We start from the raw sequence: 57,357 nt of genomic DNA, 5'->3' as shown, positions 1-57,357 counted from the left end.
GAACGAGGTAGTTCGACAGTGCGCTGATGTGCCTAGGCGTGTTCTGCAGGTCGTTCCATGCAACCCCGAGGTCTTCCCACGTGCCGTCTGTCCAGCGGCATCTCGGTGCGATGAGCGCCAACTCGGCTGCGGCGCGTTCCCGCGCACGTGGGTCGTCGTCGCGAACGTGCGTCATCACCCGATCCATCAGTCGTCCCATGGCTCGGATGCCGACGCCATGCATCAATCGGCTCGCCGTCGAGCTAGCTCCCCACGCCTCGGGGAAGGTGTCATGAACAGCGCCCCAGTACGCGAGGAGCACACGACGGATGCCTTCGGTGTCGGTAGTCCCACTCGCAATGTTTCGATACGGGAACAGGACTCCTGAAGGGGACTCCACAGACTCGCGGATTGCTTCGACGAGGCTGTTGTCGGTGACGACGGTTGCCTTTTTGTCGTCAGCCGGGGTGGACGCACGGCGGATGATGCCGTGGAAAGGCGATTCCGGGTCGTGGTTGAGCATGTCGACGAGAGCCGACGGCAGTTGTCGGGTTGCCATCCGGGCGGATGGAACGCGAGAGATCTCCGGGAGGAGTTCGGTGACCAGCCCGGTCGGCAGCGGCTGGACGGTGTTGACCCGCAAGAACTGCTCGCGCTGAAGCTCCAGGGTGGGTGCGACGAAGCCGGCGACGGGCACGGGGAGGCGTCGGTTCCTGGTTCGCGAGAGGGCGAGACTCCGTTGCTGGCCATCGACGATCCAGGCAGGGCGGGGGCCATCGCCGTCGAGGGCCAGGGGAATTTCAATCGTCCCGGCGACCGCCAGGCCGTCCGTTGTGGTCGGGCCACGACTGGACTTGAACTTGACCTCGGCCGGCAGGGCCAGGATGAGGCCGTTCGGGAAGATGGGATCCTCCGAATCCAGGTACTCCTGGATCTGCTTGACGTGCTTCTGCTTCTCCGGACGCTGGTACCCGATGAGCTTGCCTGCCTCGTCGCGGCTGATGCGTGCGACGTCGGCGACCAGATCGACCTCCTCCGCTGCCAACGTGAATAGGTAGAGCGGCGTGTCCTCGCTTTGGAGAACCTTCAGTGCCCGCCGTGTCAGCCACTTGGGATCTGTCATCGCGCCACCGCCTGCTGGAAGAGAGTTGAGAACCGTCGCTGCTCACATGCCATGCCGGCTTCGCGAAGAACCTTGAGCGCGTGCGTCTTCGAGACACTGGGCTGACGGACACGGAGTTCGCTGATGAAGTCAAGGACCGCCGAGTCTGACAAGGGCTTGCGATCGAAGACCTCGCGATGGCGCCTCTCCTGCGCCCACGCGTGCCACCTCTGCCACGCTGCATCTGCGAATGGATCTTCCCCGCCCGACAAGTTGAGCCACTGGACTGCAGAGCGGACGTTGAGGCTAGTCACGGTGCCCCCGAGGGCACGACGCAACGATCGATCGGCTGGAACGCGCACTCTCTCACTGACATCGCTTGATCCGCCGAACACCAGCAAGTCACGCGGCTCAGTAAGGGCGAGCAGATGCCGGCTGATGGAGCGGGAGTAGGCCTCCGACACGACCCAGATCGCGCGCCCTCCGGGAGCGATCTCAGCGTGGGGGAGTTCGGTCCACCACGCTTGAGCCTCCAAGGCAGAGGCACCGACCGAGTCCGCGTGCCCTGCGCTGAAAGTTGCGGAGTAGGCGGGGGCCAGCGTGGATGCGCGCTGCAGGCCGAGCCCGGCCGAGGCTACGAACATGTCTGGTTCGTAGCCGAGAGTCGCGGCTCTGAGCGCCATGGTGCGCACCTGCGCCCAGGTCTCGCCGCTGTAGAGCTCCATGAGCGGACGTCGATCCGTTGCCCTTGCGAGAGCCTGGCGCCAAACCCGGGCACGCATCGGCACCTCTTCCTTGGGAAGATGACGGACCATCAGATCGTCAGCGGGGGTCGCTGACTTCCTGTCTGTGCAGGTGACGATGATCGTCAGTTTCTGTCGCGACATGGCCTCACAAGCTCCGAAACTACGCGTTCGTTCCAGCTACTCTATCGTGTAGTTTCGACTGTGTGAGGGCGACCGGCCTGATCGGACCGATTGAAGAAGGTGTTGGACATGACGCGGAAGGCCATCGTCCTGCTGAGCGGGGGCCTGGACTCGACAACCGTCCTCGCGATCGCGAAGGACCAAGGTTTCGAACCGTACGCGCTGAGCTTCCGTTACGGCCAGCGCCACGAGATCGAGCTCGCGGCCGCGCAGCGTGTTGCTGAGGCGGCAGGGGTTGAGCGGCACGTCGTGTGCGACATCGACCTGCGCGTGTTTGGTGGATCAGCGCTGACCGCCGACGTCGAAGTGCCGAAGCACGACTCGGCCGACGAGATCGGTGACGACGAGATCCCAATCACCTACGTCCCGGCGCGCAACACGGTGTTCCTCTCATTCGCCCTGGCCTACGCCGAGGTCGTGGGTGCCACTGACATCTTCATCGGCGTCAACGCCCTGGACTACTCCGGATACCCCGACTGCCGGCCCGAGTTCATTCAGGCCTACGAGCGCATGGCGAACCTCGCCACCCGCGCCGGCGTGGAGGGGAACGAACTCAAGATTCACACCCCGCTGATTGACCTCACGAAGGCGCAGACTGTCGAGGTAGGAACGCGCCTCGGGGTGGACTACTCGCTGACGTCCTCGTGCTACGACCCCGACGACCAGGGTCGTCCCTGCGGCCACTGCGACTCTTGCCTGCTTCGTCTCAAGGGCTTCGCAGAAGCGGGCCTTAGCGACCCCCTCGAGTACCAGGACGCGCCGGCGTGACCTACAAGGTCAAGGAGATCTTCTACACGCTCCAGGGCGAAGGCACGCACGCTGGACGCCCGGCAGTGTTCTGCCGCTTCAGCTCCTGCAACCTGTGGACCGGTCGGGAGGCTGACCGCGATCGCGCGATCTGCAAGTTCTGTGACACCGACTTCGTCGGCACAGATGGAGAGGGCGGCGGAAAGTTCACCGACGCGGAGGCGCTTGCCGAGGCTGTGGCGTCGAAGTGGCCGATTACCGGCGGCGGGCGACCGATGGTCGTTTGCACCGGTGGGGAACCTCTCCTGCAGTTGGACGTCGATGCGATCGAGGCCTTCCACACCCGTGGGTTCTATGTTGCCGTTGAGACGAACGGGACAATCGCTCCGCCGCCCGGGATCGACTGGCTGTGTGTCAGCCCGAAGATCGGCTCCGAACTCATCGTCGAGAAGGGTCAGGAGCTTAAGTTCGTGGTCCCTCAAGGCGGTGTCGACCCGACAGCCTTCGAGCACCTCGACTTCGAGAGCTTCCGCGTTCAGCCGATGGACGGCCCTGACGTCGTGGCCAACACCGAACTGGCCGTGAAGTTCTGCCTGGACCACCCCCTTTGGCAGCTCAGCCTGCAAACGCACAAGCACCTAGGAATTCCGTGACCTACAGCTCTGAGATCTACCGCGAGTTCACCTTCGAGGCCGCGCACCGGCTGCCGAACGTCCCGGAAGGGCACAAGTGCGCTCGCCTGCACGGCCACTCGTATCTCGCTGCAGTCCATGTCTCTGGCCCTATCGGAGAAGACACCGGCTGGGTCCAGGACTTCGGCGACATCAAGGCAGCGTTCAAGCCGCTCGAGGATCAGCTCGATCACCACTACCTCAACGAGGTTCCTGGACTCGAGAACCCGACGAGCGAGGTGCTCGCCAAGTGGATCTGGGATCGACTGATCACTGACCTGCCGAACCTCACCGAGGTGCGCGTGCGCGAGACCTGCACCTCCGGCTGCATCTACCGCGGGGAGTAGTCACATGGCACTGCCGGACATTCAAGACCAGGTCGACGAGCGCGGGATCGAACTAGACCGAGTCGGGATCGCCGGCGTGCAGTACCCAATCCGCTTCAACGACGGCTTCACAGAGCACTCTGGCATCGCAACGTTCGACGTCACCGTGACTCTTCCGGGGGACCGCCGGGGCACGCACATGAGCCGAATGGTCGAGGTCATCCACGACGAACTGCAGGATCTGGAGCCAGAGAGGCTTCCGCAGGCCCTCAAGGTGGCCGCGGACCGACTCGACGTCGACAGGGTCCAGGTCGGGGTGGCGCTGCCGATGGCGTTCTTGGTCCGAGCTCCAGCTTCGGCAAAGGAGGCGTGGCAGGTCTGCGACGTCGAGTTCGCGGCAACGCACAGCGCTGACCAGACCGAACTCGCAGTCACCGTCGGCACGGACGTGACGAGCCTGTGCCCCTGCAGCAAGGCCATCAGCGACTACGGCGCCCACAACCAGCGCAGCCGGGTACGACTCACGACGATGGGTCGCGACGAGGATGTGTATCCGGTCGATGTAGCGACTGCCTTCGCGATGATCCGCTCGATCGGCTCGAGCCCCGTGTTCCCGCTGATCAAGCGCCCCGATGAGCGCGTCGTCACGATGGAGGCGCACGACCACCCAGCTTTCGTCGAGGACATGGCTCGTGACCTCTCCCAGGCCTGCCGCGAGCGCGGTATCGCCCACGCGGTAAGCGTCCGAAACTTCGAGAGCATCCACAGCCATGACGCCATCGCCTCGATCGCGTGGGGCCTGAGCAGGTAGGCAGCCCGCAGACGCGTGCGGTTCGGCAAAGCCCCGCCGGTTGGGTGGCTCGCCTTCTATCGTCTTGCCTCCCGCGTCAAACGGACACGGAAGATCGCGTGAGAACAAGCCGATTGTCGGGCCGGTGAACTGCCTGATGGCCATGCAGTGACCGTTGGCCCTGTAGCAACGGTGGGATCCGGTACATTCCCTGCATGCCCGACGGTGCAGACACCCAAAACTTGCTCGAACTCCTCACGCAGCACACGGCTGATCCTGAAGACCGCTTATACGAGATCGTAAATACGATTGAGAACATCGTCAGCAGTTATGACGATGAACTCGACGCCTTCGCCGAGATGGTTCAAAATGCGCTCGACGCCTTGGCCGCGCGTTACGAGACTGACAACTCGATCTCCCCACATATCACGGTCAAAGTGAACGTCGACGATCGAACACTCACGGTGGTAGACAACGGGACAGGGATCTCTTGGCAAAATCACAGGGCCGCCGTGCGTCCGAACTACTCACTTAAGAGGCGCCTGGGGCAGACGAATTCGCGCGGCGAGAAAGGGGCGGCACTGGCATTCCTCCAGTTTGGACACGCTGAGTTCTCTATTAGCACGCGAGTTGCTGATGACGATGCTTGGACCTATGTCATCAGCGACGGACATGATTGGTTCCAATCGACCTCGAAGCTTCTCGAAGATGGGCGCCCCTACCAAGAGAAGGAGTTGGAGTTTCCGGATCCCAACTTTGATCTCGCGCAGGAATCTGACCTCACAGAAAGAGGAACTCGGGCCACAGTCAAGTACTCTGACAATCGGCTGGAAGAGATCTTCACGAACGACGGCAAGGTGGCTGCCAAGCGTCTCGAATACATCCTTCGCACTCGCACCGGAGTTGGCTTCATGGTGCCTGGCAATGACAAGTCCACCTTGCCGGAATGGCAACGAAAGTTGAAGGTCACTGCCGAGATTCACGGAAATACGGAGGATCTCACGACGGGGTTCTTGGGGCCCGACGAATTGGCTCGAAGAAACGGTCCTCGTAAGGCGGACGTACTTACCGGAAACAGCCAGGGAAACGAACTCCTTTACTGTGTCTTCGATAAGCAATGGATCATAGCTCACCTGACCAGGTTGGCCGGGAGGGCAGATCTGATGCAGGTCGTTGACAGATATGAAGTCACGGGGTACGTATCGTATGCCCAGAACAACTCGTGGTACGAAGACGTGACCCAGGCCCACCTCGAACTGATCGAAGATTCAGATGCCTCGCTGTCCGAGAAGTTGATTCAGATCAACGGGGGGTTTCTTGTTGCAGTGCGGGACTTCCCTACTGGCCGGCGAAAGACATTTCTCCACCGATCCGGCGCAGAACACAAGAGTCGAACGTTCGTGGTCCTCAATCTGAAGGGCGATTACAAGCCTGACTACGGACGAAAAAACCTTGGCTCGGGAGCTCATGAACTTACGCTCGAACTCTGCAAAGAACTAATCTCCTTTGCCATCGGAAAGCGTGATCGACTAGAGAAAAGCCAGGCACAGTCCACGCATGCAGCGATGAGTATCGCGGACGCAAGAAGCGCGCTCAATGTCGATGCGGCGAACCTCAGGGAACGCGGAGTTCTACTAGTCTCGGGGGAGGGGGCGCTTCGTCGCCAGCCAACGTCGGAAGTAGAGGTGGTCGCGGAGTTCCTGCGGTTGGTCGCCAATGACGAATTGCCTGGGTTCACTGTATTTGGGCTGTTGGCCCGGGGGATCCTCGATGGCTACTTTGACTACTCTCCCGAATCTTCGATAGCGGGTTTCGACGAAACAGACAGGCCGCTTGGGTTGGCCTTCCCGGGAGGAAACCCCAGAAACTTTGCGGGGCAATGGCTCGAGTTCAAGGTTCATTCCGATTCATTGATCACGGACTTCAAGAGAGGGGTCGGGGAACCGAGTAAGAAGTACTTCGGCCTGGTCGACCTGTTGGTCTGCGAGTCAATCGACACGGCAACCGACGACTTTGAGATCATCGATGTGACGGCCGAAAACTACAATGAGCGCAAATTCTTTGGAGTGACGCACCTGCTTCGATATGCCGGCAATAGCGAACACCAGGTACAGGTGATCTGCTTGAAGACGTTGCGCGACCAGCACGGACTTGGTGGACAGTCCCCTGATTTGACGCCTGAAACGGTGTAAGTCGCCTCGCGAAGAACCGAAGCACGGTGACCCACGACTCACGCTTGTTCGGAACCAGGATGCCCGCATCCCGGTCCGTAGAATCCGCTCATGGCAGGACCGATAACGCTGGACGGCCGAACCTGGGATGTTGCTGCGTCTGCGTGGCCTCCCTCGGTCGCTCGTATCCTTGCTGAGGCCGACCTTATTGGCGAACTCAGTCCGTCCGCGCTCCTCGCACTTGGCGCCGTAGCGAATGCACCAAGTCGTCCCGCTGCCGTGAAGCAACTCCGTGACCAGTTCGGCTTCGATTCGGAACGGGCCAAGGCTGCCGTTGCGGTAGCCGCCTCGCTAACCCCGCCGAAGGCCGCGAATCATCCGATCGGATACATCGCCGGCGTCAGGATCAGCGTGGCGCACGCGGGGTACTTGTCGCGGCTCGTCGAGCCGATTGCCAGCGAGGCCGTTGCGCCTGCTCCCGGCCTAACTCATGCGGAGGCTGTTCGCGCGTGGCGCCTTGGCAGAGTCAGGCCTTTTGTGACCTCGGCAGTTCGCTCCAGTGATCCTTCGGTCGGGCTCGTAGCGGCCGCCCTCCTAGCCGCTCAGCATCCGAAGGGAAACTTCGTCCGCACGCTGACCGACGCACAGTTCCACACCCTGGCGGGACGAGGGACCCGCCTGCGTCGGAACGTGGGGCGCGTTCTCGGCGCCGCGTATGCCATAACGGGAGTAGCCAGCGGCGGCCTGGACCTCGGCCACGGGCGGGTGTCTCTTGGAACCTCGGGCTGGCGACTGCGTGCGGCACCATGGGTACTCCCGATTCTGGACGAGACAAACGGCCACTCAGTCCATGCCCTCCTCCAGGCGGTCGAACAGCGGCAACTCGACTTCGTTGAGCCTGGCGTCAATCCAATGCCCTATCCGGAGGACCACCGGACGCTGCGGGATACGCTCGCCGCTGTCACGGCGTATTCGCAGCGCCTCACAAAGTGGACCGACCGGCCAATGTGGTTCGACGGCGGACCCGGCCGAGCCCAAGTCCTCCTCACACAGGATGACTTCTACATGTACGCATGGGTCGGAGCCAACGGCAGGGGTGTCCTGGTCGCCTTCGACACCATCGACCTCGTCGGCTATGGCCTCGATGAACCGGGCGTGCGGGCTGCCCTAACGCATGCCCTGGGATGGTTCGTGGATGTCTCGGTGTCACTCAGAAGCGCACCCAGCGGTACCGCCGCGCTGCGCCGGGTCGGACAGAGCTCGAAGGTTTCTGGTTACCGGTACACCCCAACCCCGGTGTACGACCGTCAGGCGCAGCAGGTGGCTGGCGGGCAGGTAAAACCGCCGACGGTGACCGCTGTGCAGTCACACGTACGACAGCTAAAGAACCGCCGGCCGTCTGCCGCAGCACGAGCTCGTGCGCCTCGGCGGCTGCGTGACGTGATGGGCCCGAAGGACACGTTCGTCCGTGGCCACATCAAGGGCACCCAGGGGGTCAGCGCCCTCGACACGCGGTTGTCGAAGTATTCGATGTTGGCGGATGTCATCGGTCGTCATGGCGGACCCTGAGCGGATGATCGATCACCTCCGTAGTGGCCATCCCGATAGCCTCGATGAATGGCTGCCTTCGAGGAACTGTGGAATCGCATTCGTCGCTTTGCGGGCGAGGAGTTCTACACGGTGCAGGGGCTGCCCTTCACCTACGAGGTCCCTGGGAACTACCTCGTCATCACGCGTGACGGCAACCAGATCAACCGCTCTCTGTCCAAGACCAACTTCCGGAAGGCGGCCGAGCAGATGCCCGTCGATGGCCCGGCGGGACTGAGGGCGCGCCAAGGCTCCTCTTACACGTGGGCGATCTTGAACGACAGCCGAATCAGCGCCGGTTTCTGGTGAAGGGCCGGCAGGTCGAGCGCAATGGCGGCGAGGCTGAGGACCAAGGCTGAGTTCGATCTTGACAGGATCCTGGGGCACAACTACCTGCGCGCCCTCGTGGGACACACTGGGGCCACGCGAGGACGAGAAACGACCCCTGACGATGGAAGACGTTGAGAGGTGTCTTCGCAGGTCAGGGGCCGTTTTCAGGCACTCGGCCGGTGGGCATCACCCACGCGGGACTAAATGTCGTAGTACAGCTCGAACTCGTGCGGGTGCGGGCGGGCCTGCACCGGCGCGATCTCGTTGGTGCGCTTGTAGTCGATCCACGTCTCGATCAGGTCGGGCGTGAAGACGTTGCCCTGGGTGAGGAACTCGTGGTCGGCCTCGAGGGAGTCGAGGACCGAGTCCAGGCGCGTGGGCACCTGGGCGATGTCGGCCATCTCGTCCGGCGGGAGCTCGTAGATGTCCTTGTCGACCGGCGCGGCGGGCTCGATCTTGTTCTTGATGCCGTCGAGGCCGGCGAGGAGCAGCGCCGAGAAGGCGAGGTAGGGGTTCGCCGACGGGTCGGGGCAGCGGAACTCGATGCGCTTGGCCTTCGGGTTCGAGCCGGTGATCGGGATGCGGACGCACGCCGAGCGGTTGCGCTGGGAGTAGACCAGCGAGATCGGGGCCTCGAAGCCCGGGACCAGGCGGTGGTAGGAGTTCACCGTCGGGTTGGTGAAGGCCAGCAGCGACGGGGCGTGCTTGAGGATGCCGCCGATGTAGTAGCGCGCCATGTCCGAGAGGCCGGCGTACCCGGTCTCGTCGTAGAACAGCGGCTCGCCGTTGTTCCAGATCGACTGGTGGCAGTGCATGCCCGAGCCGTTGTCGCCGAAGATCGGCTTCGGCATGAACGTCGCGGTCTTGCCGTTGCGCCAGGCGACGTTCTTGACGATGTACTTGAACTTCATGACGTCGTCGGCGGCCTGCAGCAGCTCGCTGAAGCGGTAGTTGATCTCGGCCTGGCCGGCGGTGCCGACCTCGTGGTGGGCCCGTTCGACCTGGAGGCCGGCGCGCTCCATCTCGATCACCATCTCGTCGCGCAGCTCACCGAAGTGGTCGGTCGGCGCGACGGGGAAGTAGCCGCCCTTGTACTTGACCTTGTAGCCGCGGTTGTCGTTGGCGAGGTCGTCGCCGGTGTTCCAGGCGCCGGCCGACGACTCGATCTCGTAGTAGCCGGCGTTCTCCTTGGTCGCGAACCGCACGTTGTCGAAGACGTAGAACTCCGCCTCCGGGGCGAAGTACGCCGTGTCGCCGATGCCGGTGGTGGCCAGGTAGGCCATCGCCTTCCGCGCGATGTTGCGCGGGTCGCGGGAGTACGCCTCGCCCGTGAGCGGGTCGTGGATGAAGAAGTTGACGACCAGCGTCTTCGCGGTGCGGAACGGGTCGATGTAGGCGGTCGTGACGTCGGGGAACAGCGACATGTCCGACTCGTGGATCGCCTGGAAGCCGCGGATCGAGGAGCCGTCGAAGCTCAGCCCGTCCTCGAAGACCGACTGGTCGAAGGCGCCGGCCGGCACCGTGAAGTGCTGCATGATGCCCGGCAGGTCGCAGAAGCGGACGTCGATCATCTCGACGCGCTCGTCCTTGATGTACGCGAGCAGCTCGTCGCTGTTCTGGAACATTCGTCCTCCTGTGGCTGCGACCTCGTCGCGAGCCGGTGTGGTTCTCGGTGGCGGCCGCCGGGGCCACACTGCACCGAACGACAGGGTCACCCTCTCCGGGTGCGATTTCTCGACCGTATCGGCTTTGTTTCCGGCATGTAACAGGTGGCCGGGGAGTGAACCGCCGATGACGCCCCCTACCCTCGTCCCCGTGAGCGTCCCCGTCGTCGAGACCGCCTCGTGGGCGCGCCGGGCCGGTGCGCTGCTCGTCGACTGGTTCGCCTCCACGCTCGTGGTCATCGCCTTCATCGGCCTGGGGGAGTACGCCGAGACGGGCAGCAGGGCCTCGGCCCTCGTCCTCGGCGTGTACGTCGTGGAGTCGGCCCTGCTGACCTGGCTGGTCGGCGGCTCGTTCGGCAAGATCGCCACGCGGCTGCGCGTCGTACGCACCGACGGTGCACCACGCCCGCTGGACCCGCTCCGGGCGCTGCTGCGCCAGGTCATGATCGCCCTGGTGATCCCGCCCCTGGTCTACCGCCCCGACGGCCGGGGCCTGCACGACCTCGTGGCCGGCACGTCGACGGTGACCCTGCAGACCTATCGGGCGCTTCGCGGCCGAATCGAGACCTGAGCGGGGTTTGCGCGCGGGGCAGCGCGGGTCATGCTGAAGATACCAACCGCTGTCCGAAAGGCCGTGACGTGACCGCTCCGCTCCGCACCCGCCGTCTGCTCGCCGCCGTGGCGGTGGCACCCCTGCTCTCCGCCTCCCTCGTCGCCTGCGGCGGGGACGACGAGTCGAGCGAGCCCACCGCCGGTGAGTCGACCGCCGAGTCCCAGACCGCCGAGCCCGACGAGCCGGCGGCCGACGACCTCGAAGAGGGCCAGGAGGTGCCGGTGGACGACTTCGTCGACCTGGTGTCCGCCGGCATCGAGGAGTCCACCACCGCCCGGATGACGAACACCTCCTCCTTCGGGGACACCGAGATCTCCGGCGAGGGCGTGGTCGACTACTCGACGTCGCCGCCGTCGATCCAGATGACGATGAACAGCCCGATGATGGGCGGGGAGATGGAGATGCGCTCGGTCGACGGCGTCCTCTACATCTCCCTCGGCAACCTCACCCGCGGCAAGTTCCTGAAGATGGACCCCTCGGACCCCGACAGCCCGCTGGCGAAGATGGGGCTCGGTGACGCGCTGAACCAGGGCGACCCGCTCGCCGCGCTCGAGGGGATGCAGGAGGGGATCGAGCAGGTGACGTACGTCGGCGAGGAAGACGTCGACGGGCGCCAGCTCGACCACTTCGAGCTGACCGTCGACCTCGCGACGTCCGTCGAGTCCTTCGGTGCCGACCTGCCGCCGTCCGCGACGAAGGACCTGCCCGAGACCGTCACCTACGACGTCTGGCTCGACGAGGAGGGCCGGTTCGGGCAGATGGTGATGGACGTGGACGTCGAGGGGCAGTCGATCCAGACCGAGATGACCCTCGACGACTGGGGGACCGACGCCACCGTGGAGGCGCCGCCCGCCAAGGACGTCACCAAGATGCCCAACCTCGGGCAGCTGGACGGGATGGTCCCGAACCCCGCCTGAGGTCCGTGACGGGCGACCTGCGCGGCCCGGGCCCGCGAGCTCAGCGGCCGCGCAGGTTCCCGCGCATGCCCTTCATGGAGGTCGGGACGGGGCCCTTGGGCAGCGGGACGTTCGACCGCGTCGCGTCGAGCGCCCGCAGCCGGCTCAGCACGTCGGTGAGCTCGGCCGGCTTGACCTTGCGGCCGAGCTTCTGGACGTGCCGCACCAGCTTCGACAGCGGGACCTGGCCCTCGCCGTTGCCGCACACGACCTCGTGGATCGGCACCTCGGCGGCGACCCGCTCGTGCTTGCGGCGCTCGGTGACCAGCAGCTGGCGCACCCGGCTGGGGCTGGTGCCCTCGCCGACGAGCACGATGCCGGGCGGGCCGACCACGCGGTGGACGACGTCCTGGTTCTTGTTGAAGGCGATCACCGGGTCGGACTTCCAGCCGCGGCGCAGCATGCGCAGGGCGGCCGCTGCTGCGCCGGGCTGGCCCTCCATCTGGGCGTACGCCGCCTTCTGCGCGCGGCGGCCGAAGACCACCATCGCCGCGAGGGAGCCGAGGAGCAGCGAGCCGACGACCGCGAGGATCCAGCCGATCACCCCGTCGCCGGGCAGCACGTAGAAGAGCAGGAACCCGAGGAGGCCGGCGACGAGGCCGGCGCCGAAGGTCAGCAAGCCGACCTTCGGGTCGTTGCGCCGGGTCATCCGGTAGGTCTCGACCAATTGCTGCCGGCGGTTCATGGAGTCCGGCGACGCCGGCGTCGCGGGCTGCTTCTTCTGGGCGTCCTTGGCCATGGCGGTGGTGGTGCCTTTGCTGTCGTGCGGCGGGAGGAGCGGGCGGTGGGCCGGCTCAGGCGGTGGTGACGCCCGCGCGGGCGTCCATGGCCTGACGGTACAACCGCCCGGCCCGGTACGACGAACGCACCAGCGGACCCGAGAGCACCCCCGAGAAGCCGATCTCGTCGGCCTCGTCCTTGAGCTCCACGAACTCCTCCGGCTTGACCCACCGCTCGACCGGGTGGTGGCGCACGGACGGGCGGAGGTACTGGGTGATGGTGACGAGCTCGCAGCCGGCGTCGTGCAGGTCGCGCAGCGCCTGGCTGACCTCCTCGCGGGTCTCGCCCATGCCGAGGATGAGGTTCGACTTGGTGACCAGGCCGAAGTCCCGCGCGGCCGTCAGCACGCCCAGCGAGCGCTCGTAGCGGAAGGCGGGGCGGATCCGCTTGAAGATCCGCGGCACCGTCTCGACGTTGTGGGCGAGCACCTCGGGCCGGGACTCGAAGACCTCGGCGAGCAGGTCGGGCTTGCCGTTGAAGTCGGGGATCAGGTTCTCGACGCCGGTCCCGGGGTTGAGGTCGTGGATCGCCCGCACCGTCTCGGCGTACAGCCAGGCGCCGCCGTCGGGCAGGTCGTCGCGGGCGACGCCGGTGATCGTGGCGTAGCGCAGACCCATCGTCTGCACCGACTCGGCCACGCGGCGCGGCTCGTCGCGGTCCAGCGGCTGCGGCTTGCCGGTGTCGATCTGGCAGAAGTCGCACCGGCGGGTGCACTGGTCGCCACCGATGAGGAACGTCGCCTCGCGGTCCTCCCAGCACTCGAAGATGTTGGGGCAGCCCGCCTCCTGGCACACCGTGTGCAGCCCCTCGGACTTCACCAGGCTCTGCAGGTGCTTGTACTCCGGCCCCATCGTCGCCCGGGTCTTGATCCACTCCGGCTTGCGCTCGATCGGCGTCTCGGAGTTGCGGACCTCGAGGCGGAGGAGCTTGCGGCCTTCGGGAGCGGGAGCCTGTGTCACGCCCTTCACTGTACGCCGGGCTGGGGCAGGCACCGGACCCGGTGAGGGGCACCATGGACCCATGGCCACTCCCACGGGCAGCGTCGTCGGCGGCACCCTCGTCCTCACCCGGGTCCTCCCGCTCTCCGCCGAGGAGGCGTGGGCGGCGGTCACGGAGCCCCGGCGGCTCGAGCGCTGGATCGGCACGTGGACCGGCAACCCTGGCGACGGACGGGTGGCGTTCCGGATGACGGCCGAGGGCGACACGGCGCCGACCGAGGAGATGACGATCCGGGTCTGCGAGCCGCCGCGGCGCCTGGTGCTGGTCTCGCGCGTCGGCGACGACTGGTGGGACCTCGAGCTGGAGCTCGGGACCGCGGCCGACGGCGGCACGCTGCTGACCTTCCGCCAGCCGGGCCTCGACCCCGCGGCGGCCGAGTCGGTCGGCCCGGGCTGGGAGTACTACCTGGACCGGCTCGTGGCCGCCGAGACGGGCGGCGACGTGGCGGCGGTCGACTTCGACCGCGACTACTACCCGGCGATGGCTGCGCACTACCGCGCGCTCGGCTGAGGCCTCAGGGGACGTCGCGCCGCCGGAAGGAGACGACGGACGCGACGCCGACGCCCAGCAGCGGCACGCCGAAGTACCCGACGCCGTGCCAGGGCGAGATCTCCCGGAGGCTGTCGCACTCCGAGTTCGCCTCCACCCGCTGGGGCGCCCCGCGCCGGTAGCAGTGCTCCGGGATGTCCACGTGGTACGTCGCGCCGTTGCGGACCACCGCGGCGGCGTTCTCCTGCGGCTGCCACTGCCCGGGGATGCCCAGCGCCGCGAACAAGAAGACGCCGGCGACCCCGACGGCGAAGATCACCCCCAGCGTGGCGACGGTGCTGCGCAGCAGCATCGTCAGCGCGTAGCAGCCCAGCGCCGCCGCCGCGGCGAAGCCGGCGCCGCGGACGCCGAGGAGCAGCGAGTCGGTGAGGCCGCCGTCGACGACGACCTGGTCGCGCGAGCGGACCACCGCCCACAGTGCGAGCCAGTACGCCGTGCTGACGGCCGCGGCGACGACGAGGGACACGCCGGTGACCACCGCCGCCTTGGCCGCCCAGACCCGGCCGCGCCGTGGCCGGAAGAGGAGCTGGTTGCTCACCGAGCCGCTGTTCCAGTCGTGGCCCACGAAGGTGGTCGCCGCCAGCATCAGCAGCAGGGTGAGCACGCCCACGACCGCCGTCCCGCTGGCCCCCCGCTCCCGGGCCAGCGTGAGCGGCTGCCGGCCCGTGTGCCAGCCGAGGATCCTCTCCTCGCAGCGGTCGGCCGCACGGGCGGGGCGGACGCCGTACTGGCGGGGGTGCTTCTCGCAGCGGGCGATCTCCCGCTGGGAAGAGGCGAGGAAGCCGGCCCGCTCGCCCTCCGAGGTCGGGCGGGTGTTCCAGGCGGTGGCGATCGCGATGACGGCGGGGGCGACCACGCACCCGACCAGCAGCAGGACCACGGCCCGGCGCCAGCGCAGCCGGGTGAGCTCGACCCGCAGCAGGGACCTCATCGCGCCTCCCTCGCGGAGGTGGCGAGGTTGTCGGCGGCGGTGAGCCGGAGGAAGAACGACTCCAGGTCCGGCCGGAGCGGGGAGAGCTCGGTGAGCCACAGGTCGCCGGCGGCCAGGGCCCGGGTGATGGCGGCCGGGTCGTCGGTCTCGACGCTCAGCGACCCGTCGGCCTCGGTCGTCGCGGGCAAGCCGGCGGCCTCGAGCGCGGTGCGGGCCGCCACGACGTCGGGCACGACCACGCGGTGCGCCGTACCGCTGTCGAGCAGGTCGTCGACGTTCCCGGAGGCCAGCAGCCGGCCGTTGCCGACGATGGTGGCGGAGGTGCACACCTGCTGCACCTCGGCAAGGATGTGGGAGCTCAGCAGCACCGTCACCCCCGCGGCGCCCAGGCCCCGGATGGTCTCCCGGATCTCGCGGATGCCCGCCGGGTCCAGTCCGTTGGTGGGCTCGTCGAGGATGAGCAGGTCCGGCTCCTTGAGCAGGGTCGCGGCGATCGCGAGCCGCTGCTTCATGCCGAGCGAGTAGGACCGGTACCGGTCGCCGTCCCGGCCGGTCAGCCCGACGGTCTCGACCGCCGCGTCGACCCGGCTGGCGGGGGCGTCGATGGAGCGGGCGAGCAGCAGGAGGTTCTGCCGGCCGCTGAAGTGGGGGGAGAACTTCGGTGACTCCACCACCGCGCCCACCCGGTCGATGACCGCCGGCAGCCGGTCGGGGACCGGCTCCCCGAAGAGCCGCATCGTCCCGCGGGTCGCGGAGGCGAGCCCGAGCAGCATCCGGATCGTCGTGGTCTTCCCGGAGCCGTTCGGCCCGAGGAAGCCGTGGACGCCGCCGGCAGGGACGGAAAGGTCCAGGTCGTCGACGGCGACCCGCAGGCCGCCGCGCCGGGTGCGGAACTCCTTGCGGAGGCCGGTCGTCTCGATCACCAGGTCGGGCACCTGGTGATCGAACCAGCGTGAGCGCGCGAGCGCCCGGTGACGCGCCGGAGGGTCCTTTACTTTGGCGTGAGCACCGTGACGCGGGGCCCGTGACCCGGCTCCGGCCGCGGCTCGTAGTCGGGCGTCGCGACGTAGGGCTCCCACGACAGGTACGTCGCGAGGTGCCGCTCGACCAGCGGGAGGACGTCGCCCGTGGTCACCCGGCGGCCCAGCTCGTGGGTGAGCGTGGTGACGCCGGCGTCGGCGATGCCGCAGGGGACGAAGCGGTCGTACCACCCGAGGTCCACGTCGCAGTTGAGCGCGAACCCGTGCATGGTGACGCCCCGGCTGACCCGGATGCCGATCGCCGCGATCTTGCGCTCCGGGCGGGTGCCGGTCGCGGGGTCGTCGGCGCGCAGCCACACCCCGCTGCGACCCGGGACCCGCGCCGTCGCCACGCCGAGGTCGGCGCAGACCTGGATGAGCGCCTCCTCGACCCGGCGCACGTAGTCGACCACCTTGACGTGATCGGGGAGCGCGACGATCGGGTAGCCCACCAGCTGGCCCGGCCCGTGGAAGGTGATCTTCCCGCCGCGGTCGACGTCGATCACCTGGGCGCCCCCGGGGTCCAGCGGACGCTCGTGCGGGTCCGTGCGCTTCCCGGCCGTGTAGACCGGCGGGTGCTCCAGGAGCAGCACGGTTCCCGGCGCGGTGCCGGCGACGACCTCCGCGTGGACCTCGCGCTGGAGGTCCCACGCGGCCAGGTAGTCGACCGCGTCGGCGCCGAGGCCGACGGTGCGGAACGTCGGGGTGGTCACGCGGCCGAGCGTACTCCGCCCAGCTCCTGCCTGCTCCGGCACGGACGTGCGTCAGCGCAGCCCGGTGGCGAGCACGGCGGCGACGTCGGGGTCCTGGAACCGGAAGCCGGCCGCCTGCAGGGCCGCGGGGCGCACGTTGAGGGAGCCCAGCAGCTCCGGGGCCATCTTCCCGGCGGCCGCCCGCAGCACCGGTGCGGGGACGGGCAGGACCGCCGGCCGGTGCACCGCCCGGGCGAGCGCCCGGGTGAACTCCGCGTTCGTCGGCGGCTGCGGGCAGGTGAGGTTGACCGGCCCGCTGAGCGTGTCGTGCTCGGCGAGGAGGACGACCGCGGCGACCCAGTCGCGCAGCGAGATCATCGCCATGTGCTGGCGGCCGCTGCCCAGGCGGGCGCCGAGGCCGGCCCGGAAGAGCGGGGCGAGCACCTTGAGCGGTGCGGCCCGGCGGTCCATCACCGGCGCGGTGCGCAGGTAGCAGACGCGGGCGCCTGCGGACTCCGCCGGCAGGGCCGCGGCCTGCCACTCCCGGGTCACCTCGGTCAGCAGCGCGTGGCCGCGGCTGTCGGACGCCTCGGTCAGCACCTGCTCGCCGTGGTCGCCGTAGTAGGAGATGCCGTTGCCCGCGAGGTACGCCGGCCGCCGGGGCGACTCGGCGACGGCTCGCGCGAGCGTGCGCGTGGAGCTCACCCGGCTCTCGCGCAGCTCGCGGGCCCAGCCGGCCGAGTGCGGGTTCCCGAGCGTGGGGGAGCCGGCGAGGTTGACGACCACGTCGGCCGCGTCGACGGCGTCACGGTCGTAGGTGCCGGCTGCCGGGTCCCACGCCGCCTCGTCCGCGGCCTCCGGCGCCCGGCGTACCAGCCTGGTGACCTGGTGGCCGCCGGCGCGGAGCGCCTCGACCAGGTGGCTGCCGAGGAAGCCGGACGAGCCGGCGATCACGATCCGCATGCCACGAGCCTGCCACGCCGGTCGAGTCGGGACCCCGAACCGTCGAGTCGGGACTTCGCACGGTCGAGTCGGGACCCCGAACGGTCGAATCGCCGGAATGAACCGTCACACCCCCCGACTCGACGGTCACAACCCCCGACTCGACCGTCACAACCCCCCGACTCGACCGTCACCACCCCCGACTCGACGGTCACCACCCCCGACTCGACGCGACGAGGGCCCGCGACCGGTCGGTCGCGGGCCCTGCGTGCGTGCGGGAAGGCGGGGTCAGACCTCGAACTGCCCGGCCTCCAGGCGCTTCTTGACGTCCTGGAGGAAGCGGCCGGCGTCCGCACCGTCGACCAGACGGTGGTCGTAGGTGAGGGCGAGGTAGACCATGTGGCGCACCGCGATCGTCTCGCCGAGGTTCGGGTCGTCGATCACGACCGGACGCTTCACGACGGCGCCCGGGCCGAGGATCGCGACCTGCGGCTTGTTGATGATCGGGGTGTCCCACAGGGCGCCCACGCTGCCGAGGTTGGTGATGGTGAAGGTGCCACCGGAGAGCTCGTCGGGCCCGATCTTGTTCGTCCTGGTCCGCTCGGCGACGTCGGCGATCTTCTTCGCCAGCCCGGCGATCGAGAGGTCACCCGCGTCCTTGACGACCGGGGTGATGAGGCCCTTCTCGGTGTCCACGGCGATCGCGAGGTTCTCGCGGTCGTAGTAGGTGATCTCCCCGGCCTCGGTGTCGATCCCCGCGTTGAGCTTCGGGTGCTGCTTCAGCGCGTCGATCGCCGCCTTGGCGAAGAACGGAAGGTACGACAGCTTGACGCCCTCGCGTGCCAGGAAGTCACCCTTCGCCGCATCCCGTAGGCGGGCGATGTTGGTGACGTCGACCTCGATGACCTGCGTGAGCTGGGCCGAGGTCTGCAGCGAGTCGACCATCCGCTCGGCGATGATCTTGCGCAGCCGGCTGATCTTCTCCGTGGTGCCGCGCAGCGGGCTCGGCGTCGTCGACGGCGCGCTCGACTGGCTGGCTGCGGGGGCCTGCTGGTTGCTCGGCTGAGCGGGGGCAGCCGGGGCCTGCTTGGCCTTTGCCGCGTCCAGGACGTCCTGCTTGCGGATCCGCCCGCCCACGCCGGTGCCCTCGACCGTCGACAGGTCGACGTCGTGCTGGGCGGCGAGCTTGCGCACCAGCGGCGTGACGTACCCCGAACCGTCCGGGGCCTTCTCCGAGCGGGCCTGCTCCTGGTCGCCGCTGCTGCCCTGGCTGCGCTCGCCGGTGCCGGGGGACTGGGAGCTCGGCGCCGGCGCGGTTTCCTCGGCCGGCTCGTGGTCCTTCTCGGGCTCGGGCTGCTCGGTGCGGGCCTCGCCCTGCTCGGTCGGCTGGCTCGGCTTGGTCTCCTCCTGGGCCGGGCTGGGCTCGGCCGGAGCCTCCTCCTGCTTCTGGGGAGCGGCGCCCTTGTCGCCGATCACGGCGAGCTCGGCGCCGACCTCGACAGTCTCGTCCTCGTCGGCCTTGATCTCGAGCAGGGTGCCGGCGACCGGCGAGGGGATCTCGGTGTCGACCTTGTCGGTGGAGACCTCGAGCAGCGGCTCGTCGACCGCCACCTCGTCGCCGACCGACTTCAGCCAGCGGGTGACGGTGCCCTCGGTGACCGACTCGCCCAGCGCGGGGAGCGTGACCGGCGTGCCGGAGCCGCCACCGGACGAGGACCCGCCCTGGTCGCCCGACTGCTCGGCGGCCGGCTGCTTCTCGGCCTCGGGGGTCTCGTCGCCCGGGGGCAGCGAGCCCGTCTCCTCGACGGCCTCCTGCTCCTGCTCGGCCTTCTTCTCGGCCTGCTCCTCGTCCTTCGGCTGCGCCTCCGGCTCCGCGGAGCCCGACGCGTCGCCGCTCGACTCGCCCTCGTCGCCGATCAGCGCGAGCACGCCGCCGACCTCGACGGTGTCGTCCTCCTCGGCCTTGATCTCGAGCAGGGTGCCGGCGACCGGCGAGGGGATCTCGGTGTCGACCTTGTCGGTGGAGACCTCGAGCAGCGGCTCGTCGACGGCGACCGAGTCACCCACCTGCTTCAGCCAGCGGGTGACGGTGCCTTCGGTGACGGACTCCCCGAGGGCCGGGAGGTTGACTTCGGTGGCCATGAGTTCCTTCGCGCTCTCTTCGTGTGGGCTTCGTGGATCAGGAATGTGCGTGGAGTGGCTTGCCGGCGAGGGCCAGGTGGGCCTCGCCGAGCGCCTCGTTCTGGGTGGGATGGGCGTGGACGAGCGGTGCGACGTCCTCCGGGTACCCCTCCCAGCCGTGGATGAGCTGTGCTTCGCCGATCAGCTCGCCGACGCGGTCGCCGACCATGTGCACGCCGACGACCGGGCCGTCCTTGCGGCGGACCAGCTTGACGAACCCTGCGGTCTTGAGGATCTGGCTCTTGCCGTTGCCGGCGAGGTCGTAGGTGAGCGACTCGACGGCGTCGGCGCCGTACTGCTCGACGGCCGTGCGCTCGTCGATGCCCACGGAGGCGACCTCGGGGCGGGAGTAGGTCACCCGGGGGATCGCGGTCTCGTCCACCGGCTGCGGGCCCAGGCCGGCGATGTCCTCCGCCACGAAGATCCCCTGCTGGAAGCCGCGGTGGGCCAGCTGCAGCCCGGGCACGATGTCGCCGACGGCGTACACGCCCTCGACGTTCGTGCGGCACCGCTCGTCGGTGCGGACGAAGCCGCGGTCCAGGGCGATCCCCTGCTCCTCGTACCCGAGTCCGTCGGTGACCGGACCGCGGCCGACCGCGACCAGCAGCAGCTCGGCCTCGACGACGTCGTGGCCGCCGTCGCCGGTCTCGACGGTCACCGCGACGCCGTCGTCGGTGTGTGCCACCGACTGGAACCGGGTGCCGGTGCGGAACGCGATGCCCCGCTTGCGGAACGCGCGCTCGAGTGCCTTGGAGGACGCCTCGTCCACCGCGGCGACCAGCCGGGGGAGCGCCTCGACGATGGTGACGTCGGCGCCGAAGCTGCGCCACGCGCTCGCGAACTCGCAGCCGATGACACCGCCGCCGAGCACCACGACCGAGCGCGGCACCCGGTCCAGGCGCAGCGCGTGCTCGGAGGTGAGCACGCGCTCGCCGTCGACCTCCAGGCCGGGGAGCGTGCGGGAGAAGGAGCCGGAGGCGAGCACGACGTGCCGGCCGGTGTAGGTCTTCTCGGAGGTGTCCTCGCTGCTCGGGGTGGTCGGGGCGACCGTCACCTGGCGGGGTCCGGTGAGTCGGCCCTCGCCCTCGATGACCTCGATGCCGCGGGAGGAGACCAGGCCGGTGAGACCCTTGAAGAGCCGGGAGACGACCCCGTCCCTGTAGCTGTTGACGCCGGCCATGTCGACGCCCTCGAGGGTGGCGCGGACGCCGAACTGCTCCGCCTCCCGCGCCGAGTCGGCGACCTCGGCCGCGTGCAGGAGAGCCTTGGTGGGGATGCAGCCGATGTGGAGGCAGGTGCCGCCGACCTTGCCCTTCTCGACGAGCCCGACGCTGAGGCCGAGCTGGGCCGCGCGGAGCGCGCAGGCATAGCCGCCGGACCCTGCGCCGAGAATGAGCACGTCGTAGTCGGCTTCGGCCACCGTGGTCCTTCCGTGTCGGGCCCTGTCGGTCGTCCTGTGGCTGTCCTCAGGGGCTGCCGTGGCTGACCCGGATCGCGGGTCGGCGCGCGACCATCCTTGCACTTCTTCCGGGCGTGTCCACACCGGGTCGGGCGGGGACGGGCAGACTTGACCCATGGCATGGACCGACCGATTCCGACGCGGCCCGCGGATGCGCAAGCCCGCGGGCGACGGCTACCGCACCGGCTCGACGCAGGTGCGTGCGTCGGACAAGGTGGACGAGACGCATCTGCACAGCTGGGTCCAGGCGCGCCGAGGCGTCGAGGGGTTCGTCGAGCCGCGCACCGCGGTCAGCGACGTGACCCTGCTCCTGGTGGCCCACGACGGCGAGTGGACCCGCCGCCGGGTCCCGTCGGTCCAGTGGGCGCACCAGTTCTGCAACACCTACCAGGTGCCGTCGTACGACGCCGCCGTCGTCGGCATCCCGCAGCGGATGCGCGACTACAACCGAAGGCGCAAGCAGCAGGGGCTGTAACCCGGAGGGAACCTCCGCGGCGTTCCTGGCGTCACACGTCGCGTGAGTGCACTCCAGCGGTCCCTCCCTGCCCTGCTCCTGGCCCTGGGGGCGCTCGCCGCGTGCGGGGCGGGCGGCGACCCATCAGCGGAGGTCGCCACCGCCCCGACGGACCCGACCGATCCGACGGAGCTGGCCGCCCACGACGGGGAACCGTGCCCCGAGGAGCTGCCCCAGGCGAGCGAGGAGACCCACGGCTCCGGCACCGACGCGCCGGCCACGGAGCGACCTTCCCTGCCGACCGCCGACGAGGCCTGGGTCTGCTCCTACGGCAGCGAGACGACGCACCGGCGCGGGGACGGGGACGCCGTCGTGCGGTGGCAGCGGAGGGCCGAGCCGGTCGTGCTCCCGACGAGACGGCTCGACCGGGTGCAGACCGCCCTCGCCGGCCTCGAACCACCGCCGGCGGGCGAGGGTCGCGCGTGCACCGCTGACTTCGGTCCGCGGTGGCTGCTCGTGCTGAGCGACGACGGCGACCTCACCGGCGTGGTGGTGGACGACTACGGCTGCCACGACGTCCGGCTGACGCCCGACCCCCACACCGTCGTACCGGGGCAGGCGGAGGGCGACGGTGTGGTCGCGGGGGTCCTGGACGGTGGTGTCGCCGTGCTCGACGCCCTCGGCGTCGGGCGACCGCTGCGCTGATCCGCTGGGCTCAGCCCTTGGCGGCCAGGGCCCGCGCGTAGTCGATCAGCGTGGCGACCGCGACGCCGGTGCCGCCGGAGGTCACGTGACCGGACGGCCCGCCGGAGCTGAACGACGGGCCGGCGATGTCGAGGTGGGCCCAGGGGAGCCCGGCGGTGAACTCGCGCAGGAACGCCGCGGCGTACAGGCCGCCGCCCCAGCGGATCCAGTCGTGCTGGGCCAGGTCGGCGATCTTGCTGGACCGGATCCGCTCGGACATGTGCTCGGGGATCGGCATCGGCCAGAACTCCTCGCCGGCCTCGAGCGCGGCGTCGAGCACGTCCTGGACGACGGCCTCGGAGCCCATGACGCCGGCGACCTTGTCGCCGAGCGCGACGACCATGTGGCCGGTCAGGGTCGCGACGTCGAGGAGGGTGTCGGGCTGCTGCTCGGTCGCGCGGACCATGGCGTCGGCCAGCACCAGCCGGCCCTCGGCGTCGGTGTTGAGGATCTCGACGGTCGTGCCGCCGTACATCGTCAGCACGTCGCCGGGCCGGGTGGCGTTGCCGGAGATCATGTTCTCGGCCATCGGCACGAACGTGCTCACCCGGATCGGGAGGCCGAGCCGCGCGATGGCCAGCGTCGCCTGCACGACCGCCGCCGCGCCGGCCATGTCGGACTTCATCTCGTGCATGCTCTGCGCCGGCTTGATCGAGAGCCCGCCGGAGTCGAAGGTGATGCCCTTGCCCACGAGGGCCAGGTGGTGCTTGGCGCCTCGCGGGGCGTAGCTCAGCTCCACCAGCCGCGGCGGCGCGTCGGACCCGGCGCCGACGCCGAGGATGCCGCCGCAGCCGAGCTCCGCGAGGCTGTGCTCGTCGTGGACGGTGAGCCCGATCTTCGGGGCGCCGCGGCCCTTGGTGACCTCCTTGGTCGCGGCGACGACCGCGTCGGCGAAGGCCGGCGGCCGGAGGTCCCCGGGAGGGGTGTTGACCCAGTCGCGGGTGACGGCGACAGCGTCGGCGACGACCTGGGCCTCCTCGAACGCCGCGGTGGCGTCCTTGCGGCGCGCGGCGGGGCTGAGGACGACGACCTCGGCCGGCGCGGAGTCCTTCGACTCCTTCTTGTACGCCGTGAACGCGTAGCCGCCGAGCCGGTGGCCCTCGACCACGGCGCGGACCAGCTCGGGGGTCCCGGCCGGCAGGCCCAGGGCGACCGAGGCGGCATTGGTGGCGGAGCGGGCCGCGGCGCCCGCGGCGCGGCGTACGGCGGCCGGTGTGGCCTCCTTGCCGAGCCCGACGAGGACCAGCAGCGGGGAGCCGATCACGCCTGCGGTGGGCGCCTTGACGACCTCGCCGGCCTTGCCGGTCACGCCGAGGGTGGCGAGCAGCGGGCGGAGCTTGCGCCCGTAGGCCTTGGCGACGTCCGACCCCCCGTCGGCCAGCTCGGGCCCGTCGGCACCCTGCAGGACACCGACCACCACCACGTCGGTCTTGGTCTTGGCAGGGCTGGCGTTGCGCAGGGTGTACGAGGTCATCCGGGCAGGATAGTCGGGGCGCTGTTGTAGGTTCCGGACATGGCCGAGGACCCCCGTCTGCTGCGCTCGCCGCTGCACGAGCGCCACGAGGCGCTCGGCGCCAAGATGGCCGAGTTCGGCGGCTGGACCATGCCCCTGGAGTACGCCGCGGGCACCGTCAAGGAGCACACCGCGGTCCGCGAGGCGGTGGGCGTCTTCGACGTCAGCCACCTCGGGAAGGCGGTCGTCGCCGGGCCCGGGGCCGCCGACCACGTCAACGCCACGCTCACCAACGACCTGGGCCGGATCACTCCCGGCCGCGCGCAGTACACGCTCTGCTGCGACGAGCGGTCCGGGGGCATCGTCGACGACCTCATCGCCTACCTCCACGCCGACGACCACGTCCTGCTGGTCCCGAACGCCGCCAACACCGCCGAGGTGGTGCGCCGGCTGCAGGCGGACGCCCCCGACGGCGTCGTCGTCGAGGAGCAGCACCGCGAGCACGCGGTGCTCGCCGTGCAGGGTCCCGCCTCCGACGAGGTGCTGGCCGGCGTCGGCCTGCCGGTCGGCCACGAGTACATGTCGTTCGTCGTCGCGCCGTTCGCCGGCGCCGACGTCGTCGTCTGCCGCACCGGCTACACCGGCGAGCGCGGCTACGAGCTGATCGCCCCGGCCGACGCCGCAGTCGCCTTGTGGGACGCCCTGCTCGAGGTCGGCGAGCCGCACGGCGTGCTGCCCTGCGGGCTCGGCGCCCGCGACACCCTCCGGACGGAGATGGGTTACCCCCTGCACGGCCAGGACATCTCCCTCGACGTCACCCCGAACGAGGCCCGGCTCGGCTGGGCCGTGGGCTGGGGCAAGGAGAGCTTCTGGGGCAAGGAGGTGCTGGCGGCCGAGCGCGAGGAGGGGCCCAAGCGCGTGCTCCGCGGCCTCGTCGCCACCGGCCGGGGGATCCCCAGGCCGCACATGAGCGTCTCGCTGACCCCCGACGTCCTGCTCGGAGAGGTCACCTCCGGCACGTTCTCGCCCACCCTCCGCAAGGGCATCGGCATGGCCCTGGTGCCGTCGTTCGTCGCGCCCGACGCGGAGGTCGGGGTCGACGTCCGCGGCCGCCGCGAGATCTTCCAGCTGACCAAGCCCCCGTTCGTCCAGACCTCCGTCCGCGGCGGTTGAGGAGACACCTGTGAACCTGCCCGAGCAGCCTGCGACCTTCCGACCGCCGAACCCGACCGAGCGCCCCTGGTGGTGGCAGCTCGAGGACGCCTCCGGCGAGGTCGTCACCGTGACCGGTGAGCTCGCGGACCAGCGGTTCGGCAACCAGGCGGACGCCGAGTCGTGGGTCGGCGAGATCTGGGCGGAGCTCGCGGCCCAGGGGGTCGACCAGGTGACGCTCTTCGAGCTCGACCGGCGGGTCTACGGCCCCATGTCGCTGCACCCGTGAGCGTGCGACCGCTCCGCCAGGTCGACGTCTTCTCCGCCGAGCCGCTGCTGGGCAACCCGGTGGCGGTGGTGCACGACGCCGACGGACTCACCGACGAGCAGATGGCCGCGTTCGCCCGCTGGACGAACCTCTCGGAGACGACGTTCCTCCTCGCGCCGACGACGGCTGGGGCGGACTACCGGCTGCGGATCTTCACCCCGGGCGGCGAGCTGCCCTTCGCCGGTCACCCCACCCTCGGCAGCGCCCACGCCTGGCTCGAGGCGGGCGGCACGCCGGCCGCGGCCGACCTGGTGCAGGAGTGCGGAGCCGGGCTGGTGACGGTCCGTCGAACCGCTGAGGGGCGGCTCGCCTTCGCCGGCCCGCCGCTCGTCCGGTCCGGCCCGGTCTCGGACCACGACCTCGGCCGGCTCTGCCGGGCGCTGCGGATCGAGCGCGACGACGTGGTGGACGCGGCCTGGGTCGACAACGGCCCGGGCTGGGTCGCAGCGCTGCTGCGCGACGCGGAGGCCGTGCTCGCCGTACGCCCCGACCCCGGCGCCTTCGACGGGCTCGACATCGGCATCGCCGGCCTGCACCCGGCCGGGTCCGAGGTCGCCGTCGAGGTCCGCGGCTTCGTCCCGGAGCTCGGGGTCGGGGAGGACCCGGTCACCGGCAGCCTGAACGCCGGCATCGCGGCGTGGCTCGTCGGCGACCGGCTGCCCTCGTCGTACGTCGCCTCCCAGGGCACCGTGCTCGGGCGGCGGGGGCGCGTCCACGTCAGCGTCGAGGACGGCACGGTCTGGGTGGCCGGCGACACCCGCACGACGATCCGCGGCGAGATGGTCCTGTGACCGGCCGGAGGAACTAGGGTCGCCCCGTGCAGCAGTACCTCGATCTCCTCCAGCGCGTCCTCGACGAGGGCGTGGAGAAGGGCGACCGCACCGGGACCGGCACGCTGAGCGTCTTCGGCCACCAGATGCGCTTCGACATCTCCGCCGGCTTCCCGCTGGTCACCACCAAGAAGGTCCACACCCGCTCGGTCTTCGGCGAGCTGCTGTGGTTCCTGCGCGGCGACACCAACGTGAAGTGGTTGCAGGACCGGGGCATCACGATCTGGGACGAGTGGGCCGACGAGAACGGCGACCTCGGCCCCGTCTACGGCCACCAGTGGCGCTCCTGGCCGACGCCCGACGGCCGCACCGTCGACCAGCTCGCCCAGGTCGTCGAGGCGATCCGCCGCGACCCCGACTCCCGCCGGCACGTCGTCTCGGCGTGGAACGTCGCCGACGTCCCGGACATGGCGCTCGCGCCCTGCCACGCGCTCTTCCAGTTCCACGTCGCGCCCACGCCGTCCGGACGCGGCCGGCTCTCCTGCCAGCTCTACCAGCGCTCGGGCGACGTCTTCCTGGGCGTGCCGTTCAACATCGCCTCCTACGCGCTGCTGACCCACATGGTCGCCCAGGTCACCGACCTCGAGGTCGGCGACTTCGTGCACACCCTCGGCGACGCGCACCTCTACCTCAACCACCTCGACCAGGCCCGGCTCCAGCTGACCCGCGAGCCGCGGCCGCTGCCCCGCCTGGTCCTCGACCCCACGGTCACCGAGATCGACGGCTTCGACCTCGAGCACATCGCGGTCGAGGGCTACGACCCGCACCCCGGCATCAAGGCGCCGATCGCCGTATGACGCCCGCTGGCAGGCGGGTGGTTCATGTCGCCGCGGTGGCCCGCAACGGCGTCATCGGCCACGGGCCCGACATCCCCTGGCGGATCCCCGGTGAGCAGCGGCGGTTCAAGGAGCTCACCTGGGGCCACGTGCTGCTGATGGGCCGGACGACCTACGACTCCATCGGCCGGCCGCTCCCGGGGCGCACCACCGTCGTGCTCACCCGCGACGAGGCCTGGTCGGCCGACGGCGTCCTGGTCGCCCACGACCTCGACGAGGCGCTTGCGCTGGCCGACGCCCACGAGGACCCCGCGGCGCAGCTGATGGTCGCCGGTGGCGCGCAGGTCTACGCCGCGACGTTCCCGGTCGCCGACGAGCAGCTCATCTCCGAGGTGCACCTCGAGCCCGAGGGTGACGTGCACTACCCGGCGTTCGACCGGGGCGCTTGGCGGGAGGTCTCCCGCGAGCCGGCCGAGGGGTACGACGTGGTGCGTTGGGAGCGACTGGCAGGCTGAGGTCCATGGAGCTGCGTGTCTTCACCGAACCCCAGCAGGGCGCGACGTACGACGACCTCCTCGCGGTGGCGCTGACCGCCGAGGAGCTCGGCTTCGGGGCGTTCTTCCGCTCCGACCACTACCTGGCGATGGGCGGGGACGGGCTGCCCGGGCCGAGCGACGCGTGGATCACGCTCGCCGGCCTGGCGCGCGACACGACCACGATCCGGCTCGGCACGATGATGACGAGCGCGACCTTCCGGCACCCCGGCCCGCTGGCCATCGGCGTGGCGAACGTCGACCGGATGAGCGGCGGCCGCGTCGAGCTGGGGATCGGCGCGGGCTGGTTCGAGGCCGAGCACACGGCGTACGGCATCCCCTTCCCCTCGACCGGTGAGCGCTTCGACCGGTTCGAGGAGCAGCTCGAGATCATCACCGGGCTCTGGTCGACCCCGGTGGGGGAGCGGTTCGGCTTCGAGGGCGAGCACCACCGGGTCGCCGACAGCCCCGCCCTGCCGAAGCCCGAGCAGGCCGACGGGCACCGCGGCGGGCCCCCGGTCCTCATCGGCGGGGTCGGCAAGAAGCGCACGCCGGCCCTGGCGGCGCGGTACGCCGACGAGTTCAACCTGCCCTTCGTCGACGAGGCGACCACCGAGGCGCAGTTCGCCCGCGTGCGCCGGGCCTGCGAGGAGGTGGACCGCGACCCCGCGACGATGCGGTGGTCGAACGCGCTGGTCCTCTGCGTCGGCGAGGACGAGGCCGAGATCGAGCGCCGGGCCGACGCCATCGGCCGCGAGAAGGCCGAGCTGCGCGAGAATGGCCTGGCCGGCACGCCCGAGGAGGTGCTCGACAAGCTCGGCCGGTACGCCGCGCTGGGCGCGGAGCGCGTCTACCTCCAGGTGCTCGACCTGTCCGACCTCGACCACCTGCGCCTCGTGGCGCGCGAGGTGATGCCGCAGGCGGGTGACCTGCAGGCCGGGCGATAGCCTGACCCTCATGAATGCCTCGGCGACCTCCGCCCCCGCTGCGCCGTTCGGTCGTGTCCTCACCGCCATGGCCACGGCCTTCACGGAGGACGGTGCGCTCGACCTCGAGGCGACCGCACGGATCGCCACCCACCTCGTCGACCACGGCCACGACGGCCTCGTCGTGTCGGGGACCACGGGGGAGTCGGCCACCACGACGCCCGACGAGGACGGCGAGATCCTGGCGGCCGTCAAGGACGCCGTCGGTGACCGGGCCGTCCTCCTGGCCGGCGTCGGCACCAACGACACCCGCACCTCGATCGCCCTCGCGCAGCAGGCTCGCAAGAACGGCGCCGACGGCGTGCTGCTCGTGACGCCGTACTACAACAAGCCCGGCCAGCGCGGCGTGCTCGAGCACTTCCGTCAGGTCGTCGACGCCGCCGAGCTGCCCGTCATGCTCTACGACGTGCCCGGCCGCACGGGCACCACCATCGCGCTCGAGACCTACGAGCAGGCCGCTGCCTGGGAGCCGGTCGTCGCGGTCAAGGACGCCGTCGGCGACTTCGCCCGCGGCGTGCGGCTGCAGCAGCTGGGCTACGCCGTCTACTCCGGCGACGACGTCGCCAACCTCGCCTGGTTGGCGCACGGCGCCGCCGGCTTCGTCAGCGTCGTCGGGCACGCGGCGGGCGACCAGCTGCGCGCGATGCACGACGCCTACACGGGCGGCGACCACGCTGCCGCCCTCAAGATCTTCACGCGGATGCTCCCCGCGATCGACGCCGTGATGGGCGTCCCCAACTACGGAGCGACCACCGCCAAGGCAGCACTCCAGCTCCTCGGCGTCCTCGACAACCGGCGTGTCCGCTCACCCCTGGTGGAGCTGGACGACGCCGAGCTCGCAGCCCTGCGCGCCGGGCTCGACGCCGCTGGACTACTCACGTAAGGAACCCACGCCCTTGAGTCACCCGCACCCCGAGCTCTCCGCACCGGCGCCGCTGCCGAAGGGAGGGCTGCGGGTCATCCCCCTCGGGGGTCTCGGCGAGGTCGGTCGGAACATGACGGTCTTCGAGCACGAGGGCCGGCTGCTCATCGTCGACTGCGGCGTGCTGTTCCCCGAGGACCACCAGCCCGGCGTCGACCTCATCCTCCCCGACTTCGGCCCCATCCGGGACCGGCTGGACGCGGTGGAGGCGCTCGTCCTCACCCACGGTCACGAGGACCACATCGGCGCGACGCCGTACCTCCTGCGCGAGCGCGGCGACATCCCGCTGGTCGGCTCCGAGCTCACCCTGGCGCTGCTCGGGAGCAAGCTGCGCGAGCACCGCCTCAAGGAGACGGTGCACCACAAGGTCAAGGAGGGGGACCGGATGAGCTTCGGCCCCTTCGAGCTCGAGTTCGTCGCGGTCAACCACTCCATCCCCGACGCGCTCGCGGTCGCGATCCGCACCAGCGCCGGCCTGGTGCTGCACACCGGCGACTTCAAGATGGACCAGCTGCCGCTGGACGGCCGGATCACCGACCTGCGCGCGTTCGGCCGGCTGGGGGAGGAGGGCGTGGACCTCTTCCTCACCGACTCCACCAACGCCGAGACACCCGGCTTCACGCCCGCCGAGAAGACCATCACCCCGGTCATCGACCGGGTCTTCCGGGAGTCCTCGCAGCGGATCATCGTGGCCTGCTTCGCCTCCCACGTGCACCGCGTGCAGCAGGTCCTCGACGCGGCGTACGCCCACGAGCGCCAGGTCGCCTACGTCGGCCGCTCGATGGTGCGCAACATGGCGATCGCCAAGGACCTCGGGTACCTCAAGGTGCCGCCGGGCGTCCTGGTCGACGCCAAGGAGCTCGCCGACCTCCCGCCGCAGCACCAGGTGCTGATCTCGACCGGCTCCCAGGGCGAGCCGATGTCGGCGCTGAGCCGGATCGCCCAGCGCAGCCACAGCTTCGTCCACCTCGAGGAGGGCGACACCGTCCTGCTGGCCTCGAGCCTGATCCCCGGCAACGAGAACGCCGTCTACCGGGTCATCAACGGCCTGGCCCGCCACGGGGCGAACGTCGTGCACAAGGGCAACGCCCAGGTGCACGTCTCCGGCCACGCCAGCGCCGGCGAGCTGCTGTACTGCTACAACATCGTCAAGCCGCGCAACGTCCTCCCGATCCACGGGGAGATGCGGCACATGCTCGCCAACCGCGACCTCGCCAAGGCCACCGGCGTCGAGAACGTCGTCGTGGCCGAGGACGGCGTGGTCGTCGACCTCGTCGACGGCGTGGCCACCATCGCCGGCAAGGTGGACTGCGGGTACGTCTTCGTCGACGGGTCCTCGGTCGGCGACATCACCGAGTCCGACCTCAAAGACCGGCGCATCCTCGGTGAGGAGGGCTTCGTCTCCGTGATCGTCGTGATGGACTCCGTCAGCGGCAAGGTCGCGGCCGGCCCCGAGATCCACGCCCGCGGCAACGCCCTGGAGAACGAGTCCTTCGACGAGGTCCGCCAGCCGATCATCGACGCGCTGGACCGGGCCGTCGCGGAGGGCAACACCGACGCCTACCAGCTCCAGCAGACGGTGCGCCGGGTGATCGGCCGCTGGGTCAACAACACCCACCGCCGCCGGCCGATGATCGTGCCGGTCGTCATCGAGGCCTGACCCCGACTCCTCCTCGCCGCCGCGTGCTGCCCAGCGTGCGCCTAGGCGCACGCTGGGCAGCACGCGGCGCCTCGGCGACACGCTTCGTGTGGTCCCTGTGACTGGTGTGACGACGAAGTAGGTTGACGACCATGGCGACCCGTACGTCTTCCCCGCCGGGGTCGCGGAGCAAGAGCACGTCCACGTCCAAGCCCCGCAGCAGCGGGCGTGGTGGTTCGAGCACCCGATCCCGGAGTACGCCCACCCGACGACCAGCCGCGAGCGCGAGCAAGAAGCGCTCGACGGCACGCAAGCCTGCCCCCAGGTCGGGGCGCGGCGGCAGCACGGCGGCGCGTCCCGCGCCGCGGGCGGTGCGCAGCGGCACCGGACCGGTGGCCCGGTTCTTCCTCTCCCTGGCCCGGGGAATCGTCGCGGTGTGGCTCGGGATCGCGCACGGCCTCGGCGCCGTCGCCCGCGGGATCGGGCACGGCGCCCGCGACATCGACCCCGAGCACCGGCGTGACGGGGTGGGCCTCCTGCTCTGCGGCCTCTCCGTCGTGGTGGCGGCGGCCGTGTGGTTCCAGGTGCCCGGCGGGGTGATGGAGCTGACCCGCACGGCGGTCGCCGGCACGGTCGGCAAGGTCGGCTGGTTCGTCCCCATGGCCGTCGCCTACGTCGGCGTCCGGACCATGCGCGACCCGATCAGCAACGGCCCGGCCGGGCGCCAGGTCGTCGGCTGGACGGCGCTCGCCTTCGGTGTCCTCGGCATCGTGCACATCGCGAACGGCAGCCCGCAGCCCGTCGCCGGTGACGCCAGCGACCTGCAGGGCGCCGGCGGAGCGGTCGGCTTCGTGGTCTCCTCGCTCCTGCTCGACCTGCTGCGCTCCGCGTACGTCGTCGTGCCGATCCTCCTGCTGCTCTCGGTCTTCGGCCTCCTCGTCATCACCGCCACGCCGGTCTACCAGGTGCCCCAGCGGCTCGCCGAGCTCCGCGACCGGGTGCTCGGCCGGGAGCACGACCCGTCCGAGGAGCCCGCGCGCGGCCGCGGCAGGGGCGGGGAACTCGAGGACGAGATCGACCCCGACATGGGCGACCCGGCGTACGACAGCCCGGTGCTGGAGGACCGCGAGGGCACTTCGACAGGCTCAGCACAGGGCCGCAAGCGCCGCAAGCGGGGCGCGGACCTCGAGGAGACCCAGGCCGGCACGGAGGTCTTCGACCCGTTCAGCGGGAACGACGCCGACCCCGCGGACGACCCGGTGGTGCCCGGCGGGCTCGACGACGACACCGTCCTGGCCGCCGCGGTGCCCGACACGGAGAAGGGCGACATCGTGGCGCCCCCGCACTCGCCGCTGCCGGCCCGCGCCGAGCAGCTGGCTCTCTCCGGCGACATCGTCTACTCGCTCCCGGGCAACGAGGTGCTCAAGCCCGGCTCGCCGCACAAGGCGCGCTCCAAGGCCAGCGACGCGGTCGTCGACCGGCTCACCCAGGTGATGGAGGAGTTCGGGATCGACGCCCAGGTCACGGGTTACACCCGCGGCCCGACCGTCACCCGGTACGAGGTCGAGCTCGGCGCAGCCGTCAAGGTCGAGAAGGTCACGGCGCTGTCGAAGAACATCTCCTACGCCGTCGCCTCGGCCGACGTCCGCATCCTCAGCCCGATCCCGGGCAAGTCCGCGATCGGCATCGAGATCCCGAACGTCGACAAGGAGATCGTCTCCCTCGGCGACGTCCTGCGGTCCGGCGCGGCCCGCGGCGACCACCACCCGATGATCGCCGGCCTCGGCAAGGACGTCGAGGGCGGCTTCGTCGTCGCGAACCTCGCGAAGATGCCGCACCTGCTGGTCGCCGGCGCCACCGGCTCCGGCAAGTCGTCGTTCATCAACTCGATGATCACCTCGATCCTCATGCGGTCCACGCCCGACGAGGTGCGGATGATCATGGTGGACCCCAAGCGGGTGGAGCTGAACGCCTACGAGGGCGTCCCGCACCTGATCACCCCGATCATCACCAACCCGAAGAAGGCCGCCGAGGCGCTCGCCTGGGTCGTGCGCGAGATGGACATGCGCTACGACGACCTGGCGAACTTCGGGTTCCGCCACATCGACGACTTCAACAAGGCCGTCCGTGCCGGGAAGGTCGAGGTCCCGCCGGGCAGCGAGCGCGAGCTCTCGCCGTACCCGTACCTGCTGGTGATCGTCGACGAGCTCGCCGACCTGATGATGGTCGCCCCGCGCGACGTCGAGGACGCCGTCGTCCGGATCACCCAGCTGGCCCGTGCGGCCGGCATCCACCTGGTGCTCGCGACGCAGCGCCCCTCGGTCGACGTGGTCACCGGCCTGATCAAGGCCAACGTGCCGTCGCGGCTGGCGTTCGCGACGTCGTCGCTGGCCGACAGCCGCGTGATCCTCGACCAGCCGGGCGCCGAGAAGCTGGTCGGCCAGGGTGACGGGCTGTTCCTCCCGATGGGAGCGTCCAAGCCGGTCCGCGTGCAGGGCTCGTGGGTCACCGAGGCGGAGATCGCCCAGGTGGTCAAGCACTGCAAGTCGCAGCTGGAGCCGACGTACCGCGAGGACGTCACGGCCCCGGCCGCCGCCAAGCGCGAGCTCGACGACGACATCGGCGACGACATGGACCTGGTCATCCAGGCCATCGAGCTGGTCGTCTCGACCCAGTTCGGGTCGACCTCGATGCTGCAGCGCAAGCTCAGGGTCGGCTTCGCCAAGGCGGGCCGGCTGATGGACATCCTCGAGAGCCGAGGCGTGGTGGGCCCCAGCGAGGGCTCCAAGGCACGCGACGTGCTCGTCAAGCCCGATGAGATCGACGGCGTCATCGCGACCCTGCAGGGGGAGATGTGAACGGATCGACAGTGCTGGAGCCCGACCACGACCACGACCACGACCACGAGAACGAGCACCAGGACCGGGAGCACGACGCAGGCGGCAGCGGCGCGTCGCCGACGGGCCCCGAGACGGGCATCGTCGTACGCCGCAACGCCCCGCTCTCCGCGGCCGTCGGGGGCCTGGCCTCGGCCGTGGCCATCGCCTACCTCGCCCGCGCCACCGGCTCGGGCGCCTGGATCGACTGGGTGCTGTGCCTGGTCATGAGCGGCCTCGCGGCCGCGCACCTGCTCGGCCTGCTCGACGCGCGCAGCCCGCTGCTCGTCGCCGACGACCACGGCGTCCGGATCCGTGAGGGCCGCGCGTGGCACGGCATGACCTGGGACTCGCTGCTCTCCGTCGAGCACCTGCCGCGGCGCGGGCTGCTCCGCGACGGCCGGCTGGACGTGGTCGCCACGGGGCCCGACGGCGCCGAGCAGGTGCTGTCGGTCCGGCTCTCGATGGCGACGACGGTGGTCAGCGCCGAGCCGGACCTGACCGCCGTGCTGCTCGACCTCACGCGCGGGCGGACCGAGGTGGTCGAGCTCGACCCGACCCTGCCGCTCGACGAGGAGATCGACGCGCCCGACGAGGTGGTGGACGCCGAGGAGCCGGCCGCGCCGATGCACGAGGACGCGGTGCCGGACCTGCCCCAGCAGGACCTCGACCAGCCCGCCACGCGGATCCCCGACCCGCGGCCGGTGATCGCCCGGGGGATCGGTCTCGTCGCCGGCCGGCTCCAGCGCCGCCGCCCGGCGGCCGCCGGTGCGACGGAGGTCTCCGAGGAGCTCTCGGACGACGTCGCCGTGCCGGCCGCCTCGGCGACCCCCAGCCCGCTGCGCGCGCCGATGGTCGCCGTGCGCACCGAGAGCGTCCGCGGGCCGATCGACGCCGTCGCCGGTGCGACCGCGCTCGACCTGGGCGACGGCGCCCGGGTCGAGGGCGACCTCCCCGAGGCGCGCGAGCTGCGCCGTCCGGGCAGCGTGGACCTCGTCGAGGAGACCGTCGCCTGGGAGCACCGGGTCGACGCCGCCCCGGTCGTCATCGACGGCTTCGCCATCGAGGCGCCGGTGCAGCCGGCTGCGGACCCCGTCGTGGGCCCGGTGCTCGCCGGTGCCCGGGTACGGCTGGGACTCTCGGTCGACCAGTTGGCCGAGCGGACCCGCATCCGGCCGCACGTCATCGAGTCCATCGAGGTCGACGACTTCGCACCGTGCGGCGGCGACTTCTACGCCCGCGGTCACCTGCGCACGCTGGCGCGCGTGGTCGGTGTCGACGTGGCACCGCTGCTCGCGTCGTACGACGAGCGGTACGCCGACGCCCCGATCGACCCCCGCCGGATCTTCGAGGCGGAGCTGGCGACCGGCGCCAGCGGTTCGATCCGTGGCACCCGCGGTGGGCCGAACTGGTCGGTGCTCGTCGCCGCGGTCATGGCGCTGGTCCTGGCCTGGTCGGTCGCCCGGCTGGTGATGGACAGCCCCGTGGACCTCAACCGCGATGCGCTCGTGCTGAACGGGTCGCGGGGGATCGACAACGGCGCCACCCGGGTCGGCGAGCCGGTCGCGGTGCTGCTCACGGCCGCCGGCGGCGGGACGAACGTCGAGGTCCGCGACGGCTCCGACGAGGTGGTCTTCTCCGGCGACCTGGCCTTCGGGGAGTCTAAGGAGCTGAAGATCTCACCGCCCGTGCGCGTGCAGACCTCGGACGGCTCGCTCGAGGTCGCCGTGGCCGGTGCCCAGCCTGAGGCGGTCGGCGAGACCGGCCAGCCCGCCACCGGCACCTTCGTCGCCCCCGCGGAGTAGCCCCCAGCGGTCGAAGTGGCGCTCGCGCACGGTTGAAGTGGCGCTCGCGCACGGTCGAGACGTGCGGAGCTCCCACGTGGACCGTGCGGGGCTCCCACGTCGACCGTGCAGGGCTCCCACGTCGACGGGTCGGGGCGTGCTTCGCGCTCGTCGGTTCGGCGACGGAGGCGGTGGGCCGTCATACTCGGGCACGACCATGACTGCTGCCGACACCCGCCCCGGACCGACGAGCCCGCTCTCGGTCGCGCTGCTGACCCTCGGCTGCGCCCGTAACGACGTCGACTCCGAGGAGCTCGCCGGCCGACTCGAGGCGGACGGCTTCCTCCTCGTCGACGACCCCGCCGAGGCCGACACCGTCGTGGTGAACACCTGCGGCTTCGTCGAGAGCGCCAAGAAGGACTCCGTCGACACCCTCCTCGAGGCCGCCGACCTCAAGGACGGCGGCCGTCCGCAGGCCGTGGTGGCGGTCGGCTGCATGGCGGAGCGGTACGGCAAGGAGCTGGCCGACTCGCTCCCCGAGGCCGACGCGGTGCTCGGCTTCGACGACTACCCCGACATCGCCGCGCGGCTGCGCTCTATCGTCGCGGGTGAGGCGCACCACCCCCACACGCCCCAGGACCGACGGCGGCTGCTGCCGATCTCGCCGGTCGACCGGGCGGCGGCCGACGTCTCCCTGCCGGGCCACGGCCTCACCGACCCCGCGAGCGAGATCGGCACCGGCGCGCCGGCCACGGGGCCGCGGACCGTGCGTCGCCGGCTCGAGGGTGGCCCCACCGCCCCGTTGAAGCTGGCCTCCGGCTGCGACCGCCGGTGCTCGTTCTGCGCGATCCCCGCCTTCCGGGGCTCCTTCGTGAGCCGCCGGCCCAGCGACGTCCTGGCCGAGGCGCAGTGGCTGGCCACCCAGGGGGTCCGCGAGCTGTTCCTGGTCAGCGAGAACTCCACCAGCTACGGCAAGGACCTCGGCGACCTCCGGCTCCTCGAGACCCTCCTGCCCGAGCTGGCCGCGATCGACGGGGTCGACCGGGTCCGCGTCTCGTACCTGCAGCCCGCCGAGACCCGCCCCGGGCTGGTCCGCGCGATCGCCGCGACGCCGGGCGTCACGCCGTACTTCGACCTCTCCTTCCAGCACGCCAGTGCGGCTGTGCTCCGGCGGATGCGCCGCTTCGGCGACCCGGACAGCTTCCTGGGCCTGCTCGAGCAGGTCCGGGGCCACGCCCCGCAAGCCGGGGTCCGGTGCAACGTGATCGTCGGCTTCCCGGGCGAGACCGAGGCGGACCTCCAGACGTTGTGCGACTTCCTGGTCGCCGCGCGGCTCGACGTCACCGGCGTCTTCGGCTACTCCGACGAGGACGGCACCGAGGCGGCGACGTACGACGGGAAGCTCGACGACGACGAGGTGCGTGCCCGCACGGAGCACGTCACCGCGCTGGTCGAGGAGCTGACCGCGCAGCGCGCACGTGAGCGCATCGGTGAGCGGGTCGAGGTGCTGGTCGAGTCGGTCACCGAGGACGGCGTCGAGGGGCGCGCGGCGCACCAGGGGCCCGAGGTCGACGGGTCGACGTACCTGCTCGACTCCGAGGCGTCCGTCGGCGACCTGGTCACCGCCGTGGTGGTCGACGCCGAGGGCGCGGACCTGTACGCCGATCCCACCGGCGAGGAGGCACGCGCATGAGCGACGGCCAGCCGCGGGTCTCGAACGTGAACCTGCCGAACGCCCTCACCACGCTGCGCATCGTGATGGTGCCGTTCTTCGGGTGGGCACTCCTCGTCGACGGCGGCGACTCGGTGCTGTGGCGCTGCGTGGCCTTCCTGCTCTTCGTCGTCGCCATGGTCACCGACAAGGTGGACGGCGACATCGCCCGCGCCCGCAACATCGAGACCGACTTCGGCAGGATCGCCGACCCCATCGCCGACAAGGCCATCACCGGCATGGCCTTCATCGCGCTCTCGATCACCGGCGACATCTGGTGGTGGGTCACGATCATCGTGCTCGCCCGCGAGTGGAGCGTGACGCTGCTGCGGCTCTCCATCGCCAAGCGGATCGTCATCGCGGCCAAGGACCTCGGCAAGCTGAAGACGACCGTGCAGGCGCTCGCGCTGGCGGGGTTGACCCTCCCGCTGCGCGACCCCGGCCTGCCCTCGTCGCTGGAGACGGCCGGCGAGGTGCTCTTCTACGTCTTCCAGGCCAGTCTGGTCGTCGCCGTCGCGCTGACGCTGTGGTCCGGGTACGAGTTCTTCCGCGACGCGTGGAAGCAGCGGCACCTCATGCGGGCGCGCACGACGGGCTGACGCCCGCCTGGCCCTCGCCTGACCCACGCACGAGCACCGACCGGACGCCGATCCGTTACCTCTTCGTCACCTGCAGGGGTGGTCAGGTGAACGGGTCACGCGCTTAAGGTGACGGCGGTCGTCCAGACCACCCCGCCCCTCGTGCTGGAGGTTTCCGTTGCTCGCGCTCGTCTCGGGACGCCGCCGTCCGGCGGCGCTGGCGCGCGCCGCAGCCCGCACCTGGGGTCGTCCCTGCCACACCCACCTGGAGAATCCCTAGATGCCTGCTCCTCGCAAGCGGTTGGTCGCACCTCTCGGCCTCGCCGTCGCCGCGACGACCCTGGTGCTCGTCCCCGCACCGGCGAACGCCGCACCCGTCGACATCACGCTGCTCAACTTCAACGACTTCCACGGCCGCATCAACGGCGACACCACCAAGTTCGCGACGACGATCGAGCAGATCCGCGCCGCCGCAGGTGACGACCAGACGCTGCTGCTGTCGGCCGGCGACAACATCGGCGCCTCGCTCTTCGCCTCGTCGAACCAGGAGGACGTCCCGACGCTCGACGTGCTCGACGCCCTCGACCTCGCGGGCTCCGCGGTCGGGAACCACGAGTTCGACCGGGGCTTCGCGGACCTGCGGGACCGGGTCCAGGCCGCGGCCGACTTCGACTACCTCGGCGCCAACGTCTACCTCGAGGGCACCGAGACGCCGGCGCTCGAGGAGTACGCCACCTACGAGGTCGGCGGGGTCACCGTCGGCGTCATCGGGGCCGTCACCGAGGACACCGCGTCGCTCGTCAGCCCCGGTGGCATCGCCGACATCGAGTTCGGGGACCCCGTGGCAGCGGTCAACCGCGTCGCCGCGGAGCTGACCGACGGTCAGGCCGCCAACGGCGAGGCCGACGTGATCGTGGCGGAGTACCACGAGGGCGCCGCCGACCAGAACGCGCCGATCGTCACCGAGACCTCGCCCGAGGTCGACGTGATCTTCACCGGCCACACCCACGCCGAGTACGCCTTCGAGGCGCCCGTCCCGGGCGAGGCCGGACGGACCCGACCGATCGTCCAGGCCGGCTCCTACGGGGAGAACCTCGGCCGGGTCGACCTGGTCGTCGACGACGCGACCGGCGAGGTCACCGCAGCCACGGCGGCGATCGTCCCCGTGGTCGAGGAGGTGACGACCGAGGACCTCGCGCTGCCCCGCGTCGCGGCGGTCAAGCAGATCGTCGACGCCGCGATCGAGGCGGCCGAGGAGGTCGGCAACGTCAAGGTCGGCGAGATCACCGAGGACATCACCCGTGCCCTCAGCGGTGGCACCTACGGCTCCGACGGCTACACCGGCGGCACCCAGGAGGAGCGCGGCCTCGAGTCGACCATCGGCAACCTGGTCGCCGACGCCCTCGAGTCGACGCCCATCGCCGCGCTGGGCGAGCGCCGGGCGGACCTCGGCATCGTCAACCCCGGCGGCCTCCGTGCCGACCTGCTCTTCGCCGGGGACACCGAGGAGAGCCCGGAGAACACCGAGGGCGTCGTCACCTTCGAGGAGGCCAACTCGGTCCTCCCGTTCGTCAACAACATCTACTACGTCGACGTCACCGGCGCGGTGCTCGAGGAGATCCTCGAGCAGCAGTGGCAGCCGGCCGGCTCCTCGCGCCCGTTCCTCCACCTGGGCCTGTCGAGCAACGTGGACGTCGTCCTCGACCCCTCGCGCCCCGAGGGCGAGCGGGTCCGCTCGATCACGATCGACGGCGAGCCGGTGGACCGGAGCGCGACGTACACCATCTCGACCTTCTCGTTCCTCGCCCAGGGCGGCGACAACTTCGAGGCGTTCACCAAGGGCACCAGCACCGACACCGGCGCGATCGACCGCGACCTGTGGATCGACGGCTTCTGGAAGGACGGCGGCGCGAAGTCCCCGTCGTTCGAGCAGCGCCAGGTCTTCGCGACCGTGCCCGCGACCGTGCGGCCCGGCGCCGAGGTGTCCTTCGAGATGACCCGGCTCGGCCTGCTCTCCCTCGGCGCCCCCGAGGACTCCCTCGTGACCGCGACGCTCGGCGACGAGGTCCTCGGCACCTTCCCGGTGGTCGGTGGCACCGCCGCCATCACCTTCACGGTGCCGTCCTCCGCCGACCGCGGTGACGTCATCACCTTCGCCAGCGAGCGGGGCGCGACGGTGACGACCACCGTGGCGCGGGCGGCGGACAAGGCCCGTGCCACCGTCGCCGCTGACGGCCGGCCGCGGGTCCTGCAGATCGGCAAGACGCCGCGCGTCAAGATCATCGTGACCGCCGACGGCGTGCCCGCCTCCGGCACCGTCAAGGTCGTCGAGAACCGCGAGGCCTACCGCGCCCGGCTCAGGCCCAACGGGCGGATCTGGGTCAAGCTCCCGGCGTACCGCACGGTCGGCAAGAAGTCCGTCTGGGTCAAGTACCTCGGCGACGAGGACACCAGGTCCGCGACCACCAAGGTCAAGTTCCGGGTCGTCAAGAAGAAGTGATCCACCCGAGGGGGCTCGTCGTCTGACGGGCCCCCTCGGTCGTCCCTCCCCAGTCCACTCCTCTCCCTCGGAGGTCTTGTCATGCCCTCAACCGGGCGCACCCCTCGCAGGCTCCTCGCCTCGCTCTCCGGCCTGGCCGTCGCCGGGTCCGGCCTCGCCGTGACCGCTCCGGCAGCAGCCGTCGCCCCGGACACCTCGGTGTTCATCAACGAGCTGCACTACGACAACGACGGCACCGACACCGACGAGCTGGTCGAGGTCGCCGGGCCGGCAGGCACCGACCTCACCGGGTGGTCGGTCGTCCTCTACAACGGCAACAACAGCGGTGTCTACGACAGCGACCCGCTGACCGGCTCGCTGGGCGACGACACCGGGTCCGGTTTCGGGTTCGCCTCGATCAGCTACCCCTCCAACGGCCTCCAGAACGGGGCGCCCGACGGCCTCGCCCTCGTCGATGCCTCCGGCGACGTGGTGCAGTTCCTCTCCTACGAGGGGTCCATGACCGCCGCGGGAGGTCCCGCCGACGGCATGACCAGCACGGACATCGGCGTCGCCGAGGCCAGCAGCAGCCCGGTCGGCCAGTCGCTGCAGCTCACCGGCACCGGTGACTCCTACGCCGACTTCACGTGGGCTGCACCGGCCGCCCAGACCCCCGGTGCTGCCAACAACGACCAGCTCTTCGTCGCCTCGGGTGACCCCCTGCCGCCGACGATGACCTGCCCGGCCAGCCTCGAGGCCACCACCGGCGAGGGAGCGACCTCGCCGGTGTCGGCCAGCGACGCCGACAGCGGCATCTCGACACTGGCCCTCACGTCGGGCGCGGTGCCCGGGATCACGCTCGAGGGCTCGACCGCTCCGACGGAGGCAGGGACGGACGCCACCGCGACCCTCACGGTCGCCGGCTCGACCGCGCCGGGGACCTACCGGGTCGAGGTCACCGCCACCACGGACGACGGCGCCCGGGCCACCTGCACGGTCGCGGTGACCGTCTCGGAGCCCCTGGAGACGACCCGCATCTCCGCCGTCCAGGGTGCTGGCGCGGCGTCGCCTCTCGTGGGCGACGACGTTCAGGTCGAGGCCGTGGTCACCTCCCTCATCACCAGCGACGACGTGGTCGAGGGCTTCTACGTGCAGGAGGAGGACGCCGACGCCGACGCCGATGCGGAGACGTCCGAGGGCGTCTACGTCTTCTGTGGCGACACCTGCCCGGCCGACCTGGCGGCGGGCGACCTGGTGCGCGTGACCGGCGAGGTGGCGGAGTACTTCGAGAACACGCAGATCGACGCCACGCGGGGTTCCGTCACCGTCCTCGACTCGGAGCTGCCGCTCCCGAGTGCCGCGACCGTGACCCTGCCCGCGAGCTCCTCCACCGAGGCTCCCGCGACCTTCGAGCCGGTCGAGGGCATGATCACCACGGTGGCGACCACCCTCGCGGTGAGTGAGTACTTCGAGCTCGCGCGGTACGGCAGCCTCGTGCTCACCGCGGGCGAGCGCGAGTACCAGTACACGCAGACCAACACGCCCACCGTCGAGGGCTACGAGGCGTTCCTCGCCGACCTGGCGACGCGCCGCATCATCCTCGACGACGACAGCAACGACCAGAACGACGCGACCAGTGGTCCGCTGGACAACGAGCCGTACTACTACCCGACGCCGGGCCTCAGCACGGACAACTACGTCCGCGGCGGGGACACCATCACCGGTCTCACCGGTGTCATGGAGTACTCCTTCGGTGCATGGAAGCTGCGCCCTGTGCCCGGGACGGACTACACGTTCGAGTCCGCCAACCCGCGAACCGCGATGCCCGAGGACGTCGGCGGCCGACTGAAGGTCGCCAGCTTCAACGTGCTCAACTACTTCGCCACGGTGGACACCACCTCGTCGAACAACACGGGGGCGTGCAGGCCGAGCGGCACGGCCGACTGCCGCGGCGCCGACTCCGAGGAGGAGCGCCAGCGGCAGCTCGCGAAGATCGTGGCCGCGTTGGAGACCATCGACGCCGACGTCTTCGGCCTCATCGAGATCCAGAACGACGAGGGTCTGGCCACCCGACAGATCGTCGACGCGCTCAACGCCGCCACGGCGCCGGGCACCTACGACTACATCGAGACCGGCTTCATCGGCACCGACGCCATCAAGCAGGCGTTCCTCTACAAGACGTCGACCGTCGCCCCGGTCGGCGCCTTCGACCTGCTCACCGAGGAGGACGACCCCCGCTTCGACGACGAGCGCAACCGTCCCGCCCTGATCCAGACCTTCGAGGAGATCGCCACGAGTGAGCGCTTCACCGTGGCCGTGAACCACCTGAAGAGCAAGGGATCCGGCTGCGGGGAGGGCGATGACTCACCGGAGGACGGTTCCGGCAACTGCGACCTCACGCGCACGCAGGCGGCGGAGGCCCTCGCGGACCACCTGGCCACCGACCCGACCGGGAGCGGCGACCCCGACTTCCTGATCATCGGTGACCTGAACTCCTACTCGATGGAGCGCCCGATCACGACCCTCGAGACGGCCGGCTACGTCGACCTCCTCGAGCGGTTCGAGGGCCTGGAGTCCTACGGGTACGTGTTCGACGGTCTGCTCGGCCACCTCGACCAGGCGTTGGCCACCCCGTCGCTGTCCGAGCAGGTGACCGGCGCCGGTGGTTGGAAGATCAACGCGGACGAGGTGCCGCTGCTCGACTACAACGACACGGTCCGTGACGCCGGGGAGGCTGCCTTCGAGCGCGAGTCGTCGGCGCGCCCGCTGTACGAGGCCGACCCGTACCGGTCGAGCGACCACGACCCGGTGATCGTGGGCCTCGACCTCGGCGAGGAGACGGAGGAGCCCCCGGTCGGAACCCCGACGACGGTCTCCGCGTCCGCGTCGGACCTGGTCTACGGGCAGCCCGGCACCGTCATGGTGTCGGTGACGCCGGATGCGGCGACCGGCACGGTCACCGTGCTCGACGGCGCCCGCGAGCTCGGCACGGCGGCGCTGTCGGACGGCACCGCCCAGGTCGCGATCGGCGCGACCGCCCTCGAGCCGGGCACGCACACCCTCACCGTCCGGTACGGCGGCAGCTCCACCCACCAGGCGTCGACCGGGACGACGACCGTGACGGTGGCCAAGGCGTCGTCGACCACGGCGATCACCCTCGGCCGACGCACGGTCGAGGTCGGCGAGGCCGTCGAGCTCGAGGTGGCGGTCACGGCTGGCGGCGTCGTGGCTGCGGGCACCGTCGAAGCGCTCGTCGAGGGCACGCCGATCGGGACGGCCACCCTCTCCGACGGCACGGCCACCTTCACCGTCGGTCCGTTCCAGGAGGCCGGCACGCGGTCGGTCGAGGTGCGCTACACCGGCGACGAGCGGGTCGCGGCGTCGAGCGACACCGCGACGCTGACCGTGCGGGAGCAGGCCCCCGACCTGGCCGAGCCGTCGATCCGCGTGTGGCACACGCCGAAGAAGGTCTGGGCAGGCAAGACCCGCCCCAAGGTGACCGTGCGTGTCTCCGCCGAAGGTGAGCGGGCGGACGGCTGGGTCCGGGTCGAGGTCGCGGGCCGGCCGGACAAGGTCGCGAGGCTGAAGAACGGCAAGGCCAAGGTCCGGCTGCCCCGGTTCGCCGAGTCGGGTGACCACACGGTGAGCATCACCTACAACGGCGCTGAGGGCGTCGCGGGCGGCTCCGTCGAGTACGTCGTCGAAGTCTCCGAGAAGCGGGGTCAGACGAAGGGCAAGAACAAGGGCAAGAACAAGGGCAAGAACAAGGGCGGGAACAAGGGCAGGAAGAACTAGCCCGTCCCTCCCCTGAGCGGGGGCCGGCCCGTCACGGGCCGGCCCCCGTCCTACGTCGTGGGCCGACGCGGCCTCAGCGGTCGACGGGCCCCGCGTCGGCCAGCACGATCGCGGCCTGGACGAGGGTGAGGTGGCTGAAGGCCTGCGGGAAGTTGCCGGCCATCCGCCCGGCGACGGGGTCGTACTCCTCCGCGAGGAGGCCGACGTCGTTGACCAGGCCGACCAGGTGGTCGAAGAGGTCGTGGGCCTCGGCGAGCCGGCCGGCGAGGGCGTAGGCCGACACGAGCCAGAACGAGCAGGCCAGGAACGGGTGCTCGTGGCCGGCGATGCCGTCCACGCCGCTCTCGGTGCGGTACCGCAGGACCAGCCGGTGACGGACGAGCTCCCGCTCGATCGCCGCGATGGTCCCGAGCATCCGGGGATCGTCGCCGGGCAGGAAGCCGACGAGCGGCAGCATCAGCAGCGAGGCGTCGACCTCGTCGGTGTCGTAGTGCTGGGTGAAGGTGCCCTTGGCCTCGTCGAAGCCCCGGTCCAGCACCTCGGCGCGGACCTCGTCGCGGATGACCCGCCACTTCTCGACCGGTCCGTCGAGGCCGTGCTCCTCCACCGCGCGGACGGCGCGGTCGAAGGCGACCCAGACCATGACCCGGGAGTGGGTGAAGTGTCGCGGCTCGCCGCGGATCTCCCAGATGCCGTGGTCGGGCTCGTGCCAGTGCTCCGCGAGGTTCTCGACGAGCGCCCGCTGGAGGGCCCAGGCGTTCCGGTCGGCGCCCTCGCCAGCCCGGCGGACCCGCTCGAGCGCGTCCATCACCTCACCCAGGACGTCGTGCTGCTGCTGGACGGCCGCTCCGTTCCCGATCCGGACGGGCAGGGAGTCGGCGTACCCGGGCAGGTGGGGCAGCTCGACCTCGGTCAGCCGACGGGCACCGTCGACGGCGTACATGATCTGCAGGTCCTCGGGGTCGCCGGCGACCGAGCGCAGGAGCCAGTCGCGCCACAGCATCGCCTCCTCGGTGTAGCCGGCGTCGAGAAGGGCGGTGATCGTCAGCGCGGCGTCGCGCAGCCAGCAGAACCGGTAGTCCCAGTTGCGCTCGCCGCCGAACTCCTCGGGAAGCGAGGTCGTCGGCGCGGCGACGATCCCCCCGGTGTGCTCGTGGGTCATCAGGCGCAGCGTCAGCAGCGAGCGCTGCACGACGTCCTGGTGGGGGAGGTCCTCGCGGCACCGGTCGGCCCACTCGCGCTCACCGCGGAGGCTGCCGTCGATGTGCGGGTCCAGGTCGTCGAGGTCGCAGAGGTCGACGTGGGACGGCACCCAGGTGAGCTGGAACGTCATCTCGTCGCCCTCGGCCAGCTCGAAGGTGTCGTTGTGGCTGTGGCCGGAGCCGCGCGGCAGCCGTGGGCCGCGGAGCACGAGCTTGTCGGGCCCGCCGACGGCCATGATGACCTCCTCGCCCGCGACCTCCTCGCGCCGTACCCAGGGGCGCACGGCGCCGTAGTCCAGCCGGACCCGCCACTCGTGGTGCATCGTCACGGTCCCGCGGACGCCGACCAGCCGGCGCACCACGTCCGCCCGCCCGTTGCTGTGCGGCATCAGGTCCACCAGCCGGACCTCGCCCGTGGCGGTCGTGAAGGTGGTCTCCAGCACGGTCGAGCCGTCGACGTAGCGACGCTCGGTCGAGTAGTGGCCGTCGGGCACCAGCTGCCAGTGGCCGTGGTCGGGCGTGCCCAGCAGTGCGGCCAGGCAGGCGGGGGAGTCGAACCGGGGGAGGCAGAGCCAGTCGATGGAGCCGTCCTTGCCCACGAGGGCAGCGGTCCGTCGGTCCCCGATGAGTGCATAGTCCTCGATCGGCAGGGCCATGGTGCCGAGGCTACGGGTGCGGGCCTACTATCGGCCGGGTGATCGACGTCGCTGCCCGCGTCCACCTGCTGCTGCGCGCCGGCGGCCACACCCTCGCCTCGGCCGAGTCGCTGACCGGCGGCCGGCTCGCGGTCAAGCTGACCGAGACGCCCGGGGCCTCCGAGACCTTCCTCGGCGGGGTGGTCACCTACGCCACCGAGCTCAAGCACCACCTGCTCGAGGTGCCGCAGGAGCTCATCGACGAGCACGGCGTGGTCTCGCCGGAGTGCGCGCGCGCCATGGCCGCCGGCGTCCGCAAGCTGACCGGCGCGACGTACGGGGTCTCCACCACCGGCGTCGCGGGGCCCGGCGAGCAGGAGGGCAAGGAGGCGGGCACGGTCTTCGTCGGCTTCTCGGGCCCCGGACTGCTCGAGGCGGTCGAGCTCGCGCTCGGCGGTGACCGGGTCACCGTGCAGGACCTCACCGTGCAGGAGGCGCTGCACAAGCTCGACGACATGCTGCGGACGGAAGAAAGCGCGATCGGGTAGCGTTGACGAACCGACCAGGAAGGAGAACCCGCATGGTGCTGTTTCGTCGGCTTCTCGGCGACGTGCTGCGCGAGCGCCGCATGCAGCGCGGGATGACCCTGCGCCAGGTCTCCGCCGAGGCTCGGGTGAGCCTCGGCTACATCTCCGAGATCGAGCGCGGCCAGAAGGAAGCCTCCTCGGAGCTGCTGGCCTCCCTGTGCGCGGCCCTCGACGCCTCGCTCAGCGACGTGCTGCTCGACGTCTCCCAGGCGGTCGCCGTCGAGGAGGCAGCGCTGGCTCCCATCCCGATCTCGCAGGGCAGCGCCGCGCGCCGTTCCGGCGACGTCGTCGCGTCGGCCGCCTGACCGCCTCTCCGTCCGGCCCCTGGTTCAGCCGCCGGGTGCCGGCTGGCACCTCGGGCACCAGTACGCCGCCCGCTCGCGGCCGGCGGAACCCGTCATGGTGACCTCGATGGGCGTGCCGCACCGCCGGCACGGCGACCGGTCCCGGCGGTAGACCCACATCCGCTCCCGCTCGCGCAGGTCGCCGGTGGTCGACTGGACCGCACGCCGGCTGTTCAGCTCCAGCATCTGGCGCGACCGCCGCACGAGCCGCGGCAGCCTCGGCACGTCCCCGACCGGCGTCTCCGGATGGATCCCCGACACGAAGCAGAGCTCGGCCATGTACATGTTGCCGATGCCGGCCAGGTTCCGCTGGTCGAGGAGGGCCTCGCCGACCGGTCGGCTGGGATCGACGAGCAGCCGCCGCAGTGCCTCGTCCTCGTCCCAGTCCGGCCCCAGCAGGTCGGGGCCGAGATGGCCGACGGCGGAGGCCTCGTCGTCGGTGGCCACCAGCTCGACGATGCCGAGGCTGAAGCCGACCGCCACCCGCTCATCGGTGGTGAGCACCACCCGGGCCTGGTGCGCCGGGCGCTTCCACCCCTCGCCGGGCCGGTGGACCCGCCAGGCGCCCTCCATCTTCAGGTGCGTGTGCAGCGTCCAACGGCCCGACGCACCCTCGATCCTGGTGAGCAGGTGCTTCCCACGGGACACCGTGGTGACCACCAGGCTCCCTGCGAGGTCCGCGGTGGCCAGCTGGGGCACCCGGAAGTCGGTCCGCCGCAGCAGCTGCCCGGAGAGCGACCGGTCGAGCAGCCGTGCGGCGCGGTAGACGGTGTCGCCCTCAGGCACGGCTGCTCCGCAAGCGCAGGCCCTTCGGGGTGGAGACGAAGCCGGCCGCGGTGAGCGCCTCGCGCAGCGGCGTGGTCCCCGAGCCCAGCAGCTGCTCCCCGTCGGCGCGCTCGACGGTGAGCCGTCCGAGGGAGCCCCGCCGGGCTGCCTCCGCGAGCGCCGCCGCCGCCGGCGTGAGCCGGGCGGCGTCATCGGACCACGTCAGCAGCGTCCGGCCGCCTCGCTCGACGTAGAGGGTGAGCCGCCCGTCGACGAGCACGACCATGGCACCGGCCTTCCGGCCCGGCCGGTGGCCCGCGCCGCGTCCCTCGGCGGCGTCGGCATCCACCGCGCGGTCCGGCCAGGGCAGCGCGGCGCCGTACGGGTTGGCAGGGTCGGTGGCCGCGAGCGCGACGGCGACCGGTGTCGCGTCCGGAGGCACCTCGGCGAAGGTCCGCAGCCGGTCGACCGCGCCGGCCGTGCCGAACTGCGCAGCGCCCAGGCCGTCGACGAAGTAGCCGCGGCGGCAGCGCCCGGAGTCCTCGAACGCGGAGAGGACCTTGTACGCCGCGGCGAACCCGCCCGGCAACCGCTCGCTCACGACGGCGCCGCGGATGACGACGCCGTGGCGGTCCAGGAGCCGCTCGGCGGTCGCATGGGCCCGGCGGGTGGGGTCGTCGTCGATCTCGGGGAGCAGCGCCCATCGACCGGCTGTCTCCGGCGGGCCGGTGCGAGCCGGCATCCGGCCCCGGGTGGTCTGGGACATCCGCACGCGTGGTGCTGCCCGCCTCGTGCGGTGGCTGGCCGAGCCGCCGCGGACGAGCGCACGGAGCGGGGTCAGCGTGTCGTTGCTGATCTGCCCGGACCAGACGAGCTCCCACAGTGCCGCGGAGACGGCGGCGTCGGGGGTGCTGCCGACCGCGGCTGTGACGGCGTCGGCCAGCTGGCGGAAGAACCACGCGCCGCCGGGCGCGAGCGCCTCCAGCAGGGCTTGATGGACCTCGCCGCCCGGCTCGGGGGAGTCCTCGGACGCAGCGGGCTCCGGCAGGGTCAGGTGCGCGGAGTCGGCGAGGTGGAGGGAGACCCAGCCGTCGGAGCCCGGCAGGGCGCCGTGCCCGGCCCACACGACCTCGCCCGAGGCGGTGAGCTCGTCGAGGAAGGAGGACTCGTAGTCGCGGACGCGGGCCGCCAGGACCAACGACTCCAGTGCGGAGGCCGGCACGGGACACCCGGCGAGCTGCTCGACCACCGTCAGCACGCCGTCGACGCCACGAGGGCCGCGCCCCGACCCCACGTCGACGTGCTGCCACGCGGTCAGGAACCGCCCGAGCGCGTCGGGCTCGACCGGCTCGACCTCCTTGCGCAGCCGCGCCAGCGAGCGCCGGCGGAGCCGGCGGAGCACCTCGGCGTCACACCACTCCGAGCCGGAGCCGGCGGGCCGGAACTCGCCGTCGAGGACCCGGCCCTGGCCGGCGAGCCGTTGGAGCGTGTGGCGGACGACGGCCCCGCCCAGACCCAGCCGGTCGGCGACCTGCTCGGTCGTGAACGGCCCGTGCGTGCGGGCGTAGCGCGACACCAGGTCGGCCAGGGGATCCTCGACCGGCTCGGTGAAGATCGACGGCGTCCCGGGCGGTACGGCGACGCCCAGCCCGTCGCGCAGTCGCCCGACGTCCTCGATCGCGGTCCAGCGCTCGGCGCCCGCGACCCGGACCTCGGCGATCCGTCGGCTCCCCGCGAGGTCGGCGAGCCACGTGGCCACGTCGGCGCCGTCGGTGCACCGCTCGGCGACCTCGTCGGTGGAGAGCGGGCCGAGCTGTCGCAGGAGGTCGGCGACGCCCTCGAGGTCGCGTGCCCGCCGCTCGGGCTGGAGGCGTTGCAGCTCCGCCTCGACCTCGGCGAGCACGTCGGGGTCGAGCAGCTCACGCAGCTCGGCGCGGCCGAGGAGCTCGGCGAGCAGGCCCTGGTCGAGGGAGAGGGCGGCGGCCCGACGCTCGGCGATGGGGGAGTCCCCCTCGTAGACGAACTGGGCGACGTACCCGAAGAGCAGGCTCCGGGCGAACGGGGAGGGCGCGTGCGTCGCGACGTCGAGCACCTGCACCTCGCGTCGCTCGACGCTCCGCATCAGTGCGACGAGGGACGGCAGGTCGTAGACGTCCTGCAGGCACTCGCGCACGGCCTCGAGGACGATCGGGAACGACGGGTACTTCGAGGCCACCTCGAGGAGGGCGGCTGATCGCTGACGCTGCTGCCACAGGGGGGAACGCCGGCCGGGATCGCGCCGAGGGAGCAGGAGCGCCCGGGCGGCGCACTCGCGGAACCGCGAGGCGAAGAGGGCCGACCCTCCGACCTCCTGGGTGACGAGTTGCTCGACCTCCTCCGGGTCGAAGACGACGACGTCACCGCCGGGCGGCTCCGCGTCGGTGTCGGGGATGCGGATCACGATGCCGTCGTCGGAGGCGACCGCCTGCCCGTCGACGCCGTACCGCTCCCGCAGCCGTGCGTTGATGGCCAGGGCCCACGGGGCGTGCACGGGCGTGCCGAACGGGGAGTGCACGACGAGCCGCCAGTCGCCGAGCTCGTCGCGGAACCGCTCGACGACCAGGGTCCGGTCCGAGGGCAGCACGTTGGTGGCCTCGAGCTGCTCGTGCAGGTAGGCGACGAGGTTGCCGGCCGCCCACTCGTCGAGCCCGCGGTCCCGGGCGGCCCGCCGTGCCTTCTCGGGCGGGAGGGCGCCGAGCTCGCGGGTGAAGGCGCCGATGGCAGCGCCGAGCTCCGCGGGGCGTCCCGGGGCGTCGCCCTTCCAGAAGGGCAGCCGGCCGGGGATGCCGGGAGCGGGCGTGACCAGGACCCGGTCGTGGGTGATGTCCTGGATCCGCCAGCTCGTGGCTCCGAGCGCGAAGATGTCGCCGACCCGCGACTCGTAGACCATCTCCTCGTCCAGCTCGCCGACCCGCTTGCCGCCCTGGGTGGCGGAGTCGTCGCCGCCGACCAGGAACACGCCGAAGAGGCCGCGATCGGGGATGGTGCCCCCGCTCGTCACGGCCAGCCGCTGCGAGCCGGGGCGGCCGGTGAGGGTCCCGCTGACGCGGTCCCACACGATTCGCGGTCGCAGCTCGGCGAACTCGTCGGAGGGGTAGCGGCCCGCGAGCAGGTCGAGGACCGCGTCGTACGCCGCGCGTGGGAGCTGGGTGAACGGTGCGGAGCGCTTCACCAGCTCGTAGAGGTCGTCGACCTGCCATGCCTCGAGCGCGGTGGCGGCGACGACCTGCTGCGCCAGCACGTCGAGCGGGTTGGCGGGCACCCGCAGCGACTCGATCGCCCCGGACCGCATCCGCTCGACCGCCACGGCGGTCTGCGCGAGGTCGCCGCGGTGCTTCGGGAACAGGACACCGCGCGACACCTCGCCGACCTGGTGCCCCGCACGACCCACGCGTTGCAGGGCGCTCGCCACGCTCGGCGGTGACTCGATCTGCACCACGAGGTCCACAGCCCCCATGTCGATGCCCAGCTCGAGGCTGCTGGTGGCCACCACCGCAGGCAGCCGGCCGCGCTTGAGGTCGTCCTCGATGAGGGCGCGCTGGTCCTTCGAGACCGAGCCGTGGTGGGCCTTGGCGACGATCGTCGCGAACGGGTCGTCGGCGGACACGGCCCGGGTGGAGCCCGCCTGGCCCATCAGCTGTGCCGGGGGACCGGTCTGGCCCCCGCCCACCTGGCGCTCCAGGGCGTCCGGGGCCGGCGCTGCCCGCTCGGTGGCGATCTCGTTGAGCCGCGCGGTCAGCCGCTCGGCGAGCCGGCGGGAGTTGGCGAAGACGATCGTCGAGCGGTGGGCCTCGATCAGGTCGACCACGCGCTCCTCGACGTGGGGCCAGATCGACTGCGCCCGGCTCGGGTCCCCCGAGTCGTCGGCGTGGTCGCGGTGCTCCTCGGGCGCGGTCATGTCCTCGACCGGGACCACCACCTCGAGCTCCCACTCCTTGGTCGCCGGCGGAGCGACGATCTCGACCGGCGCGGAGCCGCCGAGGAAGCGGGCGACCTCGTCGAGCGGTCGCACCGTGGCGGAGAGGCCCACCCGCTGGGCCGGACGGTCGAGGAGCGCGTCGAGCCGCTCGAGGGTCAGCGCGAGGTGGGCGCCCCGCTTGGTGCCCGCGACGGCGTGCACCTCGTCGACGATCACGGTCTGCACCCCGCGGAGCGACTCGCGCGCCTGTGAGGTCAACATGAGGAAGAGCGACTCCGGCGTCGTGATCATGATGTCCGGCGGACTCGTCACGAGCTTGCGCCGGTCGGCCGCGGGGGTGTCCCCGGAGCGGACGCCCACGCGCACCTCGGGCACCGGCGAGCCGAGGCGGTCGGCGGTCTGGCGGATGCCGGTGAGCGGCGTCCGGAGGTTGCGCTCGACGTCGACGGCGAGTGCCTTCAGCGGCGAGACGTAGAGGACGCGGCACCGGCGCCCCTTGTCCTCGGGGCGCGGCTCGGTCAGCAGCCGGTCGAGCGACCACAGGAAGGCCGAGAGCGTCTTGCCCGAGCCCGTCGGGGCGACCACGAGCGCGTGGCGCCCGGCGCCGATCGCCGCCCACGCCCCCGCCTGCGCGGGCGTCGGCGCCGCGAAGGCAGCGCCGAACCACGTCCGCGTGGCGTCGCTGAACCGCGCCAACGGATCGAGGGCCTCCGACATGGCCACATCCTTGCTCACGACACCGACAGTGCCCGCTGGCCAGGATGGGTACCGGCCCGGCATGACCGACGAGCGACACGACCAGTCCGGCCAGTCCGGCCAGTCCGAGGACCCGAGGGTGGAGCGTCGGGCCGAGCTGCTGCCCGAGGAGGAGACGGCGGGCGGGAGCGCGGACCGCGAGGCGCAGGCGGAAGCGATCCTCGAGGAGTCCGACCGGCGCACCGAGGACCCGGAGGGCACGCAGGAGGAGTTCGGGCAGACCGGCCCCCGCACCTCCGAGCAGGCGAGCCACACCCCGACCGGGGCGTGAGGAGCTCCGCGCTTCTGTAACGCGTTGCAGGTCACGTCGTTGGCCACGGCGTGACCCGTCCTCGCCGCACCCTCCTCACCTCCAGGCTCACCCCCAGGCTCATCTCCGGGCTCGCGTCGTTGCTGGGCCTGCTCGGCGCAGCGCTCACGGCCCTGCCGCCGCTCGCCCCGGCGGGGGCCGTCGCCGACGGCCCGTGCGCCGCGTGGATGGACCGGTCGAAGAGCCCCTCGGCGCGGGCCGACGCCCTGGTCCGCGCGATGGACCTGGACCAGAAGCTGCACATGGTGACGTTCGGCAACCCGCCCTGGGTGACCTACTACGGCACCGCCGGGCACGTGACGGCGATCCCTGAGCTGTGCGTGCCCGACCTGGTGCTGAGCGACGCGGGCTCCGGTGTGGCCGGGCTCCAGATCGCCACGACGGTCTTTCCCTCGGGAGTGGCGCAGGCGTCGACGTGGGACCCGGCCCTCCAGCGGCGCCTCGGACGGGCCATCGGTGCGGAGGCGCACCGGAAGGGCATCAACGTGATGCTGGCTCCGGGCATGAACATCGCGCGGACGCCGGTGCTCGGCCGCAACTTCGAGTACTTCGGCGAGGACCCCTACCTCGCCTCGCGCACCGCGGTGTCGGTGATCAACGGGATCCAGGACAACCCCGTCCTCGCCGACGCCAAGCACTACGCGGTCAACAACCAGGAGACCGACCGGATGACGGTCGACGCGCGCGTCGACGAGCGCACCATGCGGGACATCTACCTCCCGGCGTTCGAGGCCTCGGTGAAGGAGGCGAACGTCGGCTCGGTCATGTGCGCCTACAACCGGGTCAACGGGCCGTACGCGTGCGAGAACCGGCCGCTGCTCACCAAGATCCTCCGCCGCGACTGGGGCTTCGACGGCTTCGTGGTCTCCGACTGGGGCGCGGTCCACTCCACCGTCCCGTCGGTGAAGGCCGGCCTCGACCTGGAGATGAACGTCTTCGACTTCCCGGCCCAGCTCACGCCGATCTTCGGGGCGGGGAGCCGCTACTACGGCGCGGACTCGCTCAAGGCGGCGCTCCGCGACGGCAAGATCAAGCCGTCCCACATCAACGGCATGGTCCGGAACATCGTGCGGCCCATGTTCGAGCACGGGCTCTTCGAGGACCCCGTCAAGCCCGGCCTGGACCCGTACCTGCGTGACGCCACCACCCCCGAGCACCTCGCCGTCGCGCGCGACGTCGCCGCCGAGGGGACGGTCATGCTGAAGAACCGCCGCGACCTCCTGCCGATCGACGAGACCGAGACCGGGACCACGGGCGCCGCTGGCGGCGCCGGTGGCCGGACGATCGCGGTGATCGGCTGGGCGGCGAACCCGATCGGCGCGGCGAACGCGACCTCGGGCGGCGGCTCCTCCCACGGCTCCGGCCTCCCGCCGAGGGTGGTCTCGCCGCTGGAGGGCATCCAGCGCCAGGCCCGGGCGCACGGCGACCGGGTGATCTACGTGGAGGGCTCCTCGGGCCTCGACGCACGGCTCGCCGCGAGCGTGGCCGACGTGGTCGTCGTGGTCGCCACCGACGGTTCGACCGAGGGCGCGGACCGGCCTGACCTGGGCCTGCGCCCCAGTGTGTGCGTCGCTGTCTTCTGCAGCGCCATCCCGATCGAGCAGGAGGCGATGATCGAGGCGGCGGTCGAGGCGAACCCGCGCACCGTGGTCGTGCTGGACGTGGGCGGCCCCGTCCGGATGCCGTGGCTCGACAAGGCCGGAGCCGTCCTGGTGCCGTGGTACGGCGGCCTCGAGCACGGCAACGCCCTCGCCTCGGTGCTCTACGGCGAGCGCGAGCCCGGCGGGCGGCTTCCCCAGACCTTCCCGCGCTCCGAGGGGCAGGTCCCGTTCACCCAGCAGCAGTACCCCGGCCGGGACGGCAAGGCGGTGTACTCCGAGGGGCTCCTCGTCGGCTACCGCTGGTACGACGCCAAGCGCGAGCGCCCGCTGTTCCCCTTCGGCTTCGGCCTCGGGTACACGACGTTCCGCTACTCCGACCTGTCGGTGCGCCGTGCAGGGAAGGGCGCCTCGGTCAGCTTCCGGGTCCGCAACACCGGCGACCGGGTCGGCTCCGACGTGCCGCAGGTCTACGTCGCCGCACCGCGGCGTGCCGGCGAGCCGCCGCGCCAGCTGAAGGGGTTCGAGAAGGTCGAGCTCCAGCCGGGTGAGTCGACCAGGGTCCGGATCACGCTGGACCGCCGTGCCTTCGCGCAGTGGGACCCGCGCCGGGACCGGTGGAAGGTCACCCCCGGCCGGCACGGGATCGCGGTGGGTCCGCACTCGCGCGACCTCCGGCTCCGCGGAGCGGTCCGGCCACGCGGCTGAGGGCTCCGGGCCGGCCCGGGAACCCACCTGCGCCCGCGCCGCACCGGGCATAGGGTGCCGCTCGTGACGCAGGAGTCGATGGTCTCGGCCCGCGGGCTGCGCAAGTCGTTCGGCGACTTCGAGGCGGTGCGGGGCATCGACGTCGACGTACGCCGCGGCGAGGCCTTCGGCTTCCTGGGCCCCAACGGCGCCGGCAAGTCCTCGACGATGCGGATGGTGGCCGCGGTCTCGCCGGTCAGCGGTGGCGAGCTGCGGATCCTCGGGATGGACCCCGCGACCGACGGCCCGGCCATCCGCGGCCGGCTGGGGGTGTGCCCGCAGGAGGACACCCTCGACCTGGAGCTGAACGTCCGGGACAACCTCTACATCTACGGCCGCTACTTCGGCATCCCGAAGAAGGAGGTGCGCGAGCGGGTCGACGAGCTCCTCGAGTTCGTGCAGCTCACCGAGAAGGCCACCGCCAAGGTGGAGGACCTCTCGGGCGGCATGAAGCGCCGGTTGACCATCGCCCGCTCGCTGGTCAACCGGCCCGACCTGCTCCTCCTCGACGAGCCCACGACCGGCCTCGACCCGCAGGCGCGGCACGTCCTGTGGGACCGGCTGTTCCGGCTCAAGCAGGCGGGCGTCACCCTCGTCCTCACGACCCATTACATGGACGAGGCCGAGCAGCTGTGCGACCGGCTCGTCGTGATGGACAAGGGCCTGGTCGTCGCGGAGGGCTCGCCGCTGGACCTCATCCGCGAGCACTCGACCCGCGAGGTCGCCGAGCTCCGGTTCGGGGTCGCGGACGAGGGAGCGGGGCACGACCGGCTCGCCGCGCAGGTCGAGGACCTGGGGGAGCGGGTGGAGGTGCTGCCCGACCGGCTCCTCGTCTACAGCGCCGACGGCGAGGAGGTCGTGGCCAAGACGCACGAGCGTGGGCTGCGGCCGGTGGCCACCCTCGTGCGCCGCTCCACCCTGGAGGACGTCTTCCTGCGGCTCACCGGCCGGACGCTGGTGGACTGATGGCCGGGCTCCCTCTCGGCACGGGCATCGGCCGGCAGGCCGACTACTGGTGGACCGTCTACCGGCGCACCTGGCGCGGCTCCCTGGTCTCCTCGTTCCTCGCCCCGATCTTCTACGTCGTGGCCATGGGCGTCATCCTCGGCGGCTTCATCGAGGGCGACCCGGACGAGCTCGAGGGAGCCACGTCGTACCTCGCCTTCGTCGTGCCCGGCCTTATCGCTGCGCACGCGATGCAGACGGCGGTCGGCGAGACCACCTACCCCGTCATGGGCCTGATCAAGTGGCAGAAGGTCTACGACTCGATGCTCGCCACGCCGCTGCAAGTGCCGCACCTGGTCGGCGCGACGTTGGCGTTCGTCGGCTTCCGGCTCGTGACGACCTGCGCGGTGTTCACAGCCGTGCTGGCGCCGTTCGGGGTCTACGAGTCGTGGTGGGGCCCGTTCCTCGCCTTCCTCGCGCAGGTGCTGACAGGGATGGCCTTCGCCGGGCTCGTCTACGGCTTCACCGCCCGGCTCCGCTCGGAGTCGGCGTTCGGGGTCCTCTTCCGGCTGGTGGTCTTCCCGCTGTTCCTCTTCTCGGGCGCCTTCTTCCCGGTCGACAACCTCGGCGCGCTCGGGTCGTGGATCGCGCGGCTCACCCCGTTGTGGCACGGCGTGAACCTGTCGCGCATGTTCGCCCTCGACAACGTCACGTGGTGGCTGGCAGCGGTCAACACCTCGGTCCTGCTCGCGCTGTGCGTGGTCGGGTGGTTCTGGTCGGTCTCCGGCCTGCAGAGACGGCTGGTCGCATGAGCCTCTCCGTGCCGCGACCCTCCGGCTCACCCCTCACCGGGTCCCAGGCGCTGCGGTTGCTGGTGCTGCGCAACTACCTGGTCTTCCGACGCGCCTGGAAGATCTTCCTCACCGGCTTCCTCGAGCCGGTCTTCTACCTGCTCTCGATCGGCATCGGCGTCGGTCAGCTGATCGACTCCTTCGAGTTCAACGGGGAGACGGTGCCGTACGCCGCGTTCGTCGCGCCCGCGATGCTCGCGGCCTC

Annotated in this window: 48 protein-coding genes (2 of these 48 cut by a window edge); 33 read left to right on the top strand and 15 right to left on the bottom strand. The window is 71.0% G+C overall.

Features of this window, described 5'->3' with window-relative positions; all coding sequences use genetic code 11:
• Both dbpB and ACSMHG_RS01860 read right to left on the bottom strand, forming a co-directional pair.
• A protein-coding gene (gene dbpB / locus ACSMHG_RS01865; RefSeq protein WP_435741652.1) for a DGQHR domain-containing protein DpdB crosses the window boundary here: on the bottom strand, positions 1-1,102 show its 5' portion. The gene continues 35 nt to the left of window position 1, outside the view; only the first 1,102 of its 1,137 coding nucleotides appear in the window; it begins with the start codon at positions 1,100-1,102; the stop codon falls past the left edge of the window.
• Positions 1,099-1,968: a hypothetical protein gene (locus tag ACSMHG_RS01860; protein ID WP_435741651.1), complete on the bottom strand. Its 870-nt coding sequence runs from the start codon at positions 1,966-1,968 to the stop codon at positions 1,099-1,101. Before ACSMHG_RS01860 ends, dbpB begins: the two co-directional genes overlap by 4 nt.
• Positions 1,969-2,076: 108 nt before the next feature.
• On the opposite strand from ACSMHG_RS01860, the gene queC reads away from it, so the two are divergent.
• The 7 genes from queC (at position 2,077) to ACSMHG_RS01825 (ending at position 8,608) form a co-directional block, all read left to right on the top strand.
• On the top strand, positions 2,077-2,775 hold the full coding sequence (gene queC, locus ACSMHG_RS01855; RefSeq protein ID WP_435741650.1) for a 7-cyano-7-deazaguanine synthase QueC: 699 nt from the start codon (positions 2,077-2,079) through the stop codon (positions 2,773-2,775).
• Positions 2,772-3,407: a 7-carboxy-7-deazaguanine synthase gene (gene queE / locus ACSMHG_RS01850; protein ID WP_435741648.1), complete on the top strand. Its 636-nt coding sequence runs from the start codon at positions 2,772-2,774 to the stop codon at positions 3,405-3,407. Before queC ends, queE begins: the two co-directional genes overlap by 4 nt.
• Positions 3,404-3,772: a 6-carboxytetrahydropterin synthase QueD gene (queD, locus tag ACSMHG_RS01845; RefSeq protein WP_435741647.1), complete on the top strand. Its 369-nt coding sequence runs from the start codon at positions 3,404-3,406 to the stop codon at positions 3,770-3,772. Before queE ends, queD begins: the two co-directional genes overlap by 4 nt.
• A gap of 4 nt (positions 3,773-3,776) precedes the next feature.
• The gene (locus ACSMHG_RS01840) at positions 3,777-4,562 is read left to right on the top strand and encodes a GTP cyclohydrolase I FolE2 (protein ID WP_435741645.1); all 786 of its coding nucleotides are present in this window, start codon (positions 3,777-3,779) and stop codon (positions 4,560-4,562) included.
• 194 nt (positions 4,563-4,756) lie between these two features.
• Entirely contained in the window at positions 4,757-6,733 is a 1,977-nt protein-coding gene (locus tag ACSMHG_RS01835) for an ATP-binding protein (protein WP_435741644.1), read from the top strand.
• A gap of 90 nt (positions 6,734-6,823) precedes the next feature.
• Entirely contained in the window at positions 6,824-8,281 is a 1,458-nt protein-coding gene (locus ACSMHG_RS01830) for a hypothetical protein (RefSeq protein ID WP_435741643.1), read from the top strand.
• 48 nt (positions 8,282-8,329) lie between these two features.
• Entirely contained in the window at positions 8,330-8,608 is a 279-nt protein-coding gene (locus ACSMHG_RS01825; protein WP_435741642.1) for a hypothetical protein, read from the top strand.
• A gap of 221 nt (positions 8,609-8,829) precedes the next feature.
• Here the strand turns inward: ACSMHG_RS01825 and glnA are convergent, their stop codons facing one another.
• Positions 8,830-10,254 (bottom strand): type I glutamate--ammonia ligase, encoded by a 1,425-nt coding sequence (gene glnA / locus ACSMHG_RS01820; protein WP_435741641.1) that lies wholly within the window; start codon positions 10,252-10,254, stop codon positions 8,830-8,832.
• A 190-nt stretch (positions 10,255-10,444) separates the two neighbouring features.
• Between glnA and ACSMHG_RS01815 the strand changes: the two genes are divergently transcribed.
• Together ACSMHG_RS01815 and ACSMHG_RS01810 are read left to right on the top strand one after the other, a co-directional pair.
• Positions 10,445-10,864, top strand: a complete 420-nt coding sequence (locus ACSMHG_RS01815; RefSeq protein WP_435741640.1) for an RDD family protein — start codon at positions 10,445-10,447, stop codon at positions 10,862-10,864.
• Positions 10,865-10,932: 68 nt separating this feature from the next.
• Positions 10,933-11,823 carry an SCO4651 family lipoprotein gene (locus ACSMHG_RS01810; RefSeq protein WP_435741638.1) on the top strand — a complete coding sequence of 297 codons (891 nt, stop codon included), beginning with the start codon at positions 10,933-10,935 and terminating at the stop codon, positions 11,821-11,823.
• A 40-nt stretch (positions 11,824-11,863) separates the two neighbouring features.
• On the opposite strand, the gene ACSMHG_RS01805 is transcribed toward ACSMHG_RS01810, so the two are convergent.
• Positions 11,864-12,601: a DUF4191 domain-containing protein gene (locus ACSMHG_RS01805; RefSeq protein WP_435741637.1), complete on the bottom strand. Its 738-nt coding sequence runs from the start codon at positions 12,599-12,601 to the stop codon at positions 11,864-11,866.
• Between the two features lie 55 nt (positions 12,602-12,656).
• Positions 12,657-13,601 (bottom strand): lipoyl synthase, encoded by a 945-nt coding sequence (gene lipA, locus ACSMHG_RS01800; protein WP_435741636.1) that lies wholly within the window; start codon positions 13,599-13,601, stop codon positions 12,657-12,659.
• 61 nt (positions 13,602-13,662) lie between these two features.
• Between lipA and ACSMHG_RS01795 the strand changes: the two genes are divergently transcribed.
• Positions 13,663-14,151: an SRPBCC domain-containing protein gene (locus tag ACSMHG_RS01795; RefSeq protein ID WP_435741635.1), complete on the top strand. Its 489-nt coding sequence runs from the start codon at positions 13,663-13,665 to the stop codon at positions 14,149-14,151.
• 4 nt (positions 14,152-14,155) lie between these two features.
• On the opposite strand, the gene ACSMHG_RS01790 is transcribed toward ACSMHG_RS01795, so the two are convergent.
• The 6 genes from ACSMHG_RS01790 to lpdA all read right to left on the bottom strand — a co-directional run bounded on the left by ACSMHG_RS01790 (position 14,156) and on the right by lpdA (position 21,375).
• A complete protein-coding gene (locus ACSMHG_RS01790) occupies positions 14,156-15,121 on the bottom strand; it encodes a hypothetical protein (protein WP_435741634.1) in 966 nt (321 codons plus the stop codon).
• Positions 15,118-16,056 (bottom strand): ABC transporter ATP-binding protein, encoded by a 939-nt coding sequence (locus tag ACSMHG_RS01785; RefSeq protein ID WP_435741633.1) that lies wholly within the window; start codon positions 16,054-16,056, stop codon positions 15,118-15,120. Before ACSMHG_RS01785 ends, ACSMHG_RS01790 begins: the two co-directional genes overlap by 4 nt.
• Positions 16,057-16,112: 56 nt before the next feature.
• On the bottom strand, positions 16,113-16,853 hold the full coding sequence (gene lipB / locus ACSMHG_RS01780) for a lipoyl(octanoyl) transferase LipB (protein WP_435741632.1): 741 nt from the start codon (positions 16,851-16,853) through the stop codon (positions 16,113-16,115).
• Between the two features lie 51 nt (positions 16,854-16,904).
• Complete coding sequence (locus tag ACSMHG_RS01775) at positions 16,905-17,795, bottom strand: TIGR01777 family oxidoreductase (RefSeq protein WP_435741631.1); 891 nt, start codon at positions 17,793-17,795, stop codon at positions 16,905-16,907.
• Between the two features lie 267 nt (positions 17,796-18,062).
• Complete coding sequence (gene sucB / locus ACSMHG_RS01770; protein ID WP_435741630.1) at positions 18,063-19,916, bottom strand: 2-oxoglutarate dehydrogenase, E2 component, dihydrolipoamide succinyltransferase; 1,854 nt, start codon at positions 19,914-19,916, stop codon at positions 18,063-18,065.
• A 37-nt stretch (positions 19,917-19,953) separates the two neighbouring features.
• Entirely contained in the window at positions 19,954-21,375 is a 1,422-nt protein-coding gene (lpdA, locus tag ACSMHG_RS01765; RefSeq protein WP_435741629.1) for a dihydrolipoyl dehydrogenase, read from the bottom strand.
• A gap of 154 nt (positions 21,376-21,529) precedes the next feature.
• On the opposite strand from lpdA, the gene ACSMHG_RS01760 reads away from it, so the two are divergent.
• Together ACSMHG_RS01760 and ACSMHG_RS01755 are read left to right on the top strand one after the other, a co-directional pair.
• A complete protein-coding gene (locus tag ACSMHG_RS01760; protein ID WP_435741628.1) occupies positions 21,530-21,889 on the top strand; it encodes a hypothetical protein in 360 nt (119 codons plus the stop codon).
• Between the two features lie 42 nt (positions 21,890-21,931).
• Positions 21,932-22,573 (top strand): hypothetical protein, encoded by a 642-nt coding sequence (locus tag ACSMHG_RS01755; protein WP_435741627.1) that lies wholly within the window; start codon positions 21,932-21,934, stop codon positions 22,571-22,573.
• 10 nt (positions 22,574-22,583) lie between these two features.
• Here ACSMHG_RS01755 and ACSMHG_RS01750 read toward each other — a convergent pair whose 3' ends face one another.
• Positions 22,584-24,086 carry a leucyl aminopeptidase gene (locus ACSMHG_RS01750; RefSeq protein WP_435741626.1) on the bottom strand — a complete coding sequence of 501 codons (1,503 nt, stop codon included), beginning with the start codon at positions 24,084-24,086 and terminating at the stop codon, positions 22,584-22,586.
• 39 nt (positions 24,087-24,125) lie between these two features.
• Here ACSMHG_RS01750 and gcvT point away from each other — a divergent pair, with 39 nt between their 5' ends.
• The 14 genes from gcvT (at position 24,126) to ACSMHG_RS01680 (ending at position 44,454) form a co-directional block, all read left to right on the top strand.
• Positions 24,126-25,238 (top strand): glycine cleavage system aminomethyltransferase GcvT, encoded by a 1,113-nt coding sequence (gene gcvT / locus ACSMHG_RS01745; RefSeq protein ID WP_435741625.1) that lies wholly within the window; start codon positions 24,126-24,128, stop codon positions 25,236-25,238.
• 10 nt (positions 25,239-25,248) lie between these two features.
• On the top strand, positions 25,249-25,506 hold the full coding sequence (locus ACSMHG_RS01740) for a hypothetical protein (RefSeq protein ID WP_435741624.1): 258 nt from the start codon (positions 25,249-25,251) through the stop codon (positions 25,504-25,506).
• Complete coding sequence (locus ACSMHG_RS01735) at positions 25,503-26,336, top strand: PhzF family phenazine biosynthesis protein (RefSeq protein WP_435741623.1); 834 nt, start codon at positions 25,503-25,505, stop codon at positions 26,334-26,336. The genes ACSMHG_RS01740 and ACSMHG_RS01735 overlap by 4 nt, the downstream gene beginning before the upstream one ends.
• A 26-nt stretch (positions 26,337-26,362) precedes the next feature.
• On the top strand, positions 26,363-27,172 hold the full coding sequence (locus ACSMHG_RS01730) for a thymidylate synthase (RefSeq protein WP_435741622.1): 810 nt from the start codon (positions 26,363-26,365) through the stop codon (positions 27,170-27,172).
• On the top strand, positions 27,169-27,666 hold the full coding sequence (locus ACSMHG_RS01725) for a dihydrofolate reductase (protein ID WP_435741621.1): 498 nt from the start codon (positions 27,169-27,171) through the stop codon (positions 27,664-27,666). Before ACSMHG_RS01730 ends, ACSMHG_RS01725 begins: the two co-directional genes overlap by 4 nt.
• A gap of 5 nt (positions 27,667-27,671) precedes the next feature.
• Positions 27,672-28,631, top strand: coding sequence for an LLM class F420-dependent oxidoreductase (locus tag ACSMHG_RS01720; RefSeq protein WP_435741620.1), 960 nt, complete (start codon positions 27,672-27,674; stop codon positions 28,629-28,631).
• 10 nt (positions 28,632-28,641) lie between these two features.
• Positions 28,642-29,553, top strand: coding sequence for a 4-hydroxy-tetrahydrodipicolinate synthase (dapA, locus tag ACSMHG_RS01715; protein WP_435741618.1), 912 nt, complete (start codon positions 28,642-28,644; stop codon positions 29,551-29,553).
• Between the two features lie 13 nt (positions 29,554-29,566).
• Positions 29,567-31,252, top strand: coding sequence for a ribonuclease J (locus ACSMHG_RS01710; protein WP_435741617.1), 1,686 nt, complete (start codon positions 29,567-29,569; stop codon positions 31,250-31,252).
• A gap of 131 nt (positions 31,253-31,383) precedes the next feature.
• Positions 31,384-34,089: a DNA translocase FtsK gene (locus tag ACSMHG_RS01705; RefSeq protein WP_435741616.1), complete on the top strand. Its 2,706-nt coding sequence runs from the start codon at positions 31,384-31,386 to the stop codon at positions 34,087-34,089.
• Positions 34,086-35,912: a helix-turn-helix domain-containing protein gene (locus tag ACSMHG_RS01700; protein ID WP_435741615.1), complete on the top strand. Its 1,827-nt coding sequence runs from the start codon at positions 34,086-34,088 to the stop codon at positions 35,910-35,912. The genes ACSMHG_RS01705 and ACSMHG_RS01700 overlap by 4 nt, the downstream gene beginning before the upstream one ends.
• 196 nt (positions 35,913-36,108) lie before the next feature.
• Entirely contained in the window at positions 36,109-37,584 is a 1,476-nt protein-coding gene (gene rimO / locus ACSMHG_RS01695) for a 30S ribosomal protein S12 methylthiotransferase RimO (protein ID WP_435741614.1), read from the top strand.
• Positions 37,581-38,201 (top strand): CDP-diacylglycerol--glycerol-3-phosphate 3-phosphatidyltransferase, encoded by a 621-nt coding sequence (gene pgsA, locus ACSMHG_RS01690; protein ID WP_435741612.1) that lies wholly within the window; start codon positions 37,581-37,583, stop codon positions 38,199-38,201. The genes rimO and pgsA overlap by 4 nt, the downstream gene beginning before the upstream one ends.
• 259 nt (positions 38,202-38,460) lie before the next feature.
• Entirely contained in the window at positions 38,461-40,680 is a 2,220-nt protein-coding gene (locus tag ACSMHG_RS01685; protein ID WP_435741611.1) for a bifunctional metallophosphatase/5'-nucleotidase, read from the top strand.
• Positions 40,681-40,761: 81 nt separating this feature from the next.
• Entirely contained in the window at positions 40,762-44,454 is a 3,693-nt protein-coding gene (locus ACSMHG_RS01680) for an ExeM/NucH family extracellular endonuclease (protein ID WP_435741610.1), read from the top strand.
• Positions 44,455-44,527: 73 nt separating this feature from the next.
• Here ACSMHG_RS01680 and ACSMHG_RS01675 read toward each other — a convergent pair whose 3' ends face one another.
• The gene (locus tag ACSMHG_RS01675) at positions 44,528-46,312 is read right to left on the bottom strand and encodes a glycoside hydrolase family 15 protein (RefSeq protein WP_435741609.1); all 1,785 of its coding nucleotides are present in this window, start codon (positions 46,310-46,312) and stop codon (positions 44,528-44,530) included.
• A gap of 38 nt (positions 46,313-46,350) precedes the next feature.
• Between ACSMHG_RS01675 and ACSMHG_RS01670 the strand changes: the two genes are divergently transcribed.
• Positions 46,351-46,839 carry a CinA family protein gene (locus tag ACSMHG_RS01670; RefSeq protein ID WP_435741608.1) on the top strand — a complete coding sequence of 163 codons (489 nt, stop codon included), beginning with the start codon at positions 46,351-46,353 and terminating at the stop codon, positions 46,837-46,839.
• A gap of 32 nt (positions 46,840-46,871) precedes the next feature.
• Complete coding sequence (locus ACSMHG_RS01665; RefSeq protein WP_435741607.1) at positions 46,872-47,183, top strand: helix-turn-helix domain-containing protein; 312 nt, start codon at positions 46,872-46,874, stop codon at positions 47,181-47,183.
• A 24-nt stretch (positions 47,184-47,207) separates the two neighbouring features.
• On the opposite strand, the gene ACSMHG_RS01660 is transcribed toward ACSMHG_RS01665, so the two are convergent.
• Together ACSMHG_RS01660 and ACSMHG_RS01655 are read right to left on the bottom strand one after the other, a co-directional pair.
• The gene (locus tag ACSMHG_RS01660; protein ID WP_435741606.1) at positions 47,208-48,008 is read right to left on the bottom strand and encodes a DNA-formamidopyrimidine glycosylase family protein; all 801 of its coding nucleotides are present in this window, start codon (positions 48,006-48,008) and stop codon (positions 47,208-47,210) included.
• The gene (locus ACSMHG_RS01655; protein WP_435741605.1) at positions 48,001-52,662 is read right to left on the bottom strand and encodes an ATP-dependent helicase; all 4,662 of its coding nucleotides are present in this window, start codon (positions 52,660-52,662) and stop codon (positions 48,001-48,003) included. The genes ACSMHG_RS01660 and ACSMHG_RS01655 overlap by 8 nt, the downstream gene beginning before the upstream one ends.
• 61 nt (positions 52,663-52,723) lie before the next feature.
• Here ACSMHG_RS01655 and ACSMHG_RS01650 point away from each other — a divergent pair, with 61 nt between their 5' ends.
• The 5 genes from ACSMHG_RS01650 to ACSMHG_RS01630 form a co-directional block, all read left to right on the top strand.
• The gene (locus ACSMHG_RS01650; RefSeq protein ID WP_435741603.1) at positions 52,724-52,972 is read left to right on the top strand and encodes a hypothetical protein; all 249 of its coding nucleotides are present in this window, start codon (positions 52,724-52,726) and stop codon (positions 52,970-52,972) included.
• A 50-nt stretch (positions 52,973-53,022) separates the two neighbouring features.
• Positions 53,023-55,317, top strand: coding sequence for a glycoside hydrolase family 3 C-terminal domain-containing protein (locus ACSMHG_RS01645; protein ID WP_435741602.1), 2,295 nt, complete (start codon positions 53,023-53,025; stop codon positions 55,315-55,317).
• Between the two features lie 63 nt (positions 55,318-55,380).
• Positions 55,381-56,322 carry an ABC transporter ATP-binding protein gene (locus ACSMHG_RS01640; protein WP_435741601.1) on the top strand — a complete coding sequence of 314 codons (942 nt, stop codon included), beginning with the start codon at positions 55,381-55,383 and terminating at the stop codon, positions 56,320-56,322.
• Entirely contained in the window at positions 56,322-57,113 is a 792-nt protein-coding gene (locus tag ACSMHG_RS01635; protein ID WP_435741600.1) for an ABC transporter permease, read from the top strand. The genes ACSMHG_RS01640 and ACSMHG_RS01635 overlap by 1 nt, the downstream gene beginning before the upstream one ends.
• Positions 57,110-57,357, top strand: the 5' end (the start) of a protein-coding gene (locus ACSMHG_RS01630) for an ABC transporter permease (protein ID WP_435741599.1). It continues 556 nt past the right edge of the window; 248 of the gene's 804 nt are visible here — the first part of the coding sequence; the start codon lies at positions 57,110-57,112; its stop codon lies off the right edge, out of view. The genes ACSMHG_RS01635 and ACSMHG_RS01630 overlap by 4 nt, the downstream gene beginning before the upstream one ends.

It is taken from the genome of Nocardioides ureilyticus (assembly GCF_051280745.1).
GTDB lineage: Bacteria > Actinomycetota > Actinomycetes > Propionibacteriales > Nocardioidaceae > Nocardioides.
This window is presented reverse-complemented; position numbering and strand designations above follow the sequence as displayed.

Excerpts from the sequence above, each read along its gene's own strand:
- ACSMHG_RS01860 (WP_435741651.1), bottom strand. The coding sequence starts at position 1,968 with ATGTCGCGACAGAAACTGACGATCATCGTCACCTGCACAGACAGGAAG.
- queC (WP_435741650.1), top strand. The coding sequence starts at position 2,077 with ATGACGCGGAAGGCCATCGTCCTGCTGAGCGGGGGCCTGGACTCGACA.
- ACSMHG_RS01840 (WP_435741645.1), top strand. The coding sequence starts at position 3,777 with ATGGCACTGCCGGACATTCAAGACCAGGTCGACGAGCGCGGGATCGAA.
- ACSMHG_RS01835 (WP_435741644.1), top strand. The coding sequence starts at position 4,757 with ATGCCCGACGGTGCAGACACCCAAAACTTGCTCGAACTCCTCACGCAG.
- ACSMHG_RS01830 (WP_435741643.1), top strand. The coding sequence starts at position 6,824 with ATGGCAGGACCGATAACGCTGGACGGCCGAACCTGGGATGTTGCTGCG.
- ACSMHG_RS01825 (WP_435741642.1), top strand. The coding sequence starts at position 8,330 with ATGGCTGCCTTCGAGGAACTGTGGAATCGCATTCGTCGCTTTGCGGGC.
- glnA (WP_435741641.1), bottom strand. The coding sequence starts at position 10,254 with ATGTTCCAGAACAGCGACGAGCTGCTCGCGTACATCAAGGACGAGCGC.
- ACSMHG_RS01805 (WP_435741637.1), bottom strand. The coding sequence starts at position 12,601 with ATGGCCAAGGACGCCCAGAAGAAGCAGCCCGCGACGCCGGCGTCGCCG.
- ACSMHG_RS01795 (WP_435741635.1), top strand. The coding sequence starts at position 13,663 with ATGGCCACTCCCACGGGCAGCGTCGTCGGCGGCACCCTCGTCCTCACC.
- ACSMHG_RS01790 (WP_435741634.1), bottom strand. The coding sequence starts at position 15,121 with ATGAGGTCCCTGCTGCGGGTCGAGCTCACCCGGCTGCGCTGGCGCCGG.
- ACSMHG_RS01775 (WP_435741631.1), bottom strand. The coding sequence starts at position 17,795 with ATGCGGATCGTGATCGCCGGCTCGTCCGGCTTCCTCGGCAGCCACCTG.
- sucB (WP_435741630.1), bottom strand. The coding sequence starts at position 19,916 with ATGGCCACCGAAGTCAACCTCCCGGCCCTCGGGGAGTCCGTCACCGAA.
- ACSMHG_RS01760 (WP_435741628.1), top strand. The coding sequence starts at position 21,530 with ATGGCATGGACCGACCGATTCCGACGCGGCCCGCGGATGCGCAAGCCC.
- ACSMHG_RS01750 (WP_435741626.1), bottom strand. The coding sequence starts at position 24,086 with ATGACCTCGTACACCCTGCGCAACGCCAGCCCTGCCAAGACCAAGACC.
- gcvT (WP_435741625.1), top strand. The coding sequence starts at position 24,126 with ATGGCCGAGGACCCCCGTCTGCTGCGCTCGCCGCTGCACGAGCGCCAC.
- ACSMHG_RS01725 (WP_435741621.1), top strand. The coding sequence starts at position 27,169 with ATGACGCCCGCTGGCAGGCGGGTGGTTCATGTCGCCGCGGTGGCCCGC.
- ACSMHG_RS01720 (WP_435741620.1), top strand. The coding sequence starts at position 27,672 with ATGGAGCTGCGTGTCTTCACCGAACCCCAGCAGGGCGCGACGTACGAC.
- dapA (WP_435741618.1), top strand. The coding sequence starts at position 28,642 with ATGAATGCCTCGGCGACCTCCGCCCCCGCTGCGCCGTTCGGTCGTGTC.
- ACSMHG_RS01705 (WP_435741616.1), top strand. The coding sequence starts at position 31,384 with ATGGCGACCCGTACGTCTTCCCCGCCGGGGTCGCGGAGCAAGAGCACG.
- rimO (WP_435741614.1), top strand. The coding sequence starts at position 36,109 with ATGACTGCTGCCGACACCCGCCCCGGACCGACGAGCCCGCTCTCGGTC.
- pgsA (WP_435741612.1), top strand. The coding sequence starts at position 37,581 with ATGAGCGACGGCCAGCCGCGGGTCTCGAACGTGAACCTGCCGAACGCC.
- ACSMHG_RS01685 (WP_435741611.1), top strand. The coding sequence starts at position 38,461 with ATGCCTGCTCCTCGCAAGCGGTTGGTCGCACCTCTCGGCCTCGCCGTC.
- ACSMHG_RS01680 (WP_435741610.1), top strand. The coding sequence starts at position 40,762 with ATGCCCTCAACCGGGCGCACCCCTCGCAGGCTCCTCGCCTCGCTCTCC.
- ACSMHG_RS01675 (WP_435741609.1), bottom strand. The coding sequence starts at position 46,312 with ATGGCCCTGCCGATCGAGGACTATGCACTCATCGGGGACCGACGGACC.
- ACSMHG_RS01665 (WP_435741607.1), top strand. The coding sequence starts at position 46,872 with ATGGTGCTGTTTCGTCGGCTTCTCGGCGACGTGCTGCGCGAGCGCCGC.
- ACSMHG_RS01655 (WP_435741605.1), bottom strand. The coding sequence starts at position 52,662 with ATGTCGGAGGCCCTCGATCCGTTGGCGCGGTTCAGCGACGCCACGCGG.
- ACSMHG_RS01650 (WP_435741603.1), top strand. The coding sequence starts at position 52,724 with ATGACCGACGAGCGACACGACCAGTCCGGCCAGTCCGGCCAGTCCGAG.
- ACSMHG_RS01635 (WP_435741600.1), top strand. The coding sequence starts at position 56,322 with ATGGCCGGGCTCCCTCTCGGCACGGGCATCGGCCGGCAGGCCGACTAC.